The sequence below is a fragment of the Thiobacillus sp. genome (genome assembly GCF_013693775.1).
Lineage (GTDB): Bacteria > Pseudomonadota > Gammaproteobacteria > Burkholderiales > Thiobacillaceae > Thiobacillus.
On the sequence record NZ_CP059257.1, the window covers coordinates 3,459,644 to 3,516,648 of the forward strand.

A 57,005-nucleotide genomic window follows, 5' to 3' on the forward strand; every position below is an offset into this window, starting at 1 on the left:
TTGCCAGCACCATCCGTCAGAGCGGGATCGATGGCCTGATCAAGACCCTGGCCGACAAGTCCGCACGCAGCGCGCCCCAGCCGGCGCCGCGTTCCGGCTCGTGATCGCATGCGACGACACATGCTGTCGCATCGCCGGTGCGGTGACGGTCGACAGTGTGGGCGGCCTGCTGCGCGAATTGCAGCCCCAGCTTGCGCGCGGGGTTGAAACCCTGGATTTCAGCGAGGTCGAGGCGGTCGATCTGGCTGCGCTCGCGCTCATGTTCAGCGCCATGCGGCAGGCCCGCCAGGCGAACCGTACGCTGACCTGCACCGGCCTGCCGTCCAGTTTCACCACTTTGGCGGAGCTGTACGGCGTATCGGATCTGCTGCCGACATGAGCCAGGCGACACCCGCCATCCACGTCGACGATCTGCGCAAGCGTTTCCGCACCACCCAGGCCTTGGACGGCGTGTCGCTCGACATCCAGCCAGGCGAGTTTTTCGGCCTGCTGGGGCCCAACGGCGCCGGCAAGACGACGCTGATATCCATCCTCGCCGGGCTCACCCGTGCCGATTCCGGGCAGGCTGCCATCATGGGCCACGACGTGGTGCGCGATTATCGCCAGGCGCGCCGTGCGCTCGGGGTGGTGCCGCAGGAACTGGTCTACGATCCCTTCTTCAATGTGCGCGAGACCCTGCGCATCCAGTCCGGCTACTTCGGACTCAAGCACAATGACGGCTGGATCGACGAGATCATGCATCACCTCGATCTAGCCCAGCATGCCGACAAGAACACGCAAAGCCTGTCGGGTGGCATGAAGCGACGGCTGCTGGTGGCGCAGGCGCTGGTACACAAGCCGCCGGTCATCGTGCTCGACGAGCCGACCGCCGGGGTCGACGTCGACCTGCGCCGCTCCCTCTGGGAATTCGTCAGCCGCCTCAACCGCGAAGGGCATACCATCCTCCTGACCACGCATTACCTGGAAGAAGCCGAGGCGCTGTGCGGCCGTATTGCGATGCTGAAGAGCGGCCGNGTCGTCGCCTGCGATACCACGCGCAACCTGCTGCAATTGACCAACGAGCATTGCGCGCAACTGCGGCTGGACAGGGACGACGTGCCGGTCGCGTGGCAGGATCGCCTGCTGCGCGATGCGGAGGGCGGCTGGCGCATCAATTTCAGCGAGTACCGTGAACTGGAAACCTTGCTGACCGACCTGCGCGGCGCAGGGGTGCGCGTGACCGAAATGCACTTGCAGGAACCGGATCTGGAGGATGTCTTCACGGACATCATGAAGCGCACATGAGCGGATTCTCGGCGCTGTTTTACAAGGAACTGCTGCGCTTCTGGAAAGTGGTGGTGCAGACCGTGGTCGCCCCGGTGGTGACGGCGCTGCTGTATCTCCTGATCTTCTCGCATGTTCTTGAAGCGCACGTCGAGGTCTATCCCGGCGTGTCGTACACCAGCTTCCTGGTGCCGGGGCTGGTCATGATGAGCATGCTGCAGAATGCCTTCTCCAACAGCTCGTCCAGCCTCATCCAGTCAAAGATGCAGGGCAATATCGTGTTCGTGCTGCCGCCGCCGCTGTCCTACTTGAGTTCTTCCTTGCCTACCTCGGCGCGGCGATCCTGCGTGGGCTGATCGTCGGGCTCGGCGTATGGGCGGTGACACTGTGGTATGCGCCATTTCAACTGCCGCATCCAGTTTGGCTGTTGGCGTACGCGCTGCTGGCCTGTGCCATCATGGCTGCGGTCGGCATCGTGGCGGGTATCTGGGCGGAGAAATACGACCAGCTGGCGGCGTTCCAGAATTTCCTCATCCTGCCGCTCACTTTCCTGTCCGGCGTGTTCTATTCGATCCACTCGCTGCCGCCCTTCTGGCAGGCGGTGTCGCGCGTGAATCCCGTGTTCTACTTGATCGACGGCTTCCGCTATGCGTTTGTCGGCCAATCCGACACCGATCCCGGGCTCGGTCTGCTGGTCGCCGGGGCCTGCTTTGTGGCAATATCCGCCCTCACTCTGATGCTGCTGAAGAGCGGCTACAAACTCAGACATTAGTATTGCGAAAGACGAGGCAAGACAAGCATGGTTACTCCCGACGACATCAAAGGCTGGATCACCGAGAAACTGCCGTGCGATCACATCGAACTGGACGGCGACGGCCAGCATTTCCAGGCGGTGATCGTCAGTCCGGCCTTCAGCGGCAAGAACATGATCCAGCAGCACCGGCTGGTCTATGATGCGCTGGGTACCCGCATGCACGCGCAGATCCACGCGCTGTCGATGAAGACCTACACCCCCGAAGACTGGGCCGCCCGCTGAATGGATGCGCTGCTGATTCACGGCGGCAACCCGCTTGCCGGTGAGGTGCGCATTTCCGGCGCCAAGAATGCCGCGCTGCCGATTCTGACGGCGAGTTTGCTGACCGCCGACCCCTTGCGGCTCGGCAACGTGCCGCATCTCAAGGACATCAGCACCATGCTGGCGCTGCTCGGCCACATGGGCGTGCGCGTCACCCTGGACGACAAGAACCACGTCACCCTGTCCGGCGAATCGATCCCGCACAAGGAAGCGCCCTATGAAATGGTGAAGACCATGCGTGCCGCGATCCTGGTGCTGGGACCGACGCTGGCACGCTTCGGCGAGGCACGCGTCTCATTGCCTGGCGGCTGCGCCATCGGTTCGCGACCGGTCGACCTGCACATCAAGGGCCTGCAGGCGATGGGCGCCGACATCAACATCGAGCACGGCTACATCCATGCTCGCTGCAAACGCCTGCAGGGTGCGCGCATCGTGATGGACCTGGTCACCGTGACCGGCACCGAGAACCTGATGATGGCCGCCGCGCTGGCCAAGGGCACGACCGTACTGGAAAACGCTGCGCGCGAACCCGAAGTGGTCGACCTCGCACGGTGTCTGGTCGCGATGGGCGCCAGGATCGAAGGCGCCGGCAGCGATGTCATCACCATCCATGGCGTCGACGCGCTGCACGGTGCCGAGTATGCCGTCATGGCCGACCGCATCGAGACCGGCACTTTCCTGGTGGCCGCCGCGATGACGGGTGGGCGCGTGCGCNNCACACACGCCCAGCCCGATACGCTGGAAGCGGTGATAAGCAAGTTGCGCGAGGCCGGGGCTCAGGTAAGCGTCGGCGAGGACTGGATCGAAATCGACTCCGATGGCAAGCTGAAGGCAGTTGACGTGCGTACCGCGCCGCACCCGGCCTTTCCCACCGACATGCAGGCGCAGTTCATGGCGATGAATGCCGTCTCCGACGGCGCAGCCAGCGTCACCGAAACCATTTTCGAGAACCGCTTCATGCACGTGCAGGAATTGCGCCGCCTGGGTGCCAACATCGAGGTATCCGGCCACACGGCGCTGGTGCGTGGCGTGCCGCGGCTCGATGGCGCCATCGTGATGGCGACCGACCTGCGCGCCTCGGCCTGCCTGGTGCTGGCCGGGCTGGTGGCGGCGGGCGAGACCACGATCGAGCGCATCTATCACCTTGACCGCGGCTACGAACGTATCGAGGAAAAACTGACGCAACTGGGCGCGCGTATCAAGCGGGTGCACTGAATTGACATCCCCAAGCCCGTTCGGGCTGAGCTTGTCGAAGCCCATGTGCCCAGTAATATGAACCTTGCAGGCAAGCCCTTCGATCGTTCGACAGGCTCACGATCAGGGCGAACGGCGAATAACGGCGAATAATTGAAGCGTCCTGAAGACGAAGACTCCAATATGAGCAACTCCGGCATCACGCTGGCCCTGTCCAAAGGCCGCATCTTCGAAGAAACGCTGCCACTGCTGGCCGCGGCGGGCATTACGCCGACCGAGAACCCCGAGTCCTCGCGCAAGCTCATCATCGGCACCAACCGTGCCGACGTGCGGCTCATCATCGTGCGCGCGAGCGATGTGCCGACCTATGTGCAATACGGTGCTGCTGATCTCGGTATCGCCGGCAAGGATGTGCTGAACGAGCATGGCGGAAACGGTCTTTATCAGCCGCTGGACCTGCAGATCGCACGCTGCCGCATGATGGTCGCGGTACGCGAGGGTTACGATTACACCGGGACGGTGAAGCAGGGCGCGCGCATCCGCGTTGCGACCAAGTACGTCTGCGCAGCACGCGACCATTTCGCCAGCAAGGGCGTGCACATCGATCTCATCAAGCTGTATGGATCGATGGAGCTGGCGCCGCTGGTCGGGCTATCGGACGTCATCGTCGACCTCGTCTCCACCGGCGGCACGCTCAAGGCCAACGGGCTGGTTGCGGTCGAGCACATCAGCGACATCAGTTCGCGCCTGGTGGTGAACCAGGCCGCGCTCAAGCTCAAGCGGGCCCTGATTCAGCCGGTGATCGATGCGTTCGCTTCGGCTGTCGCCGCCGACAGCGCGCGTTAAGGCGTTCTGCACGCCGTGACGATCGAGCCCCGGCGCATGGCAGGGAATTAGCATGTGCGGGATCGCAGGCGTCGTTTCAGCCAACCCGATCGAGGCAGCTCTGCTTGACGACATGGCGCGGCGACTCGCCCATCGCGGACCGGACGGGCAGGGTAGGCATGTGGCGGGCAATGTCGGCCTGTTGCATACGCGGCTAGCCATCATCGATCTGGAGGGCGGCGCGCAGCCGCTCTACAACGAGGACCGCAGCCTCGTCCTGGTCGCCAACGGCGAGATCTACAACTACCGCGAACTGCGTTCCGAGCTGGAAACGCTCGGCCACCGCTTCGCCACGCATTCCGACTGCGAAACCATCCTGCACGGCTACGAGGCCTGGGGGATCGCTTTCCTCGACCGCCTGCAGGGCATGTTTGCCTTTGCGCTCCACGATGTGCAGCGTGGAGAACTGATCCTGGCGCGCGACCGGCTGGGCATCAAGCCGCTTTACTACTGCCGCGATAGCCGAGGGCTGGCGTTTGCCTCCGAGGTCAAGGCGCTACTGCCCTGGTTGGGGAAGCCCGAGGTCGATCCTCAGGGTCTTGCCCAACTCCTGCAGTCCAATTTCACCTGCGCGCCACGGACGCTGCTGCAGGGCGTGGCGAAATTGCCGCCCGCGCATCTGGCCCGGATCGATACCCGTACCCTGGGGATCGAATTGCATGCCTACTGGTCGCCGTTGCAGGTCACCCCGCTCGATCTTGGCTTGAACGACGCGCTGGAGCATTTCGACGTCTTGATGCAGGACGTGATGGACATCCATATGCGTGCCGACGTCCCGCTGGGCCTGTTCCTCTCCGGNGGCGTCGATTCTTCCTTGCTGGCCGCCATGCTGGCGCAGCGGATGGCTGAGCCCCTGCGTACGTTTTCGGTGGGCTTCCCGGGCAGTTCGGTGCACAACGAGCTTGACGCGGCACAGCGTGTCGCCGAGCAGTTCCATACCCGCCACAGCGTATTCGAGGTCAGCGCCGACGACATGCTGAACTGCCTGCCGCGCAGCGTCTGGGCGGCCGACGACCTCACTGCGGACTATGCCAATTTGCCGGTGTCGATGCTGGCCGAACAGGCCGGCGCAGAATTGAAAGTGGTGTTTTCCGGCGAAGGCGGGGACGAAGTGTTCGCCGGCTACGGGCGTTATCGTTCACCCTGGATCAAGCGAGCCTGGGCGGCGATGCGCGTTCCCGGCAGCGGTGGCTTCCGCAGCAAGGGCGTCTTCGACGGCACCCGCGCCGCATTGTTCAGCCCGCGGCTGGCCGAAGCCCTGCCCGGCTGGCGGCAACCCTTCCAGCAGGCGTGGCAGCGCACTCCGCGGCAGTGGACACGGCTACAGCGCATGCAATGCGTGGATCTGGAAACCTGGCTGCCGGACGACTTGTTGACCAAGGCCGACCGCATGCTGATGGCCTGGGGCATCGAAGGCCGGGTGCCGTTCCTCGACCACCGGGTGGTCGAATTCGGCCTGGCACTGCCGGACGCTTACAAGATCGAGGGACGCACCGGCAAGCGCTTCCTGCGGCTGTGGGGCGAGCGCTATCTGCCACGCGAGCATCTATGGGCGCGCAAGAAAGGCTTTACCGTGCCGGTAAACGACTGGCTGCGCGGCGAACGGCTGCAGACGCTGCTCAAAGTCCTGCCGGACGCAGACGGGATCCGTACCTGGTTCGACTCGTCCGAGGTCCGCAAGCTGCTGCGTGCACAACAGCAGGGTGGCCGGCATGGCAGTGCGATATGGACGCTGCTCAGCTTTGCCGTCTGGCACCGCATCTTCGTCGAAGGTGAGGGAGAAAAACCCGCCGACCAGTCGGATCCGCTGGCTTTCATTGCATGAAAGTCCGGAGTCGTGCGTTACTATCCACCCTGCCGGATGCACGGTGCATCCGTCGATAAAGTCTAGCGATGAAATCCTTGTTCCGCCCCGCAACGTGGCCGCCCGTCGTCCTTGCCTGGTCGTTTCTCCTGCTGCTGCCGTTCGGCCGCTCGTCCGAGTTGCCCGTGTTCATCATGGCCATCCTGGGTGGCATCCTGATCTGGCGGCATGGCAAGCAGGTCGTGTGNGAAGGCGGTGCCAGGACCTTCAGCCTGCTGTTCCTGTGCATCTGGATTCCCATGGCGCTGTCGGTGCCGGATTCCATCTGGTTCTCTAAATCGCTCAGTACCGCACTCACCTACCCGCGTATTTACTTTGCCGGCATCTATCTGATCTGGATGCTGCACGAAAACCTCGCGCGCCAGCGCCTGCTCAAGCTGTCGGCGTGGCTGATGCTTTTCTGGACCCTGGATGCCCTGATCCAGGCCGCAGTCGGCTACGACCTGCTTGGCTATGCCTACCCCGAACGGCTGAATGGCTTGTATGGCCCGCACGACTGGAAGCTCGGCCTGACGCTTGCCATGCTGTCGCCCATCGTGTGGGAATACGTTTCCCGTCATGGCGCCAAATGGCAACTGGCCTTGGCCTGGCTCGGCACCGCAACGGTCGTCCTGCTCGCCAGCAACCGCGAAAGCTGGATCGTCTTCGCCATCGCCACCCTGATGTGGAGTTGGGTGTACGCCAGGCGGCTGGGTTTTCATCCGGCCCGGCTATGGGTTCCCATTATGCTGATCGCAGTCGTGGCGGGGTTTGGAACCTATCAGGTCAACCCCAAGTTTGCCCAGCGCATGAACCAGTCCATTGAAGCAATGGACCTCAGTTACGAGGGTCTGGATGCGGCCAGTTCACTGCGCCTGCATTTGTGGCGCAACGCACTCACGGTGCTGGAGCATTATCCGGTTAATGGTGCGGGCGTTCGCTCGTATCGCTACGCCTATCCCCAATTTGCCGAAGCNGGGGATCCTTTTCTTAGTCTTGACGGGACGGGGCAGATCTATGCCCATCAGCTTCTGCTGGAAGTGGGATCGGAGACCGGTATCATTGGCTTGGTAGGCTTGCTGTTGTTTTTCGTNGTTTTTATTCTAGCTGGGCGAGAAATATCGCATTATCCACTGGCTTGGGTTGCTTGGCTCGGGGCGTTCACCTGGCTATTTCCCATCAATACGCATACTGCGCTTTATTCAGCGTACTGGTCATTATTGATGGGGTGGTTAATTGCAGTTTCGTTTGCGCGTGCACGTTATCCTGCAAATGAGTACTAATTTAGATCGTTGAATTCGGTTTTACTAGATGCTGAGCTTTGAACATTCGGCTCAATAACGGTAATAACCAGTTCGATTCGAAGATTGCTTCGGGAGACAATCGATGGCTATAGATAGAAACGCAAAAATTTATGTTGCGGGACATCGTGGTTTGGTGGGGTCGGCCATCAAGCGGCGTCTCGAAAAAGGAGGCTACACCAATGTTATTGGCCGTACACACAAAGAATTGGATTTATTGAACCAACAAGCAACTAACAAATTCTTTGACCAAGAACGTCCTGAGTACATATTTCTGGCAGCAGCTAAAGTGGGTGGAATTAACGCCAACAATACTTACCCGGCTGACTTCATTTATCAAAATCTTCAAGTACAAAATAATGTTATCCACGCAGCGTACCAATGCGGAGCCAAGTGGATGTGTTTTCTAGGTTCAAGTTGTATTTACCCACGCGAATGTGCGCAACCAATTAAAGAAGATTATCTACTCACCGGTCCTCTTGAGCCGACCAATGAACCTTATGCAGTTGCCAAAATTATGGGCATTGAGTTGTGCAATTTGTATAACAGTGGCCTAGGGACACGTTTTGTCAGTGTTATGCCAACGAACTTGTATGGCCCAAATGATAATTACGATTTGGCAAATAGCCATGTATTGCCCGCATTGATTCGTAAAGCGCATGAAGCAAAGCAGAAGGGTGATAGCGAGTATGCGGTTTGGGGAACAGGCAACCCCATGCGTGAGTTCTTGTATGTGGATGATATGGCCGACGCATGTGTTTTTCTTATGGAGAACAATATTAACGAAGGCATATTCAATATAGGTTCGGGACAAGATGTCACTATTCGTGAACTTGCGGAAACCGTCATGGAGGTTGTCGGCTTTAAGGGTAAAATTATTTTTGATAGTAGTAAACCCGATGGTACCCCACGCAAGCTTCTTGATGTTTCTCGTATGGCGGGCCTTGGTTGGAAAGCTAAAACTTCACTGCGTGAAGGCATAGACTTAACTTATCAAGACTTCCTTAAACAATCTATATACTGATCTAAAGAGTTACATCATTGAATATTGTTGCCCTCATCACCGGCGTCACTGGCCAGGACGGCGCCTACCTCGCCGAATTCCTGCTGGGGAAGGGCTACGAAGTCCACGGCATCAAGCGCCGCACCTCGCTGTTCAACACCGACCGCATCGACCATCTCTATCAGGATCCGCACGAAAAAGGGCGTCGCTTCATCCTGCACCACGGCGATCTCACCGACAGTTCCAGCCTCATCCGCATCATCCAGCAGGTGCAGCCCGACGAGATCTATAACCTCGCTGCGCAAAGCCACGTGGCCGTCAGCTTCGAGGAACCCGAATACACCGCCAACTCCGACGCCCTCGGCGCCCTGCGCATCCTCGAAGCCATCCGCATCCTCGGCCTGGAAAAGAAAACCCGCTTCTACCAGGCCAGCACCAGCGAACTCTTCGGCCTGGTCCAGGAAATCCCGCAGAAGGAAACCACTCCCTTCTACCCCAGGAGCCCCTACGCCTGCGCCAAGCTCTACGCCTACTGGATCACCGTCAACTATCGCGAAGCCTACGGCATGTATGCCTGCAACGGCATCCTGTTCAACCACGAATCCCCCATTCGCGGCGAGACCTTCGTCACCCGCAAGATCACCCGTGCGCTCGCCCGGATCAAGCTCGGCCTGCAGGATTGTCTGTTCCTCGGCAACATGGACGCCAAGCGCGACTGGGGTCATGCCAAGGACTACGTCGAAATGCAGTGGCTCATGCTGCAGCAGGACCACGCCGAAGACTTCGTCATCGCCACCGGCGTGCAGTACTCGGTGCGGGACTTCGTCAACGCGGCAGCCAAAGAGCTCGGCATGGACATCCGTTGGGCAGGGCAGGGCGTCGACGAGAAGGGTTATGACGCCCACGGCAAATGCATCGTCGCCGTCGATCCGCGCTACTTCCGTCCCACCGAAGTCGAAACCTTGCTGGGCGACCCCAGCAAGGCCAAGGAGAAACTCGGCTGGACACCGAGGATTACGTTCGACGAGCTGGTTGCCGAGATGGTCAGAGAAGACCTCAAGGCCGCAGAGCGCGACGAACTGGTGAAGAAGCACGGCTACAAGGCCATGGATTACCATGAATAGCCCGCGCTGATGGAGAGCGTCAAAAGGGCTCTTGTGGTCTCAATCTCTGCTCGTGCTTGGGTGGCCTTGTTGGGGATTGTCGTTGTCCCACTCTATGTCCGGCTTCTCGGGGTGGAGGCTTACGGGCTAGTCGGNTTTTTCGCCAGCATTCAGGCATTTACAACCTTTCTGGACCTCGGCCTTGGCGCCACGTTGATCCGTGAACTGGCCCGATTAGGCAATAGCACGGATGGAAGAAGGCATGCGCGCGATATCACGCGCACCTTTGAAACGACCTATCTTTTTGTGGCGGTCCTGATTGGGGTGATGCTNGTTTTTCTGGGTCCGCTCCTAGCTCACTACTGGATAAAACTCGATACCGTGGAACCGGCCCAGGCGAGTCGCGCACTGGTTCTNTGGGGGCTAGCGCTCGCCTTGCAATGGCCAGCGGGTCTGTATGGTTCCGGAATGGCCGGTCTTCACAAACAGACCCAGCTGGGCTTCGCCAGCAGTCTCCTTGCCACGATTCGCATAGCGCTGACCGTAGGGGTGCTAACACTGGGAACCCCGACGCTTGAGGCCTTCTTCTGGTCGCAAGTGGCGGGCGCGTTGCTTCAGTCGTGGGGCATGCGTTCCTTGCTGTGGCGGAATCTGGGCCTGCCTGGGCACACACCACGCATTCGGTTCTCCATTCTCAGGGGAACCATGGGTTTCGCGGGAGGAATGACAGGTATCACCCTGACCAGTATTGCCTTGACCCAGATGGACAAGCTGGTGCTGAGCCATACCTTGGCGATGAAGGATTTCGGGATCTACGTGCTGTCCGGCACCTTGGCAGCAGGCTTGTATATGGTGATAAGCCCGCTNTTTTCCTTGATGTATCCGCGATTTTCTGCCTTGCTTCACGCAGACAACGAACAGGCAGTGGCCGAGTATTACCATCTGAGTAGCCAGGTAATGGCTGTTCTTGTGGTTCCTGCTGCCGTTGTCGTGGCACTCTTCTCAAGACAAATTTTTATNGTTTGGACAGGAAATATGGTGATCAGTGAGCAGGGGGCCTGGGTGTTATCCCTGCTTGTCTTGGGTAATGCATGCAACGGCATCATGAATATACCCTTCGCATTGCAGTTGGCTTCAGGCTGGACAAGTTTGTCTTTCTGGATCAACGTTGCGGCCATTTTGTTTCTGGCGCCAGCCACNGTGGTACTTGCTTCAAAATATGGCCCGATTGGCGGCGCGGCGGTCTGGTGTGGGTTGAATGCAGGATATGTATTTGTCACGCCTCAATTCATACACAAACGTTTGCTACGAACAGAGAAGATGGCTTGGCTGAAGCGGGATGTGTTAGCACCGATCCTAGTAGTTTTCCTGGTAGTCGGGCTGCTCAGGGATATTGATTTGGCTGGTTTCTCAAGACCCGGGACGGCTATGATTATTATGCTNGTTCTGGGGATTGCGGCACTTTCAGTGCTATTGGTCTTACCAATGGCCCGTGCACGAGTTATGACATCCATGGGAACAATAATTACACGATGGAGAATGGGTTCCAGTAGGGTGTGACGAGAGCTGTGGGTTTTATCATTAGCTGGTCTTGATCGGAATTGAGGCTGGGCGTTCATAGGGTGAAAGATGTTAGAGGTTCTGCAAACGAAGAATCAAATTAGTGAGGCGCGTCGTGTAATGGCGCGGCGTGGCCTGTCAACATTAGAGGGCGCGGTCTCGAAATTTCTCAGGCGGTTTGGGTTGAACTCAGGACTCTTGGTNGGGGATTACATCAAAAGCTGGGATGTGTTGCAGACTTTGGGTTTTATCGAGTCTCATCTATCCCGTGATGCCGCCATACTGGATTTGGGTGCCTTCTGTTCGGAGGTTCCAGTGGCCTTGGGGCGCATGGGCTACGCCCAGGTCCACGGGATCGATTTGAATCCCGCGCTGAAGTCCATGCCGGATGCAGACAAAATCAAGTATGACATCGGTAATTTCATGAGCACTCCCTATCCGGATGCCTCGTTCGATGCCATTACCGCCATTTCGGTAATCGAACATGGATACGAGCCAGAGCGGCTCTACTCCGAAATTTCCCGCCTTTTACGGCCAGGCGGCTATTTCATCGCCTCGTTCGATTACTGGCCGGATAAGATTGACATTGGCACTACCACATTCTTTGACATGTCTTGGCTGATCTTCTCGCAAGGGGATGTGGAGGAGATGCTCAAGATGGCGAGTCGGCACGGTCTGCAGCCAGTCGGGGGCCTTCAGCCCGCGGCGAAAGAGCAGGCCGTCCACTGCATTGGCTACGATTACACCTTTGCTTGGCTGGCTTTGCAGAAGACTTGACAGCATGCGAGTCTTGTTGGTTGCGGGAGCTTTCCCGCCTTTACATTGTGGGATAGGCGATTACACGGCCAGGCTCGCCGAGGAATTGGCGGACGATGAAGGGACCAAAGTGGCGGTCCTGACGAAGAGGGAGAGCAAGGACGTTCGACTTGAAAGGGTGGAAATCTTTCCGGTCGTGAAAAACTGGGCAATGTCTGACCTGCCTGTCATCGTGAAAGTATTGCGCGACTGGAAGCCGGACTTGGTCCACATCCAGTATCCGTCGCAAGGGTTCACAAGGCGCCTGCCATCTCTTCTGCCTATCATCAGCAGGCTGATGGGGGTGCAGGTTGTACAGACCTGGCACGAAAGCTACCGTTGGCGAGCCTGGGCTCATTTTCTGGTTCTTTATGTGGCTGCGAAAGGGCTGATTTTCGTTCGGCCTAACTATCTTGAACTTTTGCCCCGGGTTTTTAGAGGCTTGGTCAAGGCACGGCAATGGGAGTTTATTCCCAATGCCACGGCGCTTCCCACCAGTACATTGGCACCCGAAAAAAATGCGCCTCAAGAATCAGTATCTCAGGGGCGTAAACGTTTGATCGTATATTTCGGTTTCGTTTACCCCAATAAAGGGATCGAACGGTTATTCGACATAGCCAACCCGGCAACCGATGCATTAGTAATTGCCGGCGCAACACCTGATACGGCTTATGCGGATCAGCTCAGGGCNTTGGTCGATAGAGGGGCGTGGGCGGGTAATGCCCAATTTACGGGCTTCATGGATGCCGAAGATGCCGCCGACCTCCTGGCGGTTGCTGATGCAGTAGTATTGCCTTTTCTCGATGGTGGAGGAGAGTGGAATACCTCGATTCATAGTGGACTTGCGCAGGGAACGCTGGTGATTACGACGGCACTGGAGCCCCGGGGGATNGAACCGAAGCGCAATTTGTTTACAGCCCCCATCAATGACACGGAAGCGATGCGTACCGCATTGGATCTTTTGGCCGGGCGCAAGATCGCCCACACCGGGCGAGATCTTAAATGGAAAAACATCGCCGCGAGGCATCGGGATTTTATCAGAGGTTTGTATGACAACGCAGACTTCGGTGCGGCTATCGATTTGTATTCCGGTATACAACTTCGGCCCGTTTGTCGGCCAGACACTTGACTCCATCCTTGGCCAGCCTGGAATGGATGAAGCTGTCGAAGTCCTGGTGGTTGATGGTGCGTCGACAGATAACACCGAGGAAGTGGTTGGCGAACGGGTTAGACGCTGGCCGAATCTTCGCTACGTGAAGTTGACCAAGCGTGGAGGAATCGATGCTGACCTGGCTGAGAGCGTCAGTCTGGCTAAAGGTGAATACTGTTGGCTGTTCAGTGGCGATGATCTCATGCGTGAGGGGGCGCTGATTAAAGCCCTTGCGTGGCTGGATCAGGGGCACGATGTCTACATCTGCAAACATTCCAACTGTGACCGCGACATGCATGTCCTCAATGAACACCCCGTGTTTCGCACCGACGAGGTCAGAGTGGCCGAGCTTGGCGACGGGGCGCAGAGATTGGGCTACCTGACGGAAGGGATCACCTCAGAGGCATTGTTCAGCTTCATGAGCGGATTGATAATCCGGCGTGAGAAATGGCTTTCCGTTGAAAGCCAAGATCAATTCATGGGCAGTTGCTGGGCACACGCGGCGCGTCTGCTGGCTGCTGCGCAGATGCAACTGCGAGTGTGCTATGTCGGTGAGGTATGGCTGGACAAGCGTGGGGACAATGACTCTTTTCTCGATAGGGGAATCGTCAACCGGCTGAGGATCGCAGTCGACGGCTATCAAGGCATCGCTCATCAATATTTTGGCAAGGATTCCGAAGAGACGGCTCAGGTACGCAGGTTGTTAAGAAATGATCTCAAGCTACCGGTATGGATGTATGCGAGACGACGGACATTGGATGTGCCCGAATTGGAGAATCGCAAGGAACTCGATCGGTTGATGGATGCCTGTTTCAGCGATCCGGGTCTTGCCCCTTGGTTGACTAGGAACGCCTATCGTTATGCTCCGCTCACGGCATACCGTATTTTTGCTTTTCTATCGCGCTGCCCTCCGGCTGTACCGTTTGGCAAAGGTCAGGGATTAAGCCGTGCCTATGTCCTTGCCACGTCTTTCAATCTGCATCGCCACACGGAACCGTGGGGATGTTCTGGCGCCGACGCTGGATGCGCTGCTGGCTCAAGTTGGGCCGGGAGTCGAAATCGTGGTGGTGGACGGTGCTTCGACGGACAATACGGGTGAAGTTGTACGGGCGCGTGCCGAGCAATACACGTCACTCAAATATTTTCCGCAGGTTTCCAACTCGGGGATCGATGGTGACTTTGACAAGGCGATTGTCCTGGCGCAAGGGGAGTATTGCTGGTTGATGTCTGACGATGATTTGCCTTTGGACGGCGCTGTGCAGCGCGTTCTTGAGCTCTGCCGACAGGATCTTGCCGCAGTGATCGTCGATGCGGAAGTGTATTCGGCCGACTATTCCATCAAGCTGTTAAGTCAACGTCTCCACTTTACGGGCGAGCGCCGCTATGCTTCCACCGAAATGGATCGTCTACTGGCCGACTGTGGCGATTGCCTGAGTTTTATCGGCGCACTGGTTATTCGGCGCGCCATTTGGCTGGCGCGGGAGCGCCAAGCCTATTTCGGAACGGAGTTCATACATGTGGGTGTCCTGTTTCAGGCGCCATTGCCGGGCGAGGTCCTGGCCTTGGGCGAACCGATGCTGCGCATACGCTATGGCGTCGGAAATTGGGCAAGGCGCGCATTCGAGGTGTGGATGTTCAAGTGGCCCAATCTTATCTGGTCATTCACACAACGCTCTGAGCCGGCACGTTCAGCGGTGACCGCCCGGTATCCATGGCAAAATCCGGTCAAGCTGCTGCTCTACCGGGCTAAGGGGTTGTATTCATGGGATTCGTTCCGCTGTCTGGTGATGCCCGCGAAACGACCCTTCCTGGAAAAGATTCCTGCCCTGTTCACAGCAATGTTCCCGGGTCTCGGGGCGTATTTATTGGTCAAGTTGATGCTTGATCTTTTTCCACATCGTTTTCAGGGGACTCGCTGGGAGTTGGCTCTGAGCCCCTATTCGCCCAAGAGGCAGTTTAGTTGAATACATTACCGAGAAAAAGGCGTTGATCACGGGTATTCGTGGACAGGATGGTTCTTATCTTGCCGAGTTATTGCTCGGGCGAAGCTATGAGGTAATAGGGACTTCTCATGACTATGCCGGTTCGATGCCCTTGAAGGGTGAGTCGGAGACTGCGGAGGTGGTCAAAATTGACTTGGCTTGCTCGCAAGATGTTCGTGAAGTGATCGAAACCTACAGACCGGATGAGGTATACAACCTGGCTGCCCGGTCATCGAGTTCGCAATTGTTTGACGACCCGATTGCCACTGCCGAAATCAATGGGGTGGCAGCAGTGCGTTTCCTGGAGGCGATTTACCAGAAATCGCCTGAGACACGCTTTTGCCAGGCGGCGAGCAGTGAAGTATTCGCAGGTTCAGACGANGTCCCCCAGAGTGAGAAAACGGCCTTACGACCGGTGAATGCATATGGAGCCGCGAAGACTTACGCCCTCAATATGGTCATGGCCTACCGCAGTCGTTATAACCTGCATGCGAGCACGGCTATCCTGTTCAATCACGAGAGCCCACGGCGGGGAACGGAATATGTAACCCGTAAAATCAGTCATGGTGCAGCCATGATCAGTGCGGGCTGTTCGGATTCACTCCTTCTCGGTAGTCTGGATAGTCGACGTGATTGGGGGTTTGCGGGCGATTATGTAAGGGCTATGTGGCTGATGCTTCAACAGCCCGCTGGCGAGGATTTCGTCATTGCCACTGGGGAAACGCATAGTGTAAGAGAGTTTTGTGATTTGGCTTTTGCCCATGTGGGGCTGGATTACAGGGATTACGTCAAGGTAAATGAGAATTGGGGAAGGCGTGCCGAAACCGTTGAATTGCGCGGTGACTCAACCAAAGCAAGTTTGCAGCTTGACTGGAGGCCCACGATTGGTTTTAAGGAGTTGGTATGCTTGATGGTCGATGCAGATCGCAGCCGGCTTTCTAAAGAGTTGAAAGATTAATATTCGTTCGGAGTGACGATGTATAGCCATATTGATAAATGTCGTATTTGTGGTAATTCCCATCTGGAAGAAGTGCTCGATCTGGGAGAGCAGACGCTTACTGGCGTGTTTCCAAAACGCAAGGACGAGACCATCACCCGCGGGCCGCTTAGATTGGTGAAGTGCACGGGGAACGATGATTGCTGCGGTCTGTTGCAACTCGCACATTCTTACGATTTGGGCGAGATGTATGGTGACAATTATGGCTATCGGTCAGGGCTGAATCAGAGCATGGTCAGACATTTGCATGCGAAAGTGCGTAGGGTCATGGATATCGCTGATTTTTCTGGCCATCCTGTCGTTCTCGATATCGGCAGTAATGATGGCACGACACTGAACGCCTATCCGAGAGGTGCCTGTAAGCGGATCGGGATGGACCCGACTGCCGCAAAATTTCGTCAGTACTATCCCGATGACGTCTTGGTCATAGACGANTTTTTCTCGGCAGAGCGTTTTAAGCAGGCACTCCCGGGTGAAAAGGCACGTGTGGTGACATCCTTTTCGATGTTCTATGACTTGGAACGACCTATGGATTTCATGTCTGAGGTGGAGGCCATCCTCGACGATGAAGGGATTTGGGTCTTTGAACAAAGCTACATGCCCTTGATGCTTGAGCGTAATTCTTACGATACCGCTTGCCATGAGCATTTGGAGTATTACGCCCTCAAACAGATTAAATGGATGGCGGATCGCGTTAACCTGAAAATCATAGATATTGAATTTAACGATGTTAATGGTGGCAGTTTCTCGATAATCGTCGCAAAGAAACGATCTGGATATCCCGAGTTCGCTGGCCTTTCAGCAGTACTGAAAAAGGAGCAGGAACTCGGCCTGGACTCTTTGCGTCCTTATCAGGCGTTTGCCGAACGAGCAGAGGGCTCACGCATATCCTTGCGTGATTTTGTTCGCAAGGCCTTGGCCGAAGGGAAGCGGGTCGCTTGTCTGGGGGCATCAACCAAAGGGAATGTGCTGCTGCAGTATTGCGGGTTTACCCCGGATGAGCTCTATGCGGTGGGTGAAGTGAACCCCGACAAGTACGGCAGATTCACGCCCGGTACGTTGATCCCGATCATCCCTGAGTCAGAATTGCTTGCAGACGAGCCGGATTACCTGATCGTGCTGCCTTGGCATTTCAGAGAGTTCTTCATTGAGAAATATAAATTGAAGAAGGCCAGACTGGTTTTCCCTCTCCCAGAGCTTGAGGTGATTTGAATTCTGTGGTGAACAGGATATGGGCTGTAGTCGTCACGTACAACCCATCCCCGACTGAGCTGTGCGCATTGCTCACTGCGCTTGTAACGCAGGTTGAGCATGTGATTCTCGTAGACAATGCTTCGGCCTCGGACATACATGGCCTTGTGTCCGGTATTCGGTCTGACAAGATTGAAGTGATTGCTCTGGCCGATAATTCAGGATTGTCTGCAGCCCAAAATATTGGGCTGAGAAGGGCACAGTCTGTCGGCGTGGACTTCACGATTCTTTTCGACCAAGACAGCATTCCTGAAAGTCGTATGGTTGAAATTCTTTGGGAGAGCATGCGCAAGCTACAGATGGACGGTAGGCGTGTTGCCGCCGTCGGTCCTGACTTTTTGGCTGCTGGAAATTACCCGTTTAGGCGATTTCAGGGCGTTGCTATCAAGCGCTGTCCGTGCGTGTCGGGAAATGAAATTGTGCCCGTGGACTTTCTGATTTCATCGGGCTGCCTGATTTCAATGAGAGCGCTGTCTGAAATCGGGACAATGAATGAAGCCTTATTCATCGAATATATAGATGTTGATTGGGGCTTAAGGGCGAAACTGGCTGGATTTGANACTTTTGGAGTTTGCTTGGCAAAAATGAAACACAGCATTGGCGAAAATTCCATGCTTACCCTTGGAAGAACGGCTCCGATACACGCACCTTTAAGGCATTATTACCTGTTCAGAAATGCTGTCTGGCTCTGTAAGCAGCCGAATATCCCTATACGCTGGAGAACCGCTATCGCATTGAATGCGGGAATTAAATTTGCATTTTTCATGTTGCGGGTGCCTCCTAGATTCCAGCGCTTAAAAATGATCGTGCTTGGGGTAAAGCATGGGATTTCAGGGAGGTTGGGAGGATTGAAAACCCCGATTTCTCTTTTGGTAGCCATCGAACATAAATGGTGACCATTTCAATAGTGAGCCATGGGCAAGCTGACCTCGTGCATAGGTGCTTGCTTGATTTGACAGACTTCCCGGAGGTGGCCCGGGTCATTGTGACGTTGAATATTCCCGAGTCGGACCTTGACGTTCCAACAGGTTTGGAGGGCAGGCTTTTAACGATACGGAATATTACGCCACTAGGGTTTGGGGCCAATCACAATCAAGCATTCTTAAATTGTGAAACGCCGTTTTACTGTGTGATCAACCCGGATATCCGGCTGCCGAAAAACCCGTTTCCAGTCCTTGTGGCGGAACTTGGGCGGAAACACGTTGCAGCGATTGGGCCGGCTGTTCTTTCTCCCTCAGGACAACTTGAAGATAGCGTGCGGAAATTTCCAACGCCACTGTCTTTAGGCATGAAAATACTATGCCGNGGGGACGGCAGGTATCAATTTGCGATAGGTGACGAGACATTCGCGGCAGATTGGATAGGCGGCATGTTCATGCTATTCCAGGCCGAGGATTACAAGCGTGTGAAGGGGTTCGACGAGGGTTTCTTCCTGTATTACGAAGACGTTGATATTTGTGCGCGCTTGTGGAAGGCCGGTTGTCGAGTGCTGGCTTGTCCCAAAGCGCAGGTGGTCCATGATGCACGCCGTGCCAGCCACCGTAATTTGCGGTACATGCGTTGGCACGTTTCCAGTGTTGTGCGCTATCTGTCCAAGCATTGGCTTCGTTTTCCAAATACAGAAGGCCGGTGATGTCAGGGCACACTTGCAAGGTGCTGGTGACGGGCGCAACCGGTTTTATCGGAAGCGCGTTGTGTGGACAATTAAGGGCAGCAGGGCACACGATTATTGCCGCCGTACGGCGGAGTTCCGGTTCGCCGGATGAGGTGGCGATTGGCGAAATGAATTCATTTACGAACTGGCGCTCAGTACTTGCCGGTTGCGACACGGTCATCCATCTCGCCGCGAGGGTCCACGTCATGAATGACTCAACAGAGAATCCACTGGCTCTTTACCGGGCAACCAACACCGAAGCCACGCTCAATCTCGCCCGTCAGGCATCCCATGCCGGCGTGAAGCGTTTCGTGTTCATCAGCACCATCAAGGTCAATGGCGAGGGGCGCGACGCAGCCTATCGCGAAACCGATGTGCCGGCGCCCGAGGATGCGTATGCGATTTCCAAATGGGAAGCCGAACAGGGCTTGCAGCGGATTGCGCAGGAAACCGGGCTGGAAGTCGTCATCCTGCGGCCGCCGTTGGTGTATGGGCCGGAGGTAAAAGCGAANTTTTTGCGTTTGATGAAAGCGATACAAAGGGGCTGGCCGTTGCCGCTGGGCGCGATTCATAATCGTCGCAGCCTGCTTTATCTGGGCAATTTCGTCGATGCGATCCGGCTGTGTGTTGAACACCCGACCGCCGCGGGACAGACTTTTCTGCTGGACGATGGTCAGGCGGTTTCGACGCCGGAACTGATCCGTGCGGTGGCGCGTGCCATGGGACGCCCGGCGCGACTGCTGGCGGTGCCGGTTGGCGTGCTGGCGTTCATGGGAGCCTTGCTGGGCAAACGGGCGGCGGTGGCGCGCCTGACGGGGTCGCTTCATGTCGACAGTTCGGCGATCCGTTCGCGCCTGGGCTGGACGCCGCCTTATTCCATGGACGCCGGCTTGGCCGCAACGGTGGCTGCTGCAAAATGAATGTGTTTGCTGTCCCGGCTGCATTCGTAGTCTGCTGGTTGACACTTGCCTGGCTGCTACGGCGTGGAGAACGTCTGCCGATGGACCACCCCAACGCCCGTTCGCTGCATGCCACGCCGACGCCACGCGTTGGCGGACTGGGCATCATGGCGGGGTGGGGGTCGCGAGCCTGTGGGGAAGCGACGGCGCCTTGCTGCCGATTGGCCTGGGGGCGTTCGCGCTGGCCGCCGTGTCGCTGCTCGACGACCTGAGGGGTTGTCGGTGCGGGTGCGTTTCTCGGCACATTTCCTCGCTGCGGCAGGCTGCCTGCTGGCGCTGGGGCTCACCGGCTGGGCCCTGCTGGTGGGCACGCTGGCGACAGTATGGATGACCAATCTCTACAATTTCATGGATGGCTCGGACGGCCTGGCAGGCGGCATGGCGGTCATCGGCTTCGGTGCGCTGGCGCTGGCCGCGTGGATGGGTGACGCTCATGGACTGGCCGTATTCTGCGCTGCGATTGCGGCGGCGGCGTTGGCGTTCCTGCGCTTTAACTTTCCCCCTGCGCGGGTGTTCATGGGCGATGCCGGATCGATCCCGCTGGGATTCATGGCGGCCGCGCTCGGCATCTTTGGGGCGCGACAAAACGTATGGCCCTGGTTGTTTCCGCTGCTGGTGTTTTCGTCCTTCATCGTCGATGCCAGCGTGACGCTCGCACGGCGGGGGCTACGCGGTGAAAAGATCTGGCAGGCGCATCGTTCGCATTATTATCAACGCGCGGTATTGCTGGGGGCATCGCACCGCCAACTCGCCCTGGCAGCCTATGCCCTGATGCTCGTGGTTGCCGCGCTGGCCTTCGTGTTGCTGATTCTGCCGCTGAGCGCCGTGTGGGTGCTTATACTGTCGGCGACAACCTATCTGCTGATTTTTCGCGCTATCGACTGGCGCTGGCATCGATCCCGTAATGAACTTTAATCCCCGTACCGCCATCATCATCCTGCACGACATCCTGGTGGCGGCTTTCGCCTGGATGGGTGCCTACTGGCTGCGCTTCAACCTGGCGGTGCCACCCGAGTTCCAGGCGGCGGCCCTGTCCACGCTCGCCTGGGTGGTCCCATTGCAGGCCGTAGTATTCTGGCGTTTCGGCCTGTATCGCGGCATCTGGCGTTTCGCCAGCCTGCCCGATCTCAAGCGCATCGTGCTGGCGGTGGGTCTGGCTGCGCTGCTGGTTCCTGTGACGCTGATCCTGTTTCGTGTCCACGCGGTGGTCCCGCGTTCGGTGCTGATTCTCGATCCGTTGCTGTTGGTGATCGTGATGGGAGGCAGCCGCCTGGCCTATCGGGCGTGGAAGGAGCACCGGCTTGCCAGCGTGTTGCGTCCGGACAGCAAGCCAGTATTGGTGGCTGGCGCAGGTTCGGCGGCGGATTTTCTGCTGCGCGAACTGGCGCGGAATCCGGCGGGTTTTCACGTGGTCGGTCTGCTGGATGACAATCGCGACAAGCAGGGGCGGCTGGTGCAGGGCCTTCCTGTTCTGGGCGCGTTGGACGATGTCGTGGCCTGCGCGAAGAAAATGGAGGTGGACGACATCGTGCTGGCGTTGCCGTCGGCCGCGCACGCCGTGCGCAAGCGCATCACCCAACTCTGTACCGAAACCGGGTTGAACGTGATGACCATCCCGTCGCTTGAGGATCTGGTGGCGGGCCGGGTGTCGGTGTCCAGCCTGCGTCGTGTCGAGCTTGACGACCTGCTGGGACGCGACCCGGTGCAGCTCGACGACAGCGGCCTGCACCAGTTGCTGACCGGCCAAGTGGTGATGGTGACCGGTGCCGGCGGCTCGATCGGTTCGGAACTGTGCCGCCAGATTGCACGCTTTGTCCCGGCGAAACTGGTGCTGTTCGAACAGTCCGAACTGGCGCTGTATGCGATGGAGCAGGAGTTGCCGCAGCATTTTTCCCAACTGAAAATTGTGCCGGTGATCGGCGACGTGAAGAATGCAGTCTGGGTGAGCCAGGTGATGGCCGAGCATCGGCCGGCCGTGGTGTTCCATGCCGCGGCCTACAAGCACGTACCGTTGATGGAGAATGACAATGCCTGGGAAGCCGTGCGCAACAACGTGCTCGGCACGCAGGTGGTCGCAGCGGCAGCGCAGGCGCANGGGGTCGGCAAGTTCGTGATGATTTCCACCGACAAGGCGGTCAACCCGACCAATGTGATGGGAGCGACCAAGCGACTTGCCGAGATGGCCTGCCAGGCGATGCAGCAGCCGGGCGGCACGCGCTTCGTGTCGGTGCGCTTTGGCAACGTGCTCGGTTCGTCCGGCAGTGTGATTCCGAAATTCCAGAAGCAGATCGAAGCGGGCGGACCGGTGACGGTGACCCATCCCGACATCATGCGCTATTTCATGTCGATTCCCGAGGCGGCGCAGCTGGTGTTGCAGGCGGGGTTGATGGGCGANGGGGGCGAGATTTTCGTGCTCGACATGGGCGAGCCGGTCAGGATTGCCGAGTTGGCCCGACTCATGATTCGGCTGTCGGGTGCGGACGAGGACCGTATCCGCATCGAATACACCGGGCTCCGCCCAGGCGAAAAGCTCTACGAGGAGTTGCTTGCGGATGACGAATCCACGCTGCCGACGCCGCATCCCAAGCTGCGGGTGGCCAAAGCACGCAGGGCAGATGCTGACTGGTATGCCGAATGCCTGGCCTGGCTTGCCTACCCGGGTTCTCATGATGAAGCCACGGTCAAACGCCAGTTGAAGACCTGGGTGCCGGAATATCAACCCCAATTGTCTCCGGCATGAATGCGGCACAACTCGACAGGATCCAACGTGTCCTGGTCATCAAGTGGAGTGCGCTGGGCGACGTGGTGACCGCCAGCGCACTCATGGAAGACATTGCACGTGCCTTGCCGCACGCCGAGATACATCTCAACACGCAGCCCAACTGCAGCGGCCTGTTTGCGCACGACCCGCGTTTTCCGAGGTGTGGGCGATCGACGTGCGCAGTAAAACCCGACGTTGGGCCAATAGCCTCGCGTGGCTGAAGAAAGTACGTGCCGGGCATTACGATCTGGTCGTCGACCTGCAACGTTCGGATCATTCCCGTTTCCTGCTCACGCTGCTCTGGCTTGCCGGCAGTGCGCCACGCATCCGCGTCGGCAACCGCGGCGGCCTTCCCTATACGCATCAGCCGGTGCTGCGCGATCCTCGAGCCCATGCGTTCCCGATGATGCAGTCGGTATTGCAGGCGATCGGCATCCCCACGCGAACCTTGCATCCGGTGCTGTATCCCGCACCGGACCGTGCACCGTTCATAGAACAGTTGCGGCGTGAACATGGCCTCAACGAGAATGATTACGTCGTGCTGCTGCCCGGGCGGCTGCCGCACATCCGCTGAAACGTTGGGGCACGCAGCGTTTTCCGAACTGGCGCAACGGCTGCACCAGCAGGGTATGGAAAAGGTCGTCCTGATCGGCGCGGCGGACGAGGTGGATGTCTGCGCTGAAATCGCGACCCTCGGGGAATGGGTGGTCAATCTGAATGGCAAGCTCCAGTTGCTGGATATTGCGCCATTGTGCGCAGGCGCTGCCGCAATCGTCGGCAATGACACCGGCACCGCCCATTTCGCTTCGATAGCCGACAGGCCCTTGCTTGTCCTGTGCGGCCCGACCGACCCGCGTCGGGTCAAACCGATCGGGCCGCGGGTTGTTGCGATCCAGGCCGTGCTGCCGTGCATCAGTTGCTATGCTAAAACCTGCAGCAATCCGGATACCCATGCCTGCATGAAAATGATCACGCCGGAATGGTTGGCGGCGCAATTGCCGAACTTCATTGCCGGCGACCTGAGGGCCGGGCAGGACCTCCCCGGCAGTTTGCGCAGTTTCTGAGGCCGACCATGACCAAGCCACGGCTACGTGTCAAAGTGATCAGTTCCACGCCCACGTCGACCTGGCTCCATCAATTTCCGCACAATGAGCCCGTATGGGGTGAATGCGAATTCATCTTCGAGCGTGAGGCTCGGGATTACGACTGGTTGCTGGTCTACGACGACGTGCCCGCGAGACTCGGAGAGGCCAAGAAAGTCAGCCGAGAGCCGCTGGCTTGTCCGCGTGAGCATACGTTGCTGGTGACCATGGAGCCTTCGTCCGTCAAGATTTATGGCAATGACTACGCGCGACAGTTCGGTGCGGTGCTGACCAGCCAGCCTGAGTGGGCGTTGCGGCACCCTAACCGGATTTATTCGCAGTCGGCGTTGCATTGGTTCTACGGGGTGGGGCGGCACCGGACCGTGCCGTTCGACGACATCCTGGACGAATCGCCGCAAGACAAATCCCGCAATGTCTCGATGGTGTATTCACCCAAGGCGATGCGACATACCTTGCACTATCACCGTGCGCGCTTCATGCGCGAACTGGTGGAATTGATGCCCGAACTCGATACGTTCGGCCGCCATAGTAAGCGGCCGCTCGACGACAAGGCCGACTGTCTGCGTGCCTATCGTTACCACGTCGCGATCGAAAACTATATTGGCGAGCACCATTGGACGGAAAAGATTGCCGATCCCTTCCTGGGTCTGACGCTGCCTTTCTACTGTGGCTGCCCCAATCTTGGGGCATATTTCCCTGAAGAAAGTTTCATCCGCATCGACCTCCATGATGCGGCCGGGGCCGCCGCGGTGATCCGCAAGGCGATCGCGGACCGTGAATTCGACAAACGCCTGCCGGCGATCGTCGAGGCCAAGCGGCGTGTCATGTTCGAATACAACCTGTTTGCCGTGGCCGCACGTGAAATTGCACGCCTGCATCGCGATGGCGTCAAACCGGAAACGGGAGCGGCAATTTTGTCGCGCCGCGCCATGCGCATGTCCCGCCCCGCCACCCTGTTTCGGGACGTGTATGGCAAGCTCTGNGGACGGCTGCGCCATCTGCCCGGAGCGATCAGCGGAAAATCCTGACCGCCGCGGACCTGTATCGATACCACCTTTTTATTTGCTGCGCGGCGCTCGGGCGAGCTCGGTATAGACGTCGAGCGTGGCTGTCAGCATGCGTTCCAATGTGAAAGGATTCTGTTCAGGTATATGCGGCGGGGCATCCAGCCACCGCAGGGTCTTCCGGGCGGCCTGCCCAATGTCGCCGACGGAAATCGCACCTTCGGGCAGGATGGCCGCCAGCTGTTCTTTCACACCTCCATGGTCATAGGCAATCAGCGGCTTGCCGAGGCTGAGCGCTTCCAGGCTGACGCGGCCAAACGCTTCGGGTTCGCGCGAGAGCGAATACACAATATCGCTGATGGCCATGATTTCCCGAAGGTCTGCGCGATGGCTGATGAAACTCAGATGCTGACACACGCCAAGACGTTTGCTGCGCGCTTCCAATTCGGCCATGAATGCCTGCTTCCTTGGGTGGGTTTCGCCCACGATCAGGCCGTGGACATCGGGCCGAGCTTTGATGACCTGTTCGAGCATGTCGATAAAGTCGGTCTGGCCTTTCCAGCGAGTCAGGCGAGCGGGCAGCAACAGGATTTTCTTGCCTGCCAAGCCGGGATGTTCCTGCTGCCATTGGCGCATCCAGTCGTCAGGTGGCGTGTAACCCGACGGAAATTGCTTGGGGTCGACGCCCCGATAGATCAGGCGCACGTTCTCCTGCGGCACCTTCGGGTAATTCCTGACGATGTAGTTGATGATCATTTTTGAAATGGCGATGACCCGCTCGCCCTTGGTCATGACCGCGCTGTAGGCACTCACCGAATAGGGGCCATGCACCGTGGTGACGAAACGCGGTCGCGTCGACGGATTCATACCGCGCCAGGCCAGCCAGGCGATCCAGGCGGGCACGCGTGAACGTGCGTGGACGATGTCCACTTTCTCTTCCGCCAGGAATTTTCGCAGTTTGCCGACGAGCAGCAGCGTCTTGAGCGATTTCTTGCCGATCGGCCAGGTGAAATGTTCGGCGCCGGTTTTCGTCAGGGNGGCAACCAATCGTCCACCCGCCGATATCACCAAGGCCCGATGGCCTTGCTTCGTCAAGGCCTGCGCCACTTCGAGTGTGCCGCGTTCGACGCCACCGGATTGCAGGGCAGGGAGCAATTGCAGGACGGTCAGTTTTTNTTCTTCAGCCATTCAAGAATCCATTCGGCACATCGGTCGGCTTCGGCCAACGGGTGCAGGTTGGGATGGAGTGTGCCGCTCGCGCACCAGCGCACGAAGCGGGTAATGCGTTGTGAGTCGGCAAGTCGTGCGATCGCCTGGCCAACGCGGCTTTTCGGGTTGACCGGCAGGTCGAATATGCCAACATCGGCACCTGCCGACAGGGCTTCGAACACCATCGAGGCACTGTCGGGCGTGACCCACACGATTCCGCATTGTGCAAACTGTGTCGGCAGCCAGTCGGGCGGCGTCGCGGTATTCGGAACCACGGTCAGGTTGGGGGTGGGTGGCAGTTCCGCCAGAAATTCGGGCGGCGTGCGGCGCGAGGTGGTGAGCGTCCAGTGCGTGTCGGGTGTACGTGCGAGGATGCTCTTGATCTGGAGCTGGATGGCGTCATCGTCCCACTCGAAATGCGGTGAGAGGCCACCGATCAGAAGCAATCCATGGTGTACGTCGCGGTTGGCTGAAGCATGAATGCGATTCAGCGCGCCTTCCGTCACGAGCGTCCGCGTATCAGCTGCGATGCCGTCGTGTTGGGGCACAATGCAGAGGTCGAACCAGGCACGCGGCAAACTCGGTTTCATCAGGACGATGGCCCGTCCCCCACGCGCCCGTCGTGCCGCCAGTAGTGTCAGGTGTGTGGCGTGCCCTGCGCCCACGATCAGATCAGGGAGGGAGAGACTTGCCTGGCGCGTGCTTCAGCAGCAACGCCAGCCAGACGCGCCAGGCCGGCAAGGCGGGAAGCCGGTGGGTTTCGGTCGTCGTGGCGCGCGCCAGTGCCTCGGCCAGTCCCAGAGATTGATTGACATGCCCCGGTTTGCCGTCGCTGACGATCCAGACCGTCAGGGCTGGGCGCTTGCCGGTTGTCTCAGTCAATGGACAACAACCTTGTCATTCCTGCCAGCTTTTGTACAGATAGGGTTGCATGAACCGATTATTGTTTTCATCGCATGGCGAAGCAGCGTGGCTTGAGTGGCGCAAAGTGTAAACCATCTTGTCAGGGCGCGCCGAGTGCTTGCGCATGGGAACACCGTACTAGAGCGCGTCGGTCCACCTGCGTTCGCGCGCAGCTTTCCAACGATAGGNGGTGGGGTCGACGGCAGGCGTGGTGTCCTCCATCAGGTCGGTCAAGAGCTCTGCCGACGCAGGCGCCAATGTGACGCCATAGCGGTAATGCCCGACGTTGACGAAGACATTGTCGAAATCGGGATGGCGGTCGATGACCGGAAGATTGTCGGGTGAACCGGGACGCAGGCCGGCCCAATGCCTGATGGGTTGAAGCTCTTCCAGGGAAGGCAGCAATTCGGCCGCCTCAACGTGCAGGCGCTGGCGTGTGGAGGCATCGGTGGTCTTGTCGAATCCAGTGTCTTCCAGCGTGCTTCCAACCAGCACATGGCCGTCGCGGCGTGGAATCAGATACAGGCCCTTGCGGTACAGGATCGTATCGAGCATGCCAGGTTCCTGTTTGAACAACAGCATTTGGCCGCGGATCGGACGGATATTCGGGACACCCATTAGATTGGGTAACGCGATGCCTGACCACGCCCCGGTAGCCAGGACGAACCGATCCGCCGTGTAGGTGTCCCGTGCCGTGTGGACTGCCACCATATGCCTTGCACGGACCGTGACCGTTTCCACCGCGCTATGTACATGGATGACCCCACCCAGCCGTATCACGGCTTCGCGCAAGGCCGCGACCAGGCGTGGATTGCGTACCTGGGCGATATCAGGCAGCCAGAGGCTTTCGCCTGTCTGCCTGAGTTGGCGTTGCACCGACAGATCGTGCGCTTCGCACCAGGCAAGTGCCTCGTCGATCCGGGCCTCGCCCGACACCTGCATTCCACAGCGCCAGTATTCGGCACTGCGTCCACAGCATGCCTCGATGTCCTCCACCCAGTCTGCATAGCCGGCCATCGAGCGCAGCGCCAGCGTGGAGAGCGCTTCGGCGTAATCCCACGGCAGCAGCGGCGACAGAATCCCGCCGCCCGCCCACGACGACTCGGCTCCCACGTCACCGCGTTCCAGCAGCGTGACGCCATGGCCGCGCTTTAATAAAGCCAGTGCCGCGCTGAGGCCGGAAACCCCTGCGCCCAGGACGATGACTGACGTTCCCAGCCATGAATTGCCTGGTTCATGCATGGGCTGGACCTACGACTAAAGTTGTATAGATGCGTCGCCTACAGCGTGGCAAGCTGACATTCCCATATAAAAAGCGAGGGAGGGGGAAATGGGACGGCGTGGATTCACACTGGTGGAACTGCTGATTGTACTNGGGGTAGGGTCGATTTTATTGGCGATTGCGGTTCCAGGCTATGGGTTTCTGATGAACACCAGCAGGCTGGCGGCCGTGACCAACGATCTGGTGACGGCCTTGCAGCTGGCGCGGTCCGAAGCGGTCAAGCGGGGCATGCGCGTAACTGTGTGCAAGACAGGCGATGCGGGGACAGTCCCATCGGCTTGCGATGCCACGGCCAACTGGCACGAGGGCTGGCTTGTGTTTGTCGACGACGGGACCCCCGGCGTGATCGACGCCAGCGATGCCCTGCTGCGGGTGCAACTGCCTGCCCACGCGGACGTGACCATCACCGCCAACAGCCATATCAGCCGCTTCATCAGCTACCTGCCCGATGGGCGAAGCCGNGGGGTGGCCGGCCTGGGCAATGGTACGTTCGAAATCTGCGTGTCCGGGTCGCGCCGCGACATCGTCATCAACAACGCCGGTCGTCCGCGGCTCGAATCCGGCAGCTGCTGATCCCTCTGGTTCTCAAGTCGGCCCCGTTCATGACGTTAAGCATTGTGGATTTCTGAAACACAGTGTCGGCGGATTTGGCCGTTCATAAACCTAATTCCGCCATTCGTCTTGCAGAACTGGACATCGTCGCCCCCGATTTTTAAGGTGGCAGCGTGAAACGAGAACTTGAACAGACCATGATTGACGCTAANAAGCGCGGGTTTACTCTGATCGAACTGGTGGTCACACTGGCGGTGGCGGGCATTCTGCTGGGCATTGCGATCCCGAATTTTCAGCTATTTGTGATGAACAACCGTATGGCGTCGCAGGCGAACGACCTGATCACCGCACTCAATATGGCCCGCAGCGAGGCGGTCAAGCGCGCAGCGAACGTGATGGTGTGTAGCGGCACCGTATGTCCCGGTGCCGTCAGTTGGACGCAAGGATGGATCGTCGCGGACGCGGCCGGCAACCCGATCCGAGTACAACAGGCGTTGGGCGGCTCCAGCACGTTGACGCCCGGCGCGGATGTGGCCAACACGATTACCTTCACCTCGGATGGCCGCACGACCATACCCACTGCGGCCACCGCTGCGTCCACCACGCTCACACTCTGTCCGCCCGCTCCCGCTCCAACTGGAATAAAAGGGCGGGCCATCCAGATCGAACGAACCGGACGCACGCGGGTTTCACCCGTCGCCTGCCCATGAGGACGCCCATGAAACAGTCGGGATTCACCCTGCTTGAAATATTGGTTGCCATGCTGGTGCTGGCCATTGGCCTGCTCGGGCTGGCCGGGTTGACGACTTCCAGCATGCGCAACAATCTGAGCGCCAGCCACCGCACCCAGGCCACCTGGATGGCTTACGACATCGTCGACAGGATGCGCGCCAATCGTGCAAGCGCGGTCACCGGTGCCTACGCCACGGCGATGGGAACAGCGGCCAACTGCTCGGCAGCAGTGCCTACCGGCACAGTCCCTGTGCAGGACATCGCGGCGTGGAAAAACCAGCTTGCTTGCGCGCTTCCCTCAGGCAACGGATCGATCGCGGTTGATGTGAACACGAAGGTGGCAACCGTCCTGATTCAGTGGGACGACAGCCGTGGCCTCGTTGATAGCGGAAGCTCGGCAAACCAGGCGGTCAAAACCTTCAAGATGGAAACGCAATTATGAAACCGATGTTGATATCACCGCGTGCGCAGTCGGGATTCGGCCTGGTCGAGTTGATGATTGCCATGACCCTGGGCCTGGTGCTGCTAGGCGGGATCGGCTACATTTTTATCGGCAGCCGCGGCGCATTTCGCACCACCGACAATTTGTCGCGCATGCAGGAAAACGCGCGTTATGCCCTGGATGCGATGAGTCGCGACATCCGCATGGCCGGGTATGTCGGATGCGGAAACATGGCCTCGGTACGAGTGAACACCATCGCCAATGCGCCCGTTCCACCGATGACCCCAGCCAATGCCCTGATCGGCTACGACGGTGGCGTGGGTTGGGTCAATCCTACCGCGATTACACGGGTAGCAAACACAGATGTCTTGTCGGTCATGGGCGCATTCAGCAACGGCGTCAACCTGACAGGCAATCTGGCACCCCAGAATGCCAATGTGCAGATCAATGGCAATCCGGATGGCTTCCAGGCAGGCGACGTGCTGGTGATCACCAATTGTGTGAACGCCGATGTGGTCAAGGCAACCAACGTGGCGAACGCTGGCACGAAGGTTACGATCGCCCATTCGAACGCCAGCAATACCGGCAACCGGATCGGCGTCTATGGATCCGACGCCTTCGTCATGCGGATGAACCAATATTCGTATTTCATCGGGACCAACCCCGCGGGCAACCCGGCCCTCTACCGGGTGGGCTTGAGTGGCAACGCCGAAGAACTGGTCGAGAACGTGCAGGACATGCAATTCAGTTATGGACTGGATACCACCCTTCCTACGCCCGATGGCGCTGTCGATAGCTACACCAAAACGCCCGGAAACTGGGCCCAAGTTGTGAGCGTGACGGTGAGCCTGCTGATGCGCAGTCCCGACAACAACCTTTCAACGTCTGCACAGCCTTATACGTTCAATAACGTTGCCACTAATGCGAATGACCGCAGGCTTTATCAAGTGTATTCGGCCACCGTGGGCGTGCGTAACCGTCTGCCGGCCATGTGAGCGATGAACATCATGCCTACCCCGACCCCTTCTTCCCAAAACGGCGCGGCGCTGATTACCGGGCTGATTTTTCTTGTCGTGCTGACCCTGATTTCCCTGTCGGCCATCAAGTCCACGTCGCTCGAAGAGCGCATGGCGGGCAATGCGCGTGACCAAGATGCCGCCTTCGAGGCGGCCGAGGCGGGCATACGTGACGCCATGAAACTCCTCCCCCACTGACCACCACTCCCTCTGCCTTTGTAGCCGGATGCTCGAATGGTTTGTGCCTGAACGATCCGGTCACGCCGGTATGGACATCGATCACCAGCAACAATCAATGGACATCGAACAAAACCAAAGCCTATACCGGCGCGCCGCTTAAGTTCGACGCGACCAACCTTCCCGTGCAGCCTCGTTACATCATCGAGTTGATTCCGAACAATGTTCCGGCATTCGGATCCAGCGCGTCGATAGGGAAAGGCAACACATCGGGAGCCCAACTGCTTCCATTCCGCATTACCGCACGTGGCTGGGGCATTACCGGACAAACCCAGGCCACGGTGCAAGCCACCGTACTCTATTGACGCGCCGCAGGGAGCATTTTCATGATGATCTTCAACCGCAAACCTGTATCTCTGGCGCTCATGGCCGCTTTTTCTGTGGGTTACTACGGCATGTCGAGCGGCGCACTGCTGAGCCTGAGCCAGGTGCCCCTGTTCGTTACATCGGGAAGCAAGGCCAACGTGCTGCTGATCTTCAGCAACTCCAACGCCATGGACGAAGACCCGACCGGCCTGGCCGTGGGGAGCGCCGATCCGACCAGCAAATCGGAGATTGCCCGCACGGCAGCCCGCAGCCTGGTGACGAACTACACCGGCCAGATCAACATGGGGTTGATGGCATATCAGCAAAGTAACGTGGCGCATAATTGGCTGAATCAAAGTCCTTACGATGCCAGCTATGACCCAGCCAACTATGACCCGGCGTGGACGGGGGCACGAGACAGCGCAACTCACAANAAATACAAGATTCCGAATCCCACCAGCCCAAACGCTGCGGGGGCGTGTACGACAGCGGGCGGCACCAAGGTTGACTGCATTTATTACAACGTCAATCTGCCTTATTACTCGGGAACCCCGGCAGGCAGCACCTTCTGTTATTCCTCCACCACGGGCTCGACCAGCCACATCACTTTTCCTGGGGATCATACAAGCGGTTATAAGTGTAGTAGCACCAAGACGGGCATATCTGATGCGGCACCGGGTGTTTCGGGAGCAGGATATGGAGCAACTGCCGGCCCTTATACTTTTTCCCCGACCGACAGCGACTATGCGCAGGCGATCGATGACTTTGGCCAAAGGCTGGCATCGACCGATGCCGGTCCCACCTGGTTTTCCAATGGCAGCCCCGGCAAGGGCTATCTGCATGTCCCGATCGCGAATCTGGACACGACGCAGGCCGCAAAACTCAACCTCAAGCTGGCGACTGAAGTCGTGCCTACCCTCACTTCAGGTACCTGGAACGATAACCCGACCAGTATTTCGGGCGGCAATACCTGGAATAATGCCAATGCACCNCTGATCAACGCAGGTCTGACCCCCATCACGGGAACGTTCATGACCGCCAAGGATTACTTCAACGGTGCCACGACGAATTTCGGGACGGCTCAAGGCGGAGCGCAGTCCGCGCCTCCTAATTCGTGCAACAAGGATTTCGTGGTGTTCCTGACGAACGGCCTTCCCAGCGTCACCGCCACGGGTGGGGCTGTTACCTATCAACCCGGCCAACCCTACTCGGCGTCCGAGGTGACGAATGCAGTGACCGCAGTGACCAACTTGAATAGTGGCACGCGACCTGTCAAAACCTACGTCATCGGGTTTGCCTTGCCCGAGTTCACCAACAATTACTTCATTGCCAATCCACCCAACCCACTTGATCAAATGGCGGTGGCCGGCGGGACGATCTCGGCATCGTACGCCAATAACCTGACCACCCTAAATTCAACATTCAGCACCATTTTCAGTAGCATCATTGCGCAATCNGGGGCGGCTGCCGCCGTGGCGATGACGTCCGGATCGGTCGTGGCAGGCGGAAAGATCTACCAGGGGCAGTTCAACTCGTCGGACTGGTCGGGCGACATGATCGCTTACAACACCAACTCCACCTCGGGCGCGATCACCACGGTGGCGTGGCAGGCGGGTACGATACTCAACGGCCAGAACTATGGCACCGGCCGGAATATCCTCACCTATAAGCCTAGCACCTCGAGCGGCATTCCCTTCCGCTGGCCCGCCAACCCGGCCAGTCCAACTGCTGGCGAGCTGGATGCCAGCCAGGTGACCGCGTTGACGTCCAATCCCAGCCTCAACGGCACCAATCCGAGCGATACCGGGGTGAACCGGTTGAACTACCTGCGCGGGCAAACCGGCATTAACGGCTTCCGTCCGCGCCTGATCAGCGTGCTAGGCGACGTGGTCAATTCGGCGCCGGCTTATGTGGGGCCGCCCGCGTTCAACTACCCGGATAACCTTGAGGCTGCAAGCTACTACGCGTTTCGTTCCACCTATTCCAGTCGCACGCCCATGATTTATGTAGGCGCCAACGACGGGATGCTGCATGCTTTCGATGCGGCAACGGGGCAGGAGAAACTGGCCTACGTGCCGAGCCAGGTTTACCCCAATCTAGCCCAGTTGACGTCACCCAACTATATCCATCGCTACTATGTTGACGGCTCGCCGACAGTGGTCGATACGTTTTACTCGAGTGCCTGGCACACCACGCTCGTCGCCAGCCTGGGAGCCGGAGGGCAGGGACTGTATGCGCTGGACGTGACCAATCCCAACAACTTCAGCGAGGCCAATGCCAGTTCGATCGTGAAATGGGAATACAACGATGCCGATCTGGGTTATGTCTATGGCCAGCCGAGCATCGTGAAGCTCAACACGGGACAGTGGGCCGCGGTGTTCAGCAATGGCTACAACAATAGCGAGGCGGATGGCAGCGCCAGTACGACGGGCTACGCTTACCTGTATATCGTGGACATCGGAACCGGGACGCTGATCAAGAAAATTTCCACCAAGGTCGGATCGGTCGCGACGCCCAATGCGTTGGCCACGCCGACGCTCGTCGACGCCGATGCCGATGGCAAGGTGGATTACGCCTATGCCGGCGATTTGCAGGGCAATATGTGGAAATTCGACTTGTGCAATGCGAACAACCAGGGTGTATGTGCTTCCAATGCAACTGGCTGNGGGGTGGCCTTCGGCACGTCGAGTTCGCCCCAGCCCCTGTTTACTGCCATGGATTCCAGCAACAACCGGCAGCCGATTACCAGCGCAGTCGAGGTGACGCGCCATTTCAGCGGAGACGGTTACCAGTTGTATTTCGGGACGGGCAAGTATCTCGAAAACGGCGATATTTCCACAACGGCCACCCAGACGTTCTATTCCATATGGGACAAGGCCTTGTCGCCCTCCACCATATCCGGGCGAAGCGTATTGCAGCCGCAAACGATTACCACCACGACAACCGTGTCCGGCAATACTTACCGTACGACGAGCAATAACACCGTGGCCTGGGACGGGCTTGTATCGGGCGGCACGATGCGCGGCTGGTATATGGATCTCCCCGCATCGGGCGAGCGGGTGGTGAGCGACCCCGCGTTGTATGACAATCGCATCCTGTTTACTACCCTGATCCCCAATGCCTCGACGTGTTCGGGCGGTGGCGATGGATGGCTGATGGAGCTGGATTCAGTGGGAGGCGCGGCGTTGGGCGGGCCTACTTTTGATGTGAACGGGGATGGCGTGGTGAGCACGGCCGATAATCTTGGTACCACGATATCGTATCCGTCGGGAGTCAAGAAGTCGTCGATTCCCAGTGCCGTACGCATGCAGAAGAATCCGGGTGGCCCGGGCGGTGGGTCGATGAACAAGTGGACCAGCATGAGCAAGAAAAACACGACGACCAATACTTCGCTTGAAAACGAACTGAACCGCCTGCCTTCCATACAGGATCGTTCGAGCTGGCGTCAGATTTTCCAATAAGGGGCGATGATGAAACTGAGGTCCATGATGGTGCTTATGTCGGTCGTTTTTTCTACTGGTCAGGCCTATGCCATGACCCGGGTCGATACGCCCGGCCCTGGAAACATGGCGACGGACACACGGACTCAAGTGCAGCAAAGCGGCAAGCTTGAGGCGGTTTATGCCAGTGGCAGCAAACTCGTGATCGACGGGGTGACCTATGCGTACAGCCCGCTGACGACCGTGGTCATGGTGAATGGAAAGCGGAGCACGATCAGCGATCTGCGCAGCGGCGACACAATCCAGTTCCAAACCGTGTCGCAAGGCGCGCACCAGCCGGCCTTGTTGACATCGATGCGTGTGCAGAGACGATGACCCGGGAGCGTGACGTGATGAAACTTGGCCATAATTGCAAATCCCAACCCGGGTTCACCTTGATCGAGTTGATGGTCGTGGTGGCCATCGTCGGCATCCTGGCCGCTATTGCCTACCCAAGTTACCAGGATTATGTGCGACGCAGTAAACGTGCCGACGCGCAGGCAATCATGTCGGAAGACGCACAGTTCATGGAGCGCTATTTCACGACCAATGGCACGTATGCCGGCGCAGCGCTGCCCGCGACTCAATCGCCCAAAAGCGGAACCGCCGCCTACAACATCACGTCCACGAATGTGGGTACGACGACCTATACCATACAGGCCGCGCCTACCGGGACGTTTGCCGATCCGTTGTGCGGTACGCTGACGATGGATCAGGCAGGCAGCCGGACCGAATCTGGAACAGGCAGCCTGGCGGACTGCTGGAAGAGCTGACTTGTCCCGACCCGGCGCCTGCAAGGCGTGAAGGACGCCGATTACTTCTTTTGTTGTTGCGATTTTTGGCCCTGACCAAAAGCCCAGCTGCGGCGCCGATTCCCAAAAGCCAGAGGGCGCCGGGTTCCGGGATGGGTGAGGGTGCGACTGCGATGGCAAAAGCGGGGACTGCCGTCGTGGCAAGAATGAGACCTGCTAATAGTTTGCGCATGATGGTTCGTGCTCCAGGTTGAAATAGACGTTTATTGAGAGACAGCCATGATGCGAATCGGCTCGATTCCCTCAGGCTTGCCTTCATTAAGCAGGTTTCAGGCCTGATTGAGGTTTCCCTGAAAATTCCTTGAATAACAATCGACTGTGTCGTTGTCATGCGGGCTGTGTAATCCGTGCGGGCCAGGATGTAAAAAAGTCGACAAATCGTGCCAGCCGGCACATACATGCTTGGGTCAGTTCAAGCCCTTCGGCAAGGGAAACCCCACATTTTCTTCTGCGCCCTTCAGGTGCGTGACCTGTCCTGCCCCGGACCGGGTCAGAAGGGCAATGACGTCCTGCACCAGGACTTCCGGCGCCGAGGCGCCGGCCGTCACGCCGATGTGCTGTTTGCAGGCCACCCACTGCGGATCGATCTCGCTGGCGTTATCGACCATGTAGGCGGGCACCCNCAGGTTTTCTGCCACTTCCCGCAGCCGGTTGGAGTTGGAGCTGGTTGGTGACCCCACCACGATCACCACGTCGCACTGCGGCGCCAGCGCCTTGACCGCATCCTGCCGGTTCTGCGTGGCGTAGCAGATGTCATCCTTCTTCGGACCAGTGATGTGAGGGAAGCGCACGCGCAGCGCATCGACCACGCGCGCGGCATCATCAACCGACAGGGTGGTCTGAGTGACATAGGCGAGCTTGTCGGGATCGTTGACCTCCAGGGCGTCGACATCCTCCGGCGTTTCGACCAGGTACATGCCGCCGTCCGACTGCCCCAGCGTGCCCTCGACTTCGGGATGGCCCTTGTGGCCGATCATCACGATTTCGTATCCCTTGTCGCGCATCTTGCTGACTTCGACGTGGACTTTGGTGACCAGCGGGCAGGTCGCGTCGAACACGTTGAGGCCACGCGCCTCGGCTTCAGTGCGCACGGCCTGCGATACGCCATGCGCGCTGAAGATGACGGTGGCGCCGGCAGGGACTTCGGACAGCTCCTCGACGAAGATCGCGCCCTTGGCCTTGAGGTCGTTGACGACGAAGGTGTTGTGGACGACTTCGTGGCGCACATAGATCGGCGCGCCGAATTTTTCCAGCGCACGTTCGACGATGGCGATGGCGCGATCGACGCCGGCACAGAAGCCGCGTGGATTGGCGAGAAGAATGGTGGGCGTCATGGGAGGTTCCAGGGTCACAGGATGCGGACGATCTCGACTTCGAATTCGATGGACAGATCGGCGAGCGGGTGGTTGAAATCGACCTTCATCACGTCATCGCCGATTTCCAGGATGCGGCCGGCCAGCGTCTGGCCGTTGGGCATGGCGAATTCGACCAGTTGGTCGACCGCGAATTCCATGTCAGGCGGCAGATCGGTTCTAGGCATCGTCTGGATCAGTTCGGGCTGGCTGGCGCCGAACGCCTGCCAGGGGTCGAGCAGAAAGACATGACGCTCACCGGGAACGAGATCGATCAGCCATTGCTCCAGCATTGGCGCCAGTGTGCCGTCGCCAAGCGTGACGGTTTCCGCTTCGGTGTCCTCGAAGTTGGAGATGATGTCGTCGCCACCGCGCGGACGCAGCGCATAGCGGAGTTCGAGGGTGTCGCCGGCGGCAACCGTACGTGCACTCATTGTTTGCTTGCCGAGACGTGCTTACCGCGCAGGCTGTCCCAGATCAGCAGGGCGGCGCCGACGGTGATGGCGGAATCCGCGACGTTGAAAGCCGGCCAGGCGAAGCCCTTGTAATGGAAATACAGGAAATCCACCACATGGCCGAGCGCTACGCGGTCGATGACGTTGCCGAGCGCGCCGCCCAGCACCAGCGCGAGTGCGAGCCCCAGACGCGAGTCATGGGCATGGCGTTTCAGCAGGCGCACGATGACCACGGTCGCGACGATGCCCACCGTAATGAAGAACCAGCGCTGCCAGCCGCCTGCGTCAGCGAGGAAGCTGAATGCCGCGCCGGTGTTGTGCACCAGCACCAGCGAAAAGAACGGCAGCACCGGGATGGCTTCCTGATAACCGAGCACTGACGATATCCAGAACTTCGTCAGGTGGTCGAGCACGATCACTGCCAGTGCGACTCCCAGCCATTTGCGCATGGCCGGATTCAGCAGATCAAGCATGGTTACGTACCTCGCCTTTGCCGCTCAGATTGGCGACGCAACGGCCGCACAGGCCAGGGTGACCGGCGTCAGCGTCGACGTCGTCGCGGTAATGCCAGCAGCGCTCGCATTTTTNCGCCGCGCTCGGCGCGACGTCCACGCGGTCGGCCTCGGCTGCGACGACGCGCGCCTGCGAAGTGATCAGCACGAAGCGCAGGTCGTCGCCCAGGGGTGTCAGCAGGGCCTGGGTGGCGGGGCTGGCATGCAGCGTGACCTCGGCCTGCAGCGAGGAACCGATGCCGCCTGCGACGCGCACGGTTTCCAGTTCCTTCTGCGCCTCGGCACGCACGGCGCGGATGCGGTTCCAGCGATCGAGCAGATCCGCTTCATTGGTCTGGGCCGGCAGGTCGTGCCAGGTATGGAGGAAGACGGAGTTGTTCTCGCCTGCTAGCTGCGTCCATACTTCCTCGCCGGTAAACGACAGGATCGGTGCCATCCAGCGGGTCAGCGCGTGCGTCAGGTGGTACAGCGCGTTCTGTGCCGCACGACGCGCGCGGCTGTCGGCACCGCTGGTATAGAGCCGGTCCTTGAGGATGTCGAGGTAGAAGCCGCCGAGATCCTCGGAGCAGAAGCTCTGCAGTTTCTGCACGATGAAGTGGAACTCGTAGGTATCGTAGTGCGCCTGCAGTTCGTCCTGCAGCTGGCGCGTCACCGCCAGCGCGTAGCGGTCGATTTCCAGCCAGTCTTCGACCGGCAGCGCGTGCGCCCTGGGGTCGAAGTCGGACAGGTTGGCGAGCAGGAACTTCAGTGTGTTGCGGATGCGACGGTAGCCCTCCACCACGCGCTTGAGGATTTCGTCCGAGATCGTGAGCTCGCCGGAATAGTCGGTCGTCGCCACCCACAGCCGCAGGATGTCGGCGCCGTACTGGTCCATCACCTTCTGCGGCGATACCACGTTGCCCTTCGACTTGCTCATCTTGTGGCCCTTGCCGTCCACCACGAAGCCGTGGGTGAGCAGCGCGTCGTAGGGCGCGCGGCCGTCGGTGGCGCAGCCGGTGAGGAGCGACGACTGGAACCAGCCGCGGTGCTGGTCCGAGCCTTCCAGATAGAGGTCGGCCGGATGCGCGAGCTCGGGGCGGCGCTTCAGCACGCAGGCGTGGGTGACGCCGGAATCGAACCAGACGTCGAGCGTGTGACCGGTCTTGTCGTAGTGGGCGGCGTCCTCACCCAGCAGCTCGGCGGGGTCGAGTGCGAACCAGGCTTCGATGCCGACAGTTTCGACGCGCTGCGCCACGATCTCCAGCAGTTCCACGGTGCGCGGATGCAGTTCGCCGGTTTCCTTGTGGGTGAAGAAGGGCATCGGCACGCCCCAGTTGCGCTGGCGCGAGACGCACCAGTCGGGTCGGTTCCTGATCATCGCCTCCAGCCGCGCGCGGCCCCAGGCCGGGAAGAATTGGGTCGCATCGACCGCAGCCATCGCCTGCTCGCGCAGGGTTTTCCGCTCCCCGCTCTCCGCTCCCCGCTCACTGGCGTCCATGCCGATGAACCACTGGCGGGTGGCGCGGAAGATGATCGGCGTCTTGTGGCGCCAGCAGTGCGGATAGCTGTGCAGCAGCTTTTCGTGGGCCAGCAGGTTGCCGCTGGCTTCCAGCGTTTCGACGATGAGCGGGTTGGCCTGCCAGATGCTCATGCCGCCGACCAGCGGCACGCTGGCATAGAAGCGGCCGTCGTCGCCCACCGGATTGTCGACCTTGAGGCCGTAGCGGCTGCCCACCACGTAGTCGTCTAGGCCGTGGCCGGGGGCGGTGTGCACGGCGCCGGTACCGGCGTCGGCCGTGACGTGCTCGCCCACGATGACCGGTACCTGGCGTTCCTGGAACGGATGCCACAGCAGCACGCCTTCCAGCATCTGGCCGGTGGTGTGGGCGATGACCTCGGCGCCTTCCGTCAGGCCGTAGCGAGCCAGCGCCGCTTCACGCAGGCTCTCGGCGAGGATCAGCAGGCCCTTGGCCGTGCGCACCAGCGCGTACTGGAAATCGGGATGTAGCGCCACCGCCTGGTTGGCCGGCAGCGTCCACGGCGTGGTGGTCCAGATGATGATCTGGATCGGTCCGTCGATCGCCGCAATATCGAAGCGGCGCGCGAGGTCGGCGTGGTCGGCCACGGCGAAGCCGACGTCGATCGCGGGCGAGGTCTTGTCCTCGTATTCGACTTCGGCCTCGGCCAGCGCCGAGCCGCAGTCGACGCACCAGTGCACCGGCTTGGCGCCCTGATAGAGATAACCGGCCTGCTGGATCTGTCCCAGCACGCGCAACTGCTCGGCCTCGAACTGGAAATCCATCGTGCGATAAGGATTCGCCCAGTCGCCGATCACGCCGAGGCGGATGAAGTCGGCCTTCTGCCGTTCGATCTGTTCGGCGGCGTAGGCGCGGCACAGTTCGCGGAACTGTGACGGGGNGATGTCCTTGCCGTGGGTCTTCTCGACCTGCAGTTCGATCGGCAGCCCGTGGCAGTCCCAGCCTGGCACGTAAGGCGCGTCGAAGCCGGACAGCGTCTTCGCCTTGACGATGATGTCCTTGAGTATCTTGTTGACCGCGTGGCCGATGTGGATGTCGCCATTGGCGTAGGGCGGGCCGTCGTGCAGGATGAATTTCGGCCGGCCGGCCGCGGCCTGGCGGATTGCCTCGTAGCGTTTCTTTTCCTGCCAGCTCTTGACCCAGCCGGGCTCGCGCTTGGCGAGGTCGCCGCGCATCGGGAAGGGCGTGTCGGGCAGGTTGAGCGTGCTCTTGTAGTCAGGCATGACGTTGCTTCATGAATTGTTTGGCGTTGTCGACGTCGCGGCGGATTTGCGCGACGAGGCTGTCGAGGTCGGGGTATTTTGCTTCGTCGCGCAGCTTGTGGAGAAACTCCACGCGCACACGGCGAGCGTAAATGTCGGCGTTGAAATCGAACAGGTGCACTTCGAGCACGGGTACGGCGTCCGCGCCCTTGACGGTAGGGCGCTTGCCCAGGCTGGCCACGCCGGGCAGCGGGGCGCCGTTGAGGCCGCAGAGTTCGACCGCGAAGATCCCCATGAGCGGCGGCCGGTTGTGCTTGAGCTGGATGTTTGCGGTGGGAAAGCCAATGTCGCGCCCGAGCTTGTCGCCGTGCACCACGCGTCCGGAGATGCTGTAGGGCCGGCCGAGCAGGCGTGCGGCATGATCGAGTTCGCCGGCGGCCAGCGCACTGCGCACCGCCGTGGACGAGGCGCGTTCCCCGCCACTTCGACCGTGGGCAGGAATTCGGCGTCGAAACCGAGCGACTGGCCCGCGGATTGAAGCAAGGCAAAATCCCCGCGCGTTTGGCGCCATAGCGGAAATCGTCGCCGACCAGCACGTATTGCGCCTGCAGCGTCCGCCCCAGCACCCGTTCGATGAAGGCGTCGGCCGTCAGGGCCGAGAAGGCGCGGTCGAACCGGAATACGTGCAGCCGGTCGATGCCCAGCCGTTGCAGGTGCTCGGCCTTCTCGCGCAGGCTGGACAGGCGTGCAGGGGCCTGGTCGGGCGCAAAAATTCGCGCGGATGCGGCTCGAAGCTCAGTACGCAGGTCGGCAGGCCGCGCGTCCGCGCCACGTCCTGTAGACGGGCAAGCATGGCCTGGTGCCCGAGGTGCAGGCCGTCGAAGTTGCCGATGGTGACCGCGTGGGACGTGCCGAGTGGACGAAAACCGTGGGTGATGCGCATTGCGGGCGGGACGCCGAAAGGACTTATTCTAGCCGATTCAGGCCTTTGCAGGCCGCTGGCGGCCAGGAAGCGCTGTTATTCCGCGGCGCGCCGGACGAACTGCCGCGGACGGAAGCCCATCAGCCCGAGCGCCGCAAAATACAGCGCGATGCCGCCGCCTACCAGCAGCGCCAGTCGTGCCAGTCGTTCGTAGGAGCGGGCGGTCAGCCACCATTGCGTCTCGCCCATGGCGAAGTAGAGCAGGGCGGCCATCAGCGACACCGCCAGCAGCACGCGCAGGAAGTAGGCGGTCCAGCCCGGTTGCGGCTGATAGATATGCTGCTTTTTCAGCAGGTGCAGCAGCATGCCGGCATTGAGGCAGGCCGCCAGGCCGATCGACAGCGCCAGCCCGGCGTGGCCCAGCGGCCCGATGAAAGCGAGGTTCATCAACTGGGTGGCGATGAGCGTCGTGATGGCAACCTTGACCGGCGTGCGGATGTTCTGCCGCGCGTAAAAGCCGGGCGCCAGCACCTTGACCAGAATCAGCCCGACCAGGCCGAGGCTGTAGGCCACCAGTGCCTGCTGGGTCATGGCGACGTCGTGTGCGTCGAACGCGCCGTAGCGAAACAGCGTGGTGATGAGCGGCACCGCCAGCACCGCCAGCGCGGCCGCGGAGGGCAGCGCGAGCAGCAGGGTGAGCCGCAGGCCCCAGTCGAGCAGCCTGGAATATTCGGCCGGCGAATCGTCGGCGTAGTGCTTGGCCAGGCTGGGCAGCAGGATGGTGCCCAGCGCGACCCNCAGCATGCCGGTGGGGAACTCCATCAGGCGGTCGGCGTAATACAGCCAGGACACGCTGCCGGTGGCGAGGAACGACGCAAAAATGGTGTTGATCAGGAGGCTGATCTGCGCCACCGATACGCCCAGCGTGGCGGGCGCCATCAGCTGCAGGATGCGGTGCACGCCGGGGTCGTTGATGTGCCGCGTGGGGCGCGGCAGCATGCCGATTCTCATCATGTGCGGCAGCATCCATGCAAGCTGCAGCACGCCGCCCAGCGCCACCCNCCAGCCCAGTGCCAGCACCGGCGGGTCGAAATAGGGCGCCAGCCACAGCGCTGCGCCGATCATGGCCACGTTCAGGAGGACCGGTGCGAACGCCGGTACAGAAAACTTGCTGTAGGTGTTGAGCACGCCAGCCGCCAGCGCTACCAGCGAAATGAACACGATGTAGGGGAAAGTGATGCGCAGCAGCGTGACGGTGAGGGCGAATTTTTCCGGGTCGGCACGAAATCCCGGCGCGCTGACATAAGCCACCCACGGTGCGCCCACAATACCCAGCAGGGCGACTATGACCAGTGTCAGCGTCAACGCAGTGCCGACCTGATTGACCAGCGTATGCGTCGCGTCATGGCCCTTGCGGGCCTTGTATTCGGCGAGGATGGGGACGAAGGCCTGCGAGAATGCGCCTTCGGCAAACAGCCGCCGCAGCAGGTTGGGGATCTTGAAGGCGACGAAGAAGGCGTCTGTCAGCATCCCGGCGCCGAATACGCGGGCGATGATGGTGTCGCGCACGAATCCCAGAATGCGCGAGAGCAGGGTCATGCTGCTGACCGCAGCGAGGGCTTTGAGTAGGTTCATGGATGGACCGGGTTTTGCGCGCATTGTGCGGGTCGCGTGGCTGCGCCGCAACTCCGCGTGCCGCGGGCTTGATTTTGTGGCGTTGTCCCGTACAATCGCGGGCTTTGGTGAATCAGCCCCATGCCGAATGGGGTGCCTACTAGATTAATTGCCCTGCGCAAGGCGCGGGGTTCACAGGAGCAGAAATATATGGCGAACTCCGCCCAGGCGCGCAAGCGCGCACGTCAAGCCAGCGCCCAGCGCGACAGCAACATGAGCCAGCGTTCCGAGCTCCGCACCGCGATCAAGAAGGTGCGCAAAGCCATCGAAGCGGGCGACAAGGCCGCCGCGCAGCAGGTGTTCCAGGCTTCCATGAGCGTGATCGACAGCATCGCCGACAAGCAAATCGTCCACAAGAACAAGGCTGCGCGCCACAAGAGCCGCCTTTCGCTGGCGGTCAAGAGCATGGCCTGAGCGGCGGACGCTCCCCGGTATAAAACCCGCACCACACCATGAAAACGCCGCATACAGCGGCGTTTTCATTTCCGGTCCGGCATCGATCAGTCGCCATTCTCGGTGAGCAGTTCGTTGCTCTCGGCAAAGGTCTGTAAAAACCGGTAGGCGTTGGGATCGGCCGTCTTGAGCTTTTTATCCACGACGACGCAGCGGATGCCGTCCAGTGTGGTCGGCTGTACATAGGGCGAATAGTTGGTGCGGTTGTTGGGATCGATGACAGCGAAGGCGCCTGCCAGACGATCGGCCCAGTCGCTTGGGCGAAACCGCGAACCCTTGCTGGTGAGGCCGCGAATGATGAAGGGGGCGTTGGCGGTGGCGTCATCCATGGGGTGGGTGGGCGATGGAAGGAATTGCCGGATTTTAGCATGCAGGGAAAGGCGCGCTGGGGCGGCTTCGCTTGCGCGTTTGCGGCATTTTGAAGATACTGGCGCTGGTTTACCTGACAAAAATTGTCAACAATTCATCAGGAGGAGAAAATCATGAAAAATCCGCTCGATTCGCTGTGGGGAACGGTCATCGCCGGTTTTGTGCTGACCGCCGTGCTGTATGTCTTTGCCAGAAATTTTCTGGGCTAAAGGGAGACTGGACAATGGAGAATATCAATATCGCAGCAGTCCTGGCCCGCTGGATCCATTTCATGGCAGGCGTCATGTGGATCGGCTTGCTGTATTACTTCAATTTCGTTCAGGTGGCCGCGCTGAAAAATGCCGCTGCAGATGGCACGGCGGGCGGTATCACCAAACATGTCGCGCCGCGCGCCCTGCTGTTCTTCCGCTGGGCGGCGGTCGTGACCTGGCTCGCCGGCGCGGCCCTGCTGGGCCCGCTGTTCGTCGATGCCTTCCTGCTGCGTAACGGCATGGGCGGGATCGGGATTGGCGCATGGCTGGGCACCATCATGCTGTTCAATGTCTGGGTGCTGATCTGGCCGAACCAGAAAAAGATACTGGGCATGGTCACGGCATCCGACGGCGAGAAGAACAAGGCGCGCCGGGTGGCCTTCCTGGCATCCCGCACCAATACCATGTTGTCGATTCCGATGCTGTTCTTCATGGCGGGTGGGTGGTCTCATCGGGCGCTTTTCGGCCTATAATCAAGGCGCTGCATGACAAGCACGGCGGCTTTTGCCGCCGTTTTCTATTTCGCTGTTTCATTCTAAGTAGCGCAGCTATTTCAGGACAGCCTGGTTGAGGACTGCCATGACGACACATTTGATGAATACCTATAACCGCCAGCCCGTTGCCTTCGTGCGCGGGGAGGGCGCCTATCTGTGGGACGAGTCCGGCAAGCGTTATCTCGATGCGGTCGCGGGCGTGGCGGTGAACGGACTTGGACATGCCCATCCCAGGCTGGTCAAGGCGATCAGCGAGCAGGCCGCGACGCTGATCCATTCGTCCAACCTGTATCGCGTGCTGCGGCAGGAGGAACTGGCCGACAAACTGTGCGGACTGGCCGGCATGGACAAGGCCTTCTTCTGCAATTCGGGGTGCGAGGCCAACGAGGCGGCGATCAAGCTGGCGCGCCTGTATGGCCACAACAAGGGCATCGAGGTGCCGACCATCATCGTGATGGAAAAGGCCTTCCATGGCCGCACCATGGCGACGCTGACCGCCACTGGCAGCCGCAAGATCCAGGCGGGTTTCGAACCNCTCCTGTCCGGCTTCGCGCGGGTGCCGTTCAACGATCTGGAAGCCATCCGCCATGTCGCCGAGCACAACAAGAGCGTGGTCGCGGTGCTGATCGAAGTGGTGCAAGGCGAAGGCGGCATCAACGTGCTGCCGTCGGAATACCTCGCCGAGTTGCGACAGATATGCGATGCCCATGGCTGGCTGCTGATGCTGGACGAGGTCCAGACCGGCATCGGTCGCACGGGCACCTGGTTCGGCTTCCAGCATAGCGGTGTTTTGCCGGATGTAATGGCGCTGGCCAAAGGCCTGGGCTCTGGCGTGCCGATCGGCGCCTGTCTGGCACGCGGCGCGGCGGCCGAAGTGTTCACGCCCGGCAGCCACGGCTCCACNTTTGGCGGCAACCCACTGGCTTGCGCTGCGGCATTGGCAACGCTTCAGGCCATTGAAGAAGAGAAGCTGCTCGACAACGTGCGCGTGCGCGAAGCCATCCGAAGTGGCCTGCGCGCAGCACTCGTCGGCGTGCACGGCGTGGTCGACATCCGCGGCGAGGGCATGATGATCGGTATCGAACTGGATCGCCCCTGTGGCGAACTGGTGGCGGTGGCGCGCGATGCCGGCGTGCTGATCAACGTCACGTCCGATACGGTCATTCGTCTGGTACCGCCGTTGATTTACGGCGAAGCCGAGGTCGATGCGCTGGTCACGGCGGTTTCAGGCATCGTGAAAAACTACCTGCAGCAGGCAGCGTGATGCTGAAACATTTCCTGCAATTCAAGGATCTGTCGCGTGACGAACTGAACTACCTGTTCGAACGCGCGCGGCTGATCAAGTCGCGTTTCAAGCGCTATCAGCCGTATCACCCGCTGGTTGACCGTACGCTGGCGATGATCTTCGAGAAAAGCTCGACGCGCACCCGGCTGTCGTTCGAGGCCGGCATGCACCAGCTCGGCGGCTCGGCGATCTACCTCAACACGCGCGACACCCAGCTGGGGCGTGGCGAGCCGGTGGAGGACGCGGGCGAGGTCATCTCGCGCATGGTCGACATCGTGATGATCCGCACCTTCGAGCAGGAGATCATCGAGCGCTTTGCCTCGCACTCGCGTGTGCCGGTGATCAACGGGCTGACCAACGAATATCACCCCTGCCAGATCCTGGCCGATATCTTCACCTTCATCGAGCATCGCGGCTCGATCCAGGGCAAGACGGTGGCGTGGGTCGGCGACTCCAATAACATGTGCAACACCTGGCTGCAGGCCGCCGAAGTGCTTGATTTCAACGTGCACGTGTCGACGCCACCGGGCTATGAGGTCGAGCCCGAACGCGCCAATCTGTACGGAACCGATAATTACGAAAGCTTCGCCGACCCGATGGACGCCTGCCGCGGCGCCGATCTGGTGACCACCGACGTGTGGACCAGCATGGGCTGGGAGGCGGAGAACGACGAGCGTCTGAAGGCTTTCGCCGACTGGCAGGTGGATACCGAGATGATGGCAGTGGCGAAATCCGATGCCGTGTTCATGCACTGCCTGCCCGCGCACCGTGGCGAGGAAGTCACCGCCGAGGTGATCGACGGCCCGCAGTCGGTGGTGTGGGACGAAGCCGAGAACCGCCTGCATGTGCAAAAGGCGCTGATGGAATATCTACTGTTAGGAAAAATCGAATCATGAACATCGCCTACTTCAGGGACATGGACTCGCTCTATGTCGAAATCAGTCCCGAAAATCCCGCGCAGGCGTGGGAGGCACACGAGGGCATCGTGCTCAACCTGTCGGAAGACGGCCGCGTGGTCGGCATCGAGATCGAGAAGGCCAGCCTCGCCACCAATCTCGACATCCTGAAGATCGGCGGCTTTCCCGGTCAGGTCGAGATCATCGACAAGAACACATCCGGTTCCANNCCCACTGAATACACACACCATGAACGACATCAAGAAAGTTGTACTGGCCTATTCCGGCGGCCTCGACACCTCGGTCATCCTGAAATGGCTGCAGGACACCTATAAATGCGAGGTGGTCACCTTCACGGCCGACCTGGGACAGGGCGAAGAACTCGAACCGGCACGTGCGAAGGCGCTGCAATTCGGCATCAAGCCCGAGCAGATCTACATCGACGACCTGCGCGAGGAGTTCGTACGAGACTTCGTGTTTCCCATGTTCCGTGCGAACACCGTGTACGAAGGCGAATACCTGCTCGGTACGTCGATCGCCCGTCCGTTGATCGCCAAACGCCTGATCGAGATCGTCAACGCGACCGGTGCCGACGCCATCTGTCACGGCGCCACCGGCAAGGGCAACGACCAGGTGCGCTTCGAGCTCGGCGCCTACGCGCTGAAGCCCGACGTCAAGGTGATCGCGCCGTGGCGCGAGTGGGACCTGCTCTCGCGCGAGAAGCTGCTCGCCTATGCCGAGAGCCACGGCATTCCCATCGACATGAAGCACCGCCAGGGTGGGTCGCCGTATTCGATGGACGCCAACCTGCTGCACATCAGCTACGAAGGCCGCCATCTCGAGGACCCGAACGCCGAGGCCGAAGAAGATATGTGGCGCTGGACCGTGTCGCCGGAGAAGGCGCCCGATCAGGCCGAGTACCTCGAACTGACCTACGCCAGCGGTGACGTCGTCGCGATCAACGGTCAGGCCATGAAGGCGCACGAAGTGCTCGCCAAGCTCAATGAGCTCGGCGGCAAGCACGGCATCGGCCGCCTCGATCTGGTCGAGAACCGCTACGTCGGCATGAAGTCGCGCGGCTGCTACGAAACNCCCGGCGGCACCATCCTGCTGAAGGGGCATCGCGCAATCGAATCGATCACGCTCGACCGCGAAGTCGCGCACCTGAAGGATGATTTGATGCCGCGCTATGCCAGCCTGATCTACAACGGCTACTGGTGGGCGCCCGAGCGCGTGGCCCTGCAAACGCTGATCGACCACACGCAGCAGCATGCCAACGGCACGGTGCGGCTCAAGCTCTACAAGGGCAATGTCATTGTCGTCGGTCGCGATTCGAAGACGGATTCGCTGTTCGATTCGACCATCGCCACGTTCGAGGACGACGCCGGCGCCTACGACCAGAAGGATGCAGGCGGCTTCATCAAGCTCAACGCGCTGCGCATGCGCATCGCAGCCAAACTCGACGCACGGAGAAAATAAGCATGTCCCAGTTCGACAATGTCGCCGTCACCAAGCAGGCCAACGTCTATTTCGACGGCAAGTGCGTGTCGCACACGGTCCAGTTCGCCGACGGCACCAAGAAATCGGTCGGCGTGATCCTCCCGTCCACGCTCACCTTCAACACCGGCGCGCCTGAAATCATGGAGACCGTGGCGGGCAGTTGTCGCTACAAGCTCCAGGGTGGCGACTGGAAAAGCTGCCATGCGGGCGAATCGTTCAACGTGCCCGGCAATTCCAGTTTCGACATCGAGGTGTCCAGCGAGCCTTACCACTACGTCTGCCACTTCGGCTGAACTGAATCATGACTACCGTCACTGTCGTCCGGAAAGGCGGCCGCATCGCGATTGCGGCAGACACGTTGACGAAATGGGGCGGTGGCAAGGAATCCGCCGCCTATGTGGCGAACCACGAGAAGATCATTCGCGTCGGCAACAGCCTCGTGGCGATTACCGGATCGGCAACCTTCAAGCTGATCCTGGCGGATTATTTTTCCGGACTGGACACGCCGCCGTCGCTGGATTCAGTGGCAGACATCTTCAGCGTATGGAACGCCCTGCATGGCGTGCTCAAGGAGCACTACTATCTGCAGACCGGCGAGGATAAGGAAGAGGACCTGGAGTCCAGCCGCATGGACGTGCTGATCGCTAATCCGAAGGGGATCTTCGGCGTGGCAGCGCATCGCACGGTGCAGGAATTCTCGAAATTCTATGCTTACGGCAGCGGTAGCCCGTATGCCCTGGGCGCGATGTACGCGGCCTACCGCGCACCTTCGCTCGATGCCGAGGCGGTGGCGCGGCTGGGCGTGATGGCGGCGGCTGAATTCCACGACGAGTCGGGTTTGCCGGTGCAGTCGTTTGTGATGGACGTTGAGGAGTAAACATGCCGAGTTTTGACATCGTGTCCGAAGTCGACAAGCAGGAAGTGCGCAACGCGGTCGACCAGGTCAACAAGGAAGTGTCCACCCGTTTCGATTTCAAGGGCTCCGATGCCCGTGTCGAGCAGGCCGACTACGTGCTGACGGTCTATGCCGACACCGAATTCCAGCTCGACCAGGTGCAGGACATTCTGTCGCAGAAGCTCGCCAAGCGCAGCGTCGACGTGAAATGCCTGGACATCGGCAGCGTCGAGAAGGTCTCGGGCAACAAGGTCAAGCGCAGCGTGACCGTGAAAACCGGCGTCGAGACCGAACTGGCGAAGAAGATCGTCAAATGCATCAAGGACAGCAAGCTGAAGGTGCAGGCCAGTATTCAGGGCGACACCGTGCGCGTGTCGGGTGCCAAGCGTGACGTGCTGCAGGAGACCATCGCGCTGGTGCGGAAGAGCATCACCGACTTTCCGCTGCAGTATCAGAATTTCCGCGATTGACCATTCAGTCACGAATTTCGAAACTGAGCACCAGGAGACGAATATGGCCAAGGTTTTGGTTCCGCTGGCGGACGGCTGCGAAGAGCTCGAGGCTGTCACCATCATCGATCTGTTGCGCCGTGCCGGCATCGAAGTGGTGAGCGCCGGACTCAATCCTGGCGTCGTCAAAGCTAGCCGCGGCGTGCAGCTGGTGCCGGATCTGACGCTGGATAGCGCCCTGCAGGACGAGTACGACATGGTGGTGCTGCCGGGTGGCATGCCCGGTGCGGCCCACCTGAAATCGGACCCGCGTATTCTCCGGTTGCTGAAGGACATGGCGGCAGCGGGGAAATACACCGCCGCCATTTGTGCTGCGCCGATGGTGCTCGCCGAAGCGGGCGTGCTTGAGGGCAGGCAGGCCACCAGCTACCCCGGCTTTCTTGATGCCTTGCCCGGCGTGACCGTCAGCGCGGCGGCCGTGGTGCAGGATGGCAAAGTGCTGACCTCGCGCGGACCCGGCACGGCGATGGATTTCGCGCTGGCGCTGATCGAGACGCTAGCGGGGGCCGACAAACGCCAGCAAGTCGAGGCTGCTCTGGTCAGGCCATAGCCGGCCATGCGCCGTCGTTGCTATTATTGAGAAACCTATACCAAATACCCTCTCGAACCGGAGACCGCCATGCAGATTCGCGAAATTCTCACCCTCAAAAGTGACACCATCTACAGCATTGCACCCACAGACTCAGTCGCAAGCGCCGTCGACAAGCTGGTGAGCCTGGGGGTCGGTTCGCTGGTCGTGCTCAAGAATGACGAGATGGTGGGGCTCCTGACCGAACGCGATGTGGTGCAGGGGATGGTCAAGCAGGGCTGCAATCTCAAGGACGCGGAGGTCAGCACCATCATGGTGACCGAACCGGTGGTGGCCAACGCCGAGGACTCGGTCGACTATGCGCGCGATGTGATGACCAAGTCGCATATCGGACACCTGCCGATTCTCGACGGCAACAAACTGCTCGGCATCATTTCCTTTCACGACGTGGCGCGTGCCTGCCTCAAGGAAGCCAATTTCGAAAACAGCCTGTTGAAGCGCTACATCAAGCACTGGCCGGAGTAAGCGTCCCATCCCCAGGCTGGTTAGCGGATCGACTCGATGTCGATCGTCTTTTCCATGACCTTGGGCACGATCAGCGCATAGCCTTGCTGCTGCCAGTGTGCCAGCTCGGTGATGGCATTGGGCACGACTTCGATGAAGTCCTGGAAGTCCTCCACCTTGTAGCCGAAGTCCGCGGCCGCCTGTCCGCACACCTTGAACTTCACACCGAGTCCGGCGTAGTAGCGCATGCGATCGACCGCATCCTGGTACGTCGCCTCGTTCCTTTTCGCCACCGTCACGATTTCGTTGCCGTGGATCACGACGACGAGGCTCAGGTCTTCGGGCGAATAGTTGTAAGGCGCTTCCAGCAAGGGGTTCATCAGCGAGCGCACCCAGTAGAGCGCACTGCCGATTTTCTGCGGGTGATCCAGATAGAACTCGAACACGACCTTGGCCGGCGCATAGGGCGTAGCCACCCACGTCCCCGCAGCGTGCGCCGACGTGCACAGGCCGAGAAATAGGCCTGCCAACGCAATCAGAAGCGATTTCATGGTCGCGCTCCTTGCAGGGGAGGAGCTTGCTTTATAGGCGCTGAGCGGCGTTTTGCTGCAGGCGCCGCAGCGTCTGGAACAGCTTGAGCCGCGCCGGATCGATTTCGCCAGCCGCCGCCGCTTCCAGGAGGCGGCAACCCGGTTCGGACTCGTGCCTGCAGTCGCGGAACCGGCATAGCCCCAGAAATGGACGGAATTCGACGAAGGCGTGTGCCAGGGCATTGGCGTCCAGATGCTGCAGGGCAAACTCCTGCAGACCGGGCGAATCGATCACGGTCGAATCGGCGTTCAGACGGTGCAGACGGGTATGGGTGGTCGTGTGGCGTCCACTGTCGAGCGCTTCGGAATACTCGGCGGTGACCGCTTCGGCAGCGGGAAAGAGCGCATTGATCAGGGTCGATTTGCCCATGCCTGACTGGCCGATCAGCAGAGTGGTATGGCCCTGCAAGGCCGGCCGTAATGGTGCGATATCGGCCAGCGCCGATAACGTGACGAGCGGGTAGCCGATGCGGGTGAGCAGCGTCAGGCGTTCGCGTGCGGCCGGTGTTTCCGGCAGGTCTGCCTTGTTGAGAATCAACAGGCTGGCGATGCCCTGGTCTTCTGCGGCCAGGATGCAGCGCTGCATCAGTTCCATCGAAAAGCTCGGGCGCGCTGCAACCACCACGGCCAGCTGCGTGACGTTGGCGGCGATGGCCTTGGATTTGAAGGCATCGGAGCGATACAGCAGGCTGGCACGCGGATGCACCGCCTCGATCACGCCTGCATCGCCATCGCGCCGGACATCGACGCGGTCGCCGCAGACCACGCGCAGGTGGCGGCCTTTGACCTGGCAGGGCAGGTCGCCGTCGGTGGTTGCGACGATGAAGCGACGACTGAATGCGGCAGTGACCTGGCCGGTCAGAATGTTCAGAATGGGCAGATTCCGTTGCTGGCTGCCCTGACCTGACCGGACAGGCCGATCAGCATGGCATGGGCGCCGATGATTTTCATCCGGCTCATGATTGCGTCGATTCCCCGTTGGACAAGCTGAAAGGCTAAACGGATGACAGCGCGCACATCTTGATGCTCACAACTCCAGCAGGCTATCGACCTTGGCCGCGCAGATGAAATCATTCTCGGAAAGACCGCCGATGGCGTGGGTCCAGAATTCGACCTTGACGGTGTTGTAGCCGACGAGCAGGTAGGGATGGTGATCTTCGCGGTGCGACACCCACATCACGGCATTGGTGAACGCCTGGGCATGATAGTGATTCTTGAACGTGTACTCCTTGGCGATCTTGATGCCGTCGCGCTGCCAGCCGGCGAGGCCCTTCAACAATGGCGCAATCTGCGCATCGGTCAGCGGCGCGACCCCGCCTTCGCAGGGCGCACACTTTTTGCGGACAAGTTCTTCGACAATGGTGGTCATGATGGGCATCCTTACTTGAATTTGTAATATTGCTGATTGAGATAGGCACCGACGTGTGCCTCGTCCTCCGGGAACCAGCCGGCGCCGGTGTTGGCATTGCAACCGGAAATGCGGGCGGCGAGTTGCTGCGGTGTTTTGACCTTGCGGTCGGCGCGCGTGTAGATCTTGCTGCCGTCGCCGCCGTACATGCTGACATGGCAGCTGGTGCACGCCTTGTCGTGCAGGGCCTTGCCGATCTTGGGATCGCCCTTGGCAAAAGGCGCGGCGTGGGCGCCGCCGGCCAGCAGGGCGCCACAGATGAGTGCGGTCACGGTTTTCATGAAAATCTCCTCTTGCTTGTCCGATCATTATCGTCACTGGCCTGCAATTGCGCCAGCACCGAATGCATCGTGTGCGAAAATGGCAGCCTGTTTTCCGAAGGAACGTTGATATGGCCCTGAACCCTACGCATCTGCTCTGGCTCGACATGGAAATGACCGGCTTGTCGCCCGATACCGATCGCATCATCGAACTCGCCATCGTTGTGACCGATGCCGATCTCAATACCGTGGCCGAGGGCCCGGTGCTGGTTGTACATCAACCTGACGAGGTGATGGATGCCATGGACAGCTGGAACAAGGGCACGCATGGAAAATCGGGGCTGATCGACCGCGTCAAGGCCTCGCAACTGAACGAAGCCGAAGTCGAGGCGCAGATGCTGGAATTCGTGAAGCAGCACGTGCCTGCCCGAACCTCACCGATGTGCGGCAACTCGATCTGCCAGGACCGCCGCTTCATGGCACGCTACATGCCGCAGCTGGAAGCGTTCTTCCACTATCGCAACCTGGATGTCAGCACGTTGAAGGAACTGGCCAAGCGCTGGCGGCCAGGGCTGTCCGAAGCGTTCAAGAAATCCAACAAGCACGAAGCACTGGCCGACATCTATGAATCCATCGACGAGATGAAGTACTACCGCGAGCACTTCATCCGCGCGGAATAAAAAAGCGGCCGGCCGGCCGCTGCAGGAGGAGACAACCGTGAATCTCGCGGAATTATTCTCGAAATCGGCTGGCATCCTGGAGGGACCGCCGTAACCGGCGGTTCCGGGGAAGGATCAGGGCTTGATGTAGACGTAACCTTCCTTGGCCTGCAAACGGGCAAGCTCAGCCACACCGGACGGTACCACCTTGGCTTCCATGATGACCGCGTCAGGGCCCAGTTTGCGGGCATGGAGGGTGTTGTTACAGACGCGGAAATCAACCCCGCGATTCTTCAGCGCGGCGACCTGGGATTCATAAGCGCCCTTGTCATCCTTGGCGTCGTTGAGCAGGAAATCGATCCCTTTGCCGTGAGCCACCACGACGATCTTGTCGGTCGGACTGGCGTTGAGTTCGTTGTTGATATTGTTCATGGCGGCACGGGCGACGGAAGCATCGTTGATGTGGTAGACGACTTTTGCCTCGTCGGTAGCCGCGGCTGGCGCCGCTGCCTCGGCAGGCGGTGCGGCGTGGGCGATGGGCATGGTCGCCAGCAACAGGGCGGCAAGCAGCGGGGTGAGAGTGGGTCATTAGAGGTCTCCTGATTTGATATGAATAAACCGGCTTTATCGGGCAAGCCTGTTGGTAGGACGGACCTACTGGAACGCTTATTCCATTCCGGAGGGCGCTTTTTCTGGAATAAAAGGACTATCTTCCCCGTCAACCGGACATGATCATGCTCAGTCGCCTTCTTTTTGGTCCGCCGCGCCCCGGTATCGAAGCCTTGCGCCCGGTGCTCTACCGAATTGCCTTTGCCTGGTGCCATGACGCCGCGCTGGCGGACGATCTGGTTCAGGAAGCCCTCTCCAAGGGCTGGACGCGGCGTGGACAGTTGCGCGATGAGTCGTCCCTGAAGGCATGGATGGTGTCGATCATGAACCACTGCTGGCTCGATCACTTGCGCAGCCGGCGCGACTTCGACGATGTCGAGGACTGGCAGGACGAACTCGAATCCACTGCAGACAGCCCCGATGCCTGTTGCGATCGCGAGCAGGTGATCGCCTGCGTACGCAAGGCCGTGGCACGCCTGCCGCTGGGGCAGCGTCAGGTTCTGACGCTGGTCGACCTGGAGGAATTCAGTTATGCCGAAGTAGCCGGGATCCTGGACATCCCGGTCGGTACGGTGATGAGCCGCCTGNNTCGCGCGCGCGCATCCCTGAAAAATCTGCTGGGGCCTGCAATGCGACAGTCGGCAGCCCAGCCGCAGTTGAGGAGGGTCAAATGAAACCCGCTGTTTCGGATGAGATTCTGCATGCGTTCATCGATGGCGAACTCGATGTGGCCGAGAGCGAAACGCTGATCGCGCGGACGCAGCAAGACCCGGCATTGGCACAGCGTGTTTGCGCGTTGCGCAGCCTGCGCAGCATGGTCAAGCTGGCATACGCCGAACCGCCGGTCATCGACGCTCGGCCGCCCGTTCATCGCCGGCAGTTGATGCAACGTTGTGCATTCGGCTGCCTGGTTCTGCTCGTCGGCTTGAGCAGTGGCTGGGCTTTGCGTGGACTGGCGTGGCAGGCAGACGTCACGCAGCCTGCTGCGGTTCCAGATGGGTATCGGACAGTCAGCCTGGCGCGCGAAGCCGATCCCAATCGCATCATCCTGCATATCGACAGTGCGGCGCCGGAGAAGATGCGCGCGGCGCTGGATCGGGCCGATCAGCTTCTGGACGACGCGGACCGGCAAGGTCGCGCCATGCAGCTTGAAGTCATCGCCAACAGTCATGGCATCGAACTCCTGCGCGCCGGCCACAGTCCCTATGCAGAACGTATCGCACGCATGAGGCAGCGTCATGCTAACCTGCAGTGGGTGGCGTGCGGCCAGACGGTTGCCCGTTACACCAGCGAGGGCCAGAAAGTGGAATTGCTGCCGGCTACCCGGACGGCCCCCACTGCCATCGGCGAAATCATTTCCCGGCTCCAGCAAGGCTGGACCTATGTTCGGGTTTAAGCGCGACACCGTTCTTGCCGTCCTGATGCTGTTTCTGCTGTTGCCCGCCCAGGCGGGCGCAGCCCCGCTGGTCAATCAACTCGCCAATCATCCGTCGCCCTATCTGGCTTTGCATGGGCACGATCCGGTAGCCTGGCAGGAATGGAATGCCGCCACGATTGCGCGGGCGCGACAGGAAAACAAGCTGCTGTTCGTTTCGGTCGGCTATTTCGCCTGCCACTGGTGCCATGTGATGCAGCGCGAGAGCTACAAGAACCCGCAGATCGCGGCCTTGCTCAACCGGGACTTCATCCCGGTCAAGGTCGATCGTGAGCTCAACACCGGGCTCGACGATGCCCTGCAAACATTTTCCGCACGTCTTCAGGGCGCGGCGGGCTGGCCTCTGAATGCCTTCGTGACGCCGGAAGGCTATCCGGCGTTCACGGTCTTGTATGCGCCTCCCGATGCATTCCGCACGCTGTTGACCCAGCTTTCCGCACGTTGGAAATCGGATGGGGCCGGCATTCGTCGGCTGGCTTCACTGGCTGCGCCGCCGCCAGCCCAGCGACCAGCGGATGCACCGCTGACGGCTGCGCGGAGCGAACAGGCCTGGGAACGCTTCATGACCGGCGTGTGGCAGGAGGCCGACAGTCTGCATGGCGGTTTTGGACAGGTCAGCAAATTTCCCATGGCGCCGCAATTGAGCGCCTTGCTGGATCGCCAGGCGCAGCAACCTGACGCCAGGCTGGGTGAATTCTTGCGCCTGACATTTGATCAGATGGCGGCACGCGGCATGCGGGATCATATTGGCGGCGGTTTTTTCCGCTATACCGTCGACCCCGACTGGGATACGCCGCACTTCGAGAAAATGCTCTACGACAATGCGCAGCTGGCCGTGCTGTATCTGCGCGCCGCGACGGTATTGGAACAAC

Annotated in this window: 66 protein-coding genes and 2 pseudogenes (2 of these 68 running past the window's edge); 51 read left to right on the forward strand and 17 right to left on the reverse strand. The window is 59.8% G+C overall.

Translation table 11 applies throughout. The features are described 5' to 3' along the window. The 26 genes and pseudogenes from HZY77_RS17145 to HZY77_RS17270 form a co-directional block, all read left to right on the forward strand. On the forward strand, positions 1–104 hold the end of the coding sequence (locus HZY77_RS17145) for an ABC transporter substrate-binding protein (RefSeq protein WP_296817460.1). It extends 529 nt beyond the left edge of the window; 104 of the gene's 633 nt are visible here — the last part of the coding sequence; its start codon lies beyond the left edge, outside the window; its stop codon occupies positions 102–104. Continuing rightward, entirely contained in the window at positions 101–379 is a 279-nt protein-coding gene (locus tag HZY77_RS17150) for an STAS domain-containing protein (RefSeq protein WP_296817462.1), read from the forward strand. Before HZY77_RS17145 ends, HZY77_RS17150 begins: the two co-directional genes overlap by 4 nt. Then, a complete protein-coding gene (locus HZY77_RS17155) occupies positions 376–1,284 on the forward strand; it encodes an ABC transporter ATP-binding protein (RefSeq protein ID WP_296817463.1) in 909 nt (302 codons plus the stop codon). Before HZY77_RS17150 ends, HZY77_RS17155 begins: the two co-directional genes overlap by 4 nt. Next, positions 1,281–2,035 (forward strand): annotated as a pseudogene (locus HZY77_RS17160) (ABC transporter permease). Before HZY77_RS17155 ends, HZY77_RS17160 begins: the two are co-directional and overlap by 4 nt. Positions 2,036–2,062: 27 nt before the next feature. Further along, complete coding sequence (locus tag HZY77_RS17165) at positions 2,063–2,299, forward strand: BolA/IbaG family iron-sulfur metabolism protein (RefSeq protein WP_296633516.1); 237 nt, start codon at positions 2,063–2,065, stop codon at positions 2,297–2,299. After that, positions 2,300–3,553 carry a UDP-N-acetylglucosamine 1-carboxyvinyltransferase gene (gene murA / locus HZY77_RS17170; protein ID WP_296817464.1) on the forward strand — a complete coding sequence of 418 codons (1,254 nt, stop codon included), beginning with the start codon at positions 2,300–2,302 and terminating at the stop codon, positions 3,551–3,553. It begins immediately after the preceding gene. Positions 3,554–3,715: 162 nt separating this feature from the next. Next, positions 3,716–4,378, forward strand: a complete 663-nt coding sequence (gene hisG / locus HZY77_RS17175) for an ATP phosphoribosyltransferase (RefSeq protein WP_296765283.1) — start codon at positions 3,716–3,718, stop codon at positions 4,376–4,378. Positions 4,379–4,430: 52 nt separating this feature from the next. Continuing rightward, on the forward strand, positions 4,431–6,242 hold the full coding sequence (gene asnB, locus HZY77_RS17180) for an asparagine synthase (glutamine-hydrolyzing) (protein WP_296817466.1): 1,812 nt from the start codon (positions 4,431–4,433) through the stop codon (positions 6,240–6,242). A gap of 173 nt (positions 6,243–6,415) precedes the next feature. Beyond that, positions 6,416–7,543, forward strand: a complete 1,128-nt coding sequence (locus HZY77_RS17185; RefSeq protein ID WP_296820947.1) for an O-antigen ligase family protein — start codon at positions 6,416–6,418, stop codon at positions 7,541–7,543. A gap of 109 nt (positions 7,544–7,652) precedes the next feature. Beyond that, positions 7,653–8,585, forward strand: coding sequence for a GDP-L-fucose synthase (locus HZY77_RS17190; RefSeq protein WP_296820948.1), 933 nt, complete (start codon positions 7,653–7,655; stop codon positions 8,583–8,585). Positions 8,586–8,602: 17 nt separating this feature from the next. Next, positions 8,603–9,688, forward strand: coding sequence for a GDP-mannose 4,6-dehydratase (gmd, locus tag HZY77_RS17195; RefSeq protein ID WP_296817467.1), 1,086 nt, complete (start codon positions 8,603–8,605; stop codon positions 9,686–9,688). 9 nt (positions 9,689–9,697) lie between these two features. Beyond that, on the forward strand, positions 9,698–11,227 hold the full coding sequence (locus HZY77_RS17200; RefSeq protein ID WP_296817469.1) for an oligosaccharide flippase family protein: 1,530 nt from the start codon (positions 9,698–9,700) through the stop codon (positions 11,225–11,227). A gap of 69 nt (positions 11,228–11,296) precedes the next feature. Beyond that, on the forward strand, positions 11,297–12,004 hold the full coding sequence (locus HZY77_RS17205; RefSeq protein WP_296817471.1) for a methyltransferase domain-containing protein: 708 nt from the start codon (positions 11,297–11,299) through the stop codon (positions 12,002–12,004). A 109-nt stretch (positions 12,005–12,113) separates the two neighbouring features. Further along, positions 12,114–13,151 (forward strand): glycosyltransferase, encoded by a 1,038-nt coding sequence (locus HZY77_RS17210; protein WP_296817472.1) that lies wholly within the window; start codon positions 12,114–12,116, stop codon positions 13,149–13,151. Further along, the gene (locus tag HZY77_RS17215; RefSeq protein WP_296817474.1) at positions 13,072–14,271 is read left to right on the forward strand and encodes a glycosyltransferase family 2 protein; all 1,200 of its coding nucleotides are present in this window, start codon (positions 13,072–13,074) and stop codon (positions 14,269–14,271) included. The genes HZY77_RS17210 and HZY77_RS17215 overlap by 80 nt, the downstream gene beginning before the upstream one ends. Next, positions 14,192–15,136: a glycosyltransferase family 2 protein gene (locus tag HZY77_RS17220; RefSeq protein ID WP_296820949.1), complete on the forward strand. Its 945-nt coding sequence runs from the start codon at positions 14,192–14,194 to the stop codon at positions 15,134–15,136. The genes HZY77_RS17215 and HZY77_RS17220 overlap by 80 nt, the downstream gene beginning before the upstream one ends. A gap of 22 nt (positions 15,137–15,158) precedes the next feature. After that, positions 15,159–16,112, forward strand: a complete 954-nt coding sequence (locus HZY77_RS17225; protein ID WP_296817475.1) for a GDP-mannose 4,6-dehydratase — start codon at positions 15,159–15,161, stop codon at positions 16,110–16,112. A gap of 18 nt (positions 16,113–16,130) precedes the next feature. Then, entirely contained in the window at positions 16,131–17,363 is a 1,233-nt protein-coding gene (locus tag HZY77_RS17230) for a class I SAM-dependent methyltransferase (RefSeq protein ID WP_296817476.1), read from the forward strand. Between the two features lie 68 nt (positions 17,364–17,431). Next, on the forward strand, positions 17,432–18,298 hold the full coding sequence (locus tag HZY77_RS17235) for a glycosyltransferase family 2 protein (protein ID WP_296817477.1): 867 nt from the start codon (positions 17,432–17,434) through the stop codon (positions 18,296–18,298). Positions 18,299–18,345: 47 nt separating this feature from the next. Further along, positions 18,346–19,035: a glycosyltransferase gene (locus HZY77_RS17240; RefSeq protein WP_296817479.1), complete on the forward strand. Its 690-nt coding sequence runs from the start codon at positions 18,346–18,348 to the stop codon at positions 19,033–19,035. Positions 19,036–19,055: 20 nt separating this feature from the next. Beyond that, on the forward strand, positions 19,056–19,976 hold the full coding sequence (locus HZY77_RS17245) for an SDR family oxidoreductase (protein ID WP_363154026.1): 921 nt from the start codon (positions 19,056–19,058) through the stop codon (positions 19,974–19,976). A 261-nt stretch (positions 19,977–20,237) separates the two neighbouring features. Further along, positions 20,238–20,930, forward strand: a complete 693-nt coding sequence (locus tag HZY77_RS17250) for a UDP-phosphate N-acetylglucosaminyl 1-phosphate transferase (protein WP_296817481.1) — start codon at positions 20,238–20,240, stop codon at positions 20,928–20,930. Continuing rightward, positions 20,920–22,755 (forward strand): nucleoside-diphosphate sugar epimerase/dehydratase, encoded by a 1,836-nt coding sequence (locus tag HZY77_RS17255; RefSeq protein ID WP_296817483.1) that lies wholly within the window; start codon positions 20,920–20,922, stop codon positions 22,753–22,755. Before HZY77_RS17250 ends, HZY77_RS17255 begins: the two co-directional genes overlap by 11 nt. A gap of 181 nt (positions 22,756–22,936) precedes the next feature. Continuing rightward, a complete protein-coding gene (locus HZY77_RS17260; RefSeq protein ID WP_296817484.1) occupies positions 22,937–23,350 on the forward strand; it encodes a hypothetical protein in 414 nt (137 codons plus the stop codon). A 4-nt stretch (positions 23,351–23,354) separates the two neighbouring features. Beyond that, complete coding sequence (locus tag HZY77_RS17265; protein WP_296817487.1) at positions 23,355–23,840, forward strand: glycosyltransferase family 9 protein; 486 nt, start codon at positions 23,355–23,357, stop codon at positions 23,838–23,840. Positions 23,841–23,848: 8 nt separating this feature from the next. Continuing rightward, complete coding sequence (locus tag HZY77_RS17270; RefSeq protein WP_296817490.1) at positions 23,849–24,907, forward strand: glycosyltransferase family 10; 1,059 nt, start codon at positions 23,849–23,851, stop codon at positions 24,905–24,907. Positions 24,908–24,937: 30 nt separating this feature from the next. Here the strand turns inward: HZY77_RS17270 and HZY77_RS17275 are convergent, their stop codons facing one another. From HZY77_RS17275 to thiO, 4 genes are all read right to left on the reverse strand, one after another. Next, positions 24,938–26,071 (reverse strand): glycosyltransferase family 4 protein, encoded by a 1,134-nt coding sequence (locus HZY77_RS17275; protein ID WP_296817492.1) that lies wholly within the window; start codon positions 26,069–26,071, stop codon positions 24,938–24,940. Beyond that, positions 26,050–26,757 (reverse strand): ELM1/GtrOC1 family putative glycosyltransferase, encoded by a 708-nt coding sequence (locus tag HZY77_RS17280; RefSeq protein ID WP_296817494.1) that lies wholly within the window; start codon positions 26,755–26,757, stop codon positions 26,050–26,052. Before HZY77_RS17280 ends, HZY77_RS17275 begins: the two co-directional genes overlap by 22 nt. Before the next feature lie 7 nt (positions 26,758–26,764). Beyond that, the gene (locus tag HZY77_RS17285; protein ID WP_296817496.1) at positions 26,765–26,974 is read right to left on the reverse strand and encodes a hypothetical protein; all 210 of its coding nucleotides are present in this window, start codon (positions 26,972–26,974) and stop codon (positions 26,765–26,767) included. Between the two features lie 159 nt (positions 26,975–27,133). Next, positions 27,134–28,237: a glycine oxidase ThiO gene (gene thiO / locus HZY77_RS17290; RefSeq protein ID WP_296817499.1), complete on the reverse strand. Its 1,104-nt coding sequence runs from the start codon at positions 28,235–28,237 to the stop codon at positions 27,134–27,136. Between the two features lie 88 nt (positions 28,238–28,325). On the opposite strand from thiO, the gene HZY77_RS17295 reads away from it, so the two are divergent. From HZY77_RS17295 to HZY77_RS17335, 9 genes are all read left to right on the forward strand, one after another. Beyond that, complete coding sequence (locus HZY77_RS17295) at positions 28,326–28,850, forward strand: GspH/FimT family pseudopilin (protein ID WP_296817501.1); 525 nt, start codon at positions 28,326–28,328, stop codon at positions 28,848–28,850. Positions 28,851–29,026: 176 nt separating this feature from the next. After that, a complete protein-coding gene (locus HZY77_RS17300) occupies positions 29,027–29,539 on the forward strand; it encodes a GspH/FimT family pseudopilin (protein ID WP_296817503.1) in 513 nt (170 codons plus the stop codon). Between the two features lie 8 nt (positions 29,540–29,547). Beyond that, positions 29,548–30,003 (forward strand): type IV pilus modification protein PilV, encoded by a 456-nt coding sequence (pilV, locus tag HZY77_RS17305; protein ID WP_296817505.1) that lies wholly within the window; start codon positions 29,548–29,550, stop codon positions 30,001–30,003. Beyond that, complete coding sequence (locus tag HZY77_RS17310; protein WP_296817507.1) at positions 30,000–30,998, forward strand: PilW family protein; 999 nt, start codon at positions 30,000–30,002, stop codon at positions 30,996–30,998. The genes pilV and HZY77_RS17310 overlap by 4 nt, the downstream gene beginning before the upstream one ends. A 3-nt stretch (positions 30,999–31,001) precedes the next feature. Beyond that, positions 31,002–31,217 carry a PilX N-terminal domain-containing pilus assembly protein gene (locus HZY77_RS17315; RefSeq protein ID WP_296817508.1) on the forward strand — a complete coding sequence of 72 codons (216 nt, stop codon included), beginning with the start codon at positions 31,002–31,004 and terminating at the stop codon, positions 31,215–31,217. Between the two features lie 41 nt (positions 31,218–31,258). Beyond that, a complete protein-coding gene (locus HZY77_RS17320) occupies positions 31,259–31,561 on the forward strand; it encodes a pilus assembly protein (protein WP_296817511.1) in 303 nt (100 codons plus the stop codon). 21 nt (positions 31,562–31,582) lie between these two features. Beyond that, positions 31,583–35,023: a PilC/PilY family type IV pilus protein gene (locus HZY77_RS17325; protein ID WP_296817513.1), complete on the forward strand. Its 3,441-nt coding sequence runs from the start codon at positions 31,583–31,585 to the stop codon at positions 35,021–35,023. Positions 35,024–35,032: 9 nt separating this feature from the next. Continuing rightward, on the forward strand, positions 35,033–35,377 hold the full coding sequence (locus HZY77_RS17330) for a hypothetical protein (RefSeq protein ID WP_296817515.1): 345 nt from the start codon (positions 35,033–35,035) through the stop codon (positions 35,375–35,377). Positions 35,378–35,394: 17 nt separating this feature from the next. Further along, on the forward strand, positions 35,395–35,814 hold the full coding sequence (locus tag HZY77_RS17335) for a type IV pilin protein (RefSeq protein ID WP_296817517.1): 420 nt from the start codon (positions 35,395–35,397) through the stop codon (positions 35,812–35,814). Here the strand turns inward: HZY77_RS17335 and HZY77_RS17965 are convergent. The 7 genes and pseudogenes from HZY77_RS17965 to murJ form a co-directional block, all read right to left on the reverse strand. Continuing rightward, entirely contained in the window at positions 35,708–36,253 is a 546-nt protein-coding gene (locus tag HZY77_RS17965; RefSeq protein WP_363154033.1) for a PEP-CTERM sorting domain-containing protein, read from the reverse strand. The genes HZY77_RS17335 and HZY77_RS17965 overlap by 107 nt on opposite strands. Before the next feature lie 7 nt (positions 36,254–36,260). Further along, entirely contained in the window at positions 36,261–37,187 is a 927-nt protein-coding gene (gene ispH / locus HZY77_RS17340; RefSeq protein ID WP_296817519.1) for a 4-hydroxy-3-methylbut-2-enyl diphosphate reductase, read from the reverse strand. Between the two features lie 14 nt (positions 37,188–37,201). Further along, on the reverse strand, positions 37,202–37,639 hold the full coding sequence (locus tag HZY77_RS17345; RefSeq protein WP_296817521.1) for an FKBP-type peptidyl-prolyl cis-trans isomerase: 438 nt from the start codon (positions 37,637–37,639) through the stop codon (positions 37,202–37,204). After that, positions 37,636–38,109: a signal peptidase II gene (gene lspA, locus HZY77_RS17350; RefSeq protein WP_296820951.1), complete on the reverse strand. Its 474-nt coding sequence runs from the start codon at positions 38,107–38,109 to the stop codon at positions 37,636–37,638. Before lspA ends, HZY77_RS17345 begins: the two co-directional genes overlap by 4 nt. 16 nt (positions 38,110–38,125) lie before the next feature. Further along, positions 38,126–40,912, reverse strand: coding sequence for an isoleucine--tRNA ligase (ileS, locus tag HZY77_RS17355; protein WP_296817523.1), 2,787 nt, complete (start codon positions 40,910–40,912; stop codon positions 38,126–38,128). After that, a pseudogene (locus tag HZY77_RS17360) lies at positions 40,905–41,834 on the reverse strand (bifunctional riboflavin kinase/FAD synthetase). The gene ileS and the pseudogene HZY77_RS17360 overlap by 8 nt, the downstream one beginning before the upstream one ends. Positions 41,835–41,909: 75 nt before the next feature. Then, on the reverse strand, positions 41,910–43,448 hold the full coding sequence (murJ, locus tag HZY77_RS17365; protein ID WP_296817525.1) for a murein biosynthesis integral membrane protein MurJ: 1,539 nt from the start codon (positions 43,446–43,448) through the stop codon (positions 41,910–41,912). A gap of 189 nt (positions 43,449–43,637) precedes the next feature. On the opposite strand from murJ, the gene rpsT reads away from it, so the two are divergent. Beyond that, a complete protein-coding gene (rpsT, locus tag HZY77_RS17370) occupies positions 43,638–43,901 on the forward strand; it encodes a 30S ribosomal protein S20 (protein ID WP_296656521.1) in 264 nt (87 codons plus the stop codon). 86 nt (positions 43,902–43,987) lie between these two features. Here rpsT and HZY77_RS17375 read toward each other — a convergent pair whose 3' ends face one another. Continuing rightward, the gene (locus tag HZY77_RS17375; RefSeq protein ID WP_296656523.1) at positions 43,988–44,269 is read right to left on the reverse strand and encodes a DUF3579 domain-containing protein; all 282 of its coding nucleotides are present in this window, start codon (positions 44,267–44,269) and stop codon (positions 43,988–43,990) included. Between the two features lie 263 nt (positions 44,270–44,532). Between HZY77_RS17375 and HZY77_RS17380 the strand changes: the two genes are divergently transcribed. The 10 genes from HZY77_RS17380 (at position 44,533) to HZY77_RS17425 (ending at position 51,193) form a co-directional block, all read left to right on the forward strand. Further along, positions 44,533–45,033: a urate hydroxylase PuuD gene (locus HZY77_RS17380; RefSeq protein WP_296635468.1), complete on the forward strand. Its 501-nt coding sequence runs from the start codon at positions 44,533–44,535 to the stop codon at positions 45,031–45,033. Positions 45,034–45,139: 106 nt separating this feature from the next. Next, positions 45,140–46,318, forward strand: coding sequence for an acetylornithine transaminase (locus HZY77_RS17385; RefSeq protein ID WP_296817527.1), 1,179 nt, complete (start codon positions 45,140–45,142; stop codon positions 46,316–46,318). Beyond that, complete coding sequence (argF, locus tag HZY77_RS17390) at positions 46,318–47,235, forward strand: ornithine carbamoyltransferase (RefSeq protein ID WP_296817529.1); 918 nt, start codon at positions 46,318–46,320, stop codon at positions 47,233–47,235. The genes HZY77_RS17385 and argF overlap by 1 nt, the downstream gene beginning before the upstream one ends. Then, positions 47,232–47,570 carry a DUF2283 domain-containing protein gene (locus HZY77_RS17395; RefSeq protein ID WP_296817531.1) on the forward strand — a complete coding sequence of 113 codons (339 nt, stop codon included), beginning with the start codon at positions 47,232–47,234 and terminating at the stop codon, positions 47,568–47,570. Before argF ends, HZY77_RS17395 begins: the two co-directional genes overlap by 4 nt. Continuing rightward, on the forward strand, positions 47,485–48,714 hold the full coding sequence (locus HZY77_RS17400) for an argininosuccinate synthase (RefSeq protein ID WP_296817533.1): 1,230 nt from the start codon (positions 47,485–47,487) through the stop codon (positions 48,712–48,714). The genes HZY77_RS17395 and HZY77_RS17400 overlap by 86 nt, the downstream gene beginning before the upstream one ends. 2 nt (positions 48,715–48,716) lie before the next feature. Continuing rightward, positions 48,717–49,028 (forward strand): pyrimidine/purine nucleoside phosphorylase, encoded by a 312-nt coding sequence (locus HZY77_RS17405; RefSeq protein WP_296817535.1) that lies wholly within the window; start codon positions 48,717–48,719, stop codon positions 49,026–49,028. Positions 49,029–49,036: 8 nt separating this feature from the next. Beyond that, positions 49,037–49,612, forward strand: coding sequence for a hypothetical protein (locus HZY77_RS17410; RefSeq protein WP_296817537.1), 576 nt, complete (start codon positions 49,037–49,039; stop codon positions 49,610–49,612). Between the two features lie 2 nt (positions 49,613–49,614). Further along, positions 49,615–50,100, forward strand: a complete 486-nt coding sequence (locus HZY77_RS17415) for a YajQ family cyclic di-GMP-binding protein (protein ID WP_296817539.1) — start codon at positions 49,615–49,617, stop codon at positions 50,098–50,100. Between the two features lie 43 nt (positions 50,101–50,143). Beyond that, complete coding sequence (locus tag HZY77_RS17420; RefSeq protein ID WP_296656534.1) at positions 50,144–50,689, forward strand: DJ-1 family glyoxalase III; 546 nt, start codon at positions 50,144–50,146, stop codon at positions 50,687–50,689. A 69-nt stretch (positions 50,690–50,758) separates the two neighbouring features. Next, entirely contained in the window at positions 50,759–51,193 is a 435-nt protein-coding gene (locus tag HZY77_RS17425) for a CBS domain-containing protein (protein ID WP_296656535.1), read from the forward strand. Between the two features lie 20 nt (positions 51,194–51,213). Here HZY77_RS17425 and HZY77_RS17430 read toward each other — a convergent pair whose 3' ends face one another. Then, positions 51,214–51,723 carry a DsrE family protein gene (locus HZY77_RS17430; RefSeq protein ID WP_296817541.1) on the reverse strand — a complete coding sequence of 170 codons (510 nt, stop codon included), beginning with the start codon at positions 51,721–51,723 and terminating at the stop codon, positions 51,214–51,216. A 31-nt stretch (positions 51,724–51,754) separates the two neighbouring features. After that, positions 51,755–52,480 carry a ribosome small subunit-dependent GTPase A gene (gene rsgA / locus HZY77_RS17435; protein WP_296817543.1) on the reverse strand — a complete coding sequence of 242 codons (726 nt, stop codon included), beginning with the start codon at positions 52,478–52,480 and terminating at the stop codon, positions 51,755–51,757. On the opposite strand from rsgA, the gene HZY77_RS17440 reads away from it, so the two are divergent. After that, positions 52,463–52,669 (forward strand): hypothetical protein, encoded by a 207-nt coding sequence (locus HZY77_RS17440; protein ID WP_296817545.1) that lies wholly within the window; start codon positions 52,463–52,465, stop codon positions 52,667–52,669. The two genes, rsgA and HZY77_RS17440, sit on opposite strands and share 18 nt — an antisense overlap. 120 nt (positions 52,670–52,789) lie before the next feature. Here the strand turns inward: HZY77_RS17440 and HZY77_RS17445 are convergent, their stop codons facing one another. Then, positions 52,790–53,131 (reverse strand): 4a-hydroxytetrahydrobiopterin dehydratase, encoded by a 342-nt coding sequence (locus HZY77_RS17445; protein WP_296770521.1) that lies wholly within the window; start codon positions 53,129–53,131, stop codon positions 52,790–52,792. 11 nt (positions 53,132–53,142) lie between these two features. Then, positions 53,143–53,451, reverse strand: a complete 309-nt coding sequence (locus HZY77_RS17450) for a cytochrome c (RefSeq protein ID WP_296817547.1) — start codon at positions 53,449–53,451, stop codon at positions 53,143–53,145. Between the two features lie 110 nt (positions 53,452–53,561). Between HZY77_RS17450 and orn the strand changes: the two genes are divergently transcribed. Continuing rightward, positions 53,562–54,110: an oligoribonuclease gene (gene orn / locus HZY77_RS17455; protein WP_296770516.1), complete on the forward strand. Its 549-nt coding sequence runs from the start codon at positions 53,562–53,564 to the stop codon at positions 54,108–54,110. A gap of 114 nt (positions 54,111–54,224) precedes the next feature. Here orn and HZY77_RS17460 read toward each other — a convergent pair whose 3' ends face one another. After that, complete coding sequence (locus HZY77_RS17460; protein WP_296817550.1) at positions 54,225–54,632, reverse strand: DsrE family protein; 408 nt, start codon at positions 54,630–54,632, stop codon at positions 54,225–54,227. 191 nt (positions 54,633–54,823) lie between these two features. Between HZY77_RS17460 and HZY77_RS17465 the strand changes: the two genes are divergently transcribed. The 3 genes in view from HZY77_RS17465 to HZY77_RS17475 are tightly spaced (each overlapping or abutting the next) and all read left to right on the forward strand, a layout consistent with a single transcriptional unit that may run on beyond the window. After that, complete coding sequence (locus tag HZY77_RS17465; RefSeq protein ID WP_296817552.1) at positions 54,824–55,372, forward strand: RNA polymerase sigma factor; 549 nt, start codon at positions 54,824–54,826, stop codon at positions 55,370–55,372. Then, entirely contained in the window at positions 55,369–56,094 is a 726-nt protein-coding gene (locus HZY77_RS17470) for a hypothetical protein (RefSeq protein ID WP_296817554.1), read from the forward strand. Before HZY77_RS17465 ends, HZY77_RS17470 begins: the two co-directional genes overlap by 4 nt. Next, positions 56,081–57,005, forward strand: partial view of a DUF255 domain-containing protein gene (locus HZY77_RS17475; protein ID WP_296817556.1) — the 5' portion only. It continues 878 nt past the right edge of the window; only the first 925 of its 1,803 coding nucleotides appear in the window; the start codon lies at positions 56,081–56,083; the stop codon falls past the right edge of the window. Before HZY77_RS17470 ends, HZY77_RS17475 begins: the two co-directional genes overlap by 14 nt.

What these genes read in the sequence shown, in the direction of transcription:
- lspA (WP_296820951.1), bottom strand. Translation starts at nt 38,109, where the DNA reads ATGCGCAAATGGCTGGGAGTCGCACTGGCAGTGATCGTGCTCGACCAC.
- HZY77_RS17380 (WP_296635468.1), top strand. Translation starts at nt 44,533, where the DNA reads ATGGAGAATATCAATATCGCAGCAGTCCTGGCCCGCTGGATCCATTTC.
- HZY77_RS17405 (WP_296817535.1), top strand. Translation starts at nt 48,717, where the DNA reads ATGTCCCAGTTCGACAATGTCGCCGTCACCAAGCAGGCCAACGTCTAT.
- HZY77_RS17310 (WP_296817507.1), top strand. Translation starts at nt 30,000, where the DNA reads ATGAAACCGATGTTGATATCACCGCGTGCGCAGTCGGGATTCGGCCTG.
- HZY77_RS17420 (WP_296656534.1), top strand. Translation starts at nt 50,144, where the DNA reads ATGGCCAAGGTTTTGGTTCCGCTGGCGGACGGCTGCGAAGAGCTCGAG.
- hisG (WP_296765283.1), top strand. Translation starts at nt 3,716, where the DNA reads ATGAGCAACTCCGGCATCACGCTGGCCCTGTCCAAAGGCCGCATCTTC.
- HZY77_RS17470 (WP_296817554.1), top strand. Translation starts at nt 55,369, where the DNA reads ATGAAACCCGCTGTTTCGGATGAGATTCTGCATGCGTTCATCGATGGC.
- pilV (WP_296817505.1), top strand. Translation starts at nt 29,548, where the DNA reads ATGAAACAGTCGGGATTCACCCTGCTTGAAATATTGGTTGCCATGCTG.
- HZY77_RS17335 (WP_296817517.1), top strand. Translation starts at nt 35,395, where the DNA reads ATGAAACTTGGCCATAATTGCAAATCCCAACCCGGGTTCACCTTGATC.
- HZY77_RS17445 (WP_296770521.1), bottom strand. Translation starts at nt 53,131, where the DNA reads ATGACCACCATTGTCGAAGAACTTGTCCGCAAAAAGTGTGCGCCCTGC.
- HZY77_RS17450 (WP_296817547.1), bottom strand. Translation starts at nt 53,451, where the DNA reads ATGAAAACCGTGACCGCACTCATCTGTGGCGCCCTGCTGGCCGGCGGC.
- HZY77_RS17375 (WP_296656523.1), bottom strand. Translation starts at nt 44,269, where the DNA reads ATGGATGACGCCACCGCCAACGCCCCCTTCATCATTCGCGGCCTCACC.
- HZY77_RS17165 (WP_296633516.1), top strand. Translation starts at nt 2,063, where the DNA reads ATGGTTACTCCCGACGACATCAAAGGCTGGATCACCGAGAAACTGCCG.
- HZY77_RS17410 (WP_296817537.1), top strand. Translation starts at nt 49,037, where the DNA reads ATGACTACCGTCACTGTCGTCCGGAAAGGCGGCCGCATCGCGATTGCG.
- HZY77_RS17345 (WP_296817521.1), bottom strand. Translation starts at nt 37,639, where the DNA reads ATGAGTGCACGTACGGTTGCCGCCGGCGACACCCTCGAACTCCGCTAT.
- HZY77_RS17440 (WP_296817545.1), top strand. Translation starts at nt 52,463, where the DNA reads ATGCACCGCCTCGATCACGCCTGCATCGCCATCGCGCCGGACATCGAC.
- HZY77_RS17425 (WP_296656535.1), top strand. Translation starts at nt 50,759, where the DNA reads ATGCAGATTCGCGAAATTCTCACCCTCAAAAGTGACACCATCTACAGC.
- HZY77_RS17415 (WP_296817539.1), top strand. Translation starts at nt 49,615, where the DNA reads ATGCCGAGTTTTGACATCGTGTCCGAAGTCGACAAGCAGGAAGTGCGC.
- rpsT (WP_296656521.1), top strand. Translation starts at nt 43,638, where the DNA reads ATGGCGAACTCCGCCCAGGCGCGCAAGCGCGCACGTCAAGCCAGCGCC.
- HZY77_RS17460 (WP_296817550.1), bottom strand. Translation starts at nt 54,632, where the DNA reads ATGCCCATCGCCCACGCCGCACCGCCTGCCGAGGCAGCGGCGCCAGCC.
- HZY77_RS17330 (WP_296817515.1), top strand. Translation starts at nt 35,033, where the DNA reads ATGAAACTGAGGTCCATGATGGTGCTTATGTCGGTCGTTTTTTCTACT.
- HZY77_RS17315 (WP_296817508.1), top strand. Translation starts at nt 31,002, where the DNA reads ATGAACATCATGCCTACCCCGACCCCTTCTTCCCAAAACGGCGCGGCG.
- argF (WP_296817529.1), top strand. Translation starts at nt 46,318, where the DNA reads ATGCTGAAACATTTCCTGCAATTCAAGGATCTGTCGCGTGACGAACTG.
- HZY77_RS17430 (WP_296817541.1), bottom strand. Translation starts at nt 51,723, where the DNA reads ATGAAATCGCTTCTGATTGCGTTGGCAGGCCTATTTCTCGGCCTGTGC.
- HZY77_RS17965 (WP_363154033.1), bottom strand. Translation starts at nt 36,253, where the DNA reads ATGTATGTGCCGGCTGGCACGATTTGTCGACTTTTTTACATCCTGGCC.
- orn (WP_296770516.1), top strand. Translation starts at nt 53,562, where the DNA reads ATGGCCCTGAACCCTACGCATCTGCTCTGGCTCGACATGGAAATGACC.
- HZY77_RS17215 (WP_296817474.1), top strand. Translation starts at nt 13,072, where the DNA reads ATGACAACGCAGACTTCGGTGCGGCTATCGATTTGTATTCCGGTATAC.